This window comes from Pseudonocardia autotrophica, from assembly GCF_003945385.1.
GTDB classification, from domain to species: Bacteria; Actinomycetota; Actinomycetes; order Mycobacteriales; family Pseudonocardiaceae; genus Pseudonocardia; species Pseudonocardia autotrophica.
In genome coordinates this window covers 2,732,244-2,788,551 of sequence record NZ_AP018920.1, presented here as the reverse complement: position 1 = coordinate 2,788,551, position 56,308 = coordinate 2,732,244, and the positions used below count along the sequence as shown (strand labels likewise).

The 56,308-nt window shown below is 74.2% G+C and carries 54 protein-coding genes (2 of these 54 only partly in view); 38 read left to right on the top strand and 16 right to left on the bottom strand.

Features of this window, described 5'->3' with window-relative positions; genetic code table 11:
• Positions 1–328: the 5' end (the start) of a DedA family protein gene (locus Pdca_RS13210; protein WP_085911403.1), read on the bottom strand. It extends 458 nt beyond the left edge of the window; only the first 328 of its 786 coding nucleotides appear in the window; the start codon lies at positions 326–328; its stop codon lies beyond the left edge, outside the window.
• A 223-nt stretch (positions 329–551) separates the two neighbouring features.
• Between Pdca_RS13210 and Pdca_RS13205 the strand changes: the two genes are divergently transcribed.
• The 6 genes from Pdca_RS13205 (at position 552) to Pdca_RS13180 (ending at position 3,909) form a co-directional block, all read left to right on the top strand.
• Positions 552–1,133: a GNAT family N-acetyltransferase gene (locus Pdca_RS13205; protein ID WP_085911529.1), complete on the top strand. Its 582-nt coding sequence runs from the start codon at positions 552–554 to the stop codon at positions 1,131–1,133.
• Positions 1,121–1,603, top strand: coding sequence for an NUDIX hydrolase (locus tag Pdca_RS13200; RefSeq protein ID WP_085911402.1), 483 nt, complete (start codon positions 1,121–1,123; stop codon positions 1,601–1,603). The genes Pdca_RS13205 and Pdca_RS13200 overlap by 13 nt, the downstream gene beginning before the upstream one ends.
• A 9-nt stretch (positions 1,604–1,612) precedes the next feature.
• A complete protein-coding gene (locus Pdca_RS13195; protein ID WP_085911401.1) occupies positions 1,613–1,867 on the top strand; it encodes a DUF7218 family protein in 255 nt (84 codons plus the stop codon).
• 15 nt (positions 1,868–1,882) lie between these two features.
• Positions 1,883–2,656: a 5-formyltetrahydrofolate cyclo-ligase gene (locus Pdca_RS13190; RefSeq protein ID WP_085911400.1), complete on the top strand. Its 774-nt coding sequence runs from the start codon at positions 1,883–1,885 to the stop codon at positions 2,654–2,656.
• Positions 2,653–3,168 carry an O-acetyl-ADP-ribose deacetylase gene (locus Pdca_RS13185; RefSeq protein WP_085911399.1) on the top strand — a complete coding sequence of 172 codons (516 nt, stop codon included), beginning with the start codon at positions 2,653–2,655 and terminating at the stop codon, positions 3,166–3,168. The genes Pdca_RS13190 and Pdca_RS13185 overlap by 4 nt, the downstream gene beginning before the upstream one ends.
• Before the next feature lie 231 nt (positions 3,169–3,399).
• The gene (locus tag Pdca_RS13180) at positions 3,400–3,909 is read left to right on the top strand and encodes a gamma carbonic anhydrase family protein (protein ID WP_085911397.1); all 510 of its coding nucleotides are present in this window, start codon (positions 3,400–3,402) and stop codon (positions 3,907–3,909) included.
• Positions 3,910–3,916: 7 nt separating this feature from the next.
• On the opposite strand, the gene Pdca_RS13175 is transcribed toward Pdca_RS13180, so the two are convergent.
• From Pdca_RS13175 to Pdca_RS13170, 3 genes are read right to left on the bottom strand one after another with little or no spacing between them, the layout of a single operon-like run.
• Positions 3,917–5,212: an acyl-CoA dehydrogenase family protein gene (locus Pdca_RS13175; RefSeq protein WP_085911396.1), complete on the bottom strand. Its 1,296-nt coding sequence runs from the start codon at positions 5,210–5,212 to the stop codon at positions 3,917–3,919.
• Positions 5,212–5,343 carry a hypothetical protein gene (locus Pdca_RS37530; RefSeq protein ID WP_269462855.1) on the bottom strand — a complete coding sequence of 44 codons (132 nt, stop codon included), beginning with the start codon at positions 5,341–5,343 and terminating at the stop codon, positions 5,212–5,214. Before Pdca_RS37530 ends, Pdca_RS13175 begins: the two co-directional genes overlap by 1 nt.
• Entirely contained in the window at positions 5,340–6,728 is a 1,389-nt protein-coding gene (locus Pdca_RS13170; protein WP_085911395.1) for a PucR family transcriptional regulator, read from the bottom strand. The genes Pdca_RS37530 and Pdca_RS13170 overlap by 4 nt, the downstream gene beginning before the upstream one ends.
• Before the next feature lie 109 nt (positions 6,729–6,837).
• On the opposite strand from Pdca_RS13170, the gene Pdca_RS13165 reads away from it, so the two are divergent.
• From Pdca_RS13165 to Pdca_RS13155, 3 genes are read left to right on the top strand one after another with little or no spacing between them, the layout of a single operon-like run.
• Complete coding sequence (locus Pdca_RS13165) at positions 6,838–7,929, top strand: LLM class flavin-dependent oxidoreductase (RefSeq protein ID WP_085911394.1); 1,092 nt, start codon at positions 6,838–6,840, stop codon at positions 7,927–7,929.
• A 51-nt stretch (positions 7,930–7,980) separates the two neighbouring features.
• Positions 7,981–8,631 (top strand): TetR/AcrR family transcriptional regulator, encoded by a 651-nt coding sequence (locus tag Pdca_RS37525; RefSeq protein ID WP_085911393.1) that lies wholly within the window; start codon positions 7,981–7,983, stop codon positions 8,629–8,631.
• Positions 8,628–9,029, top strand: a complete 402-nt coding sequence (locus tag Pdca_RS13155; protein WP_085911392.1) for a nuclear transport factor 2 family protein — start codon at positions 8,628–8,630, stop codon at positions 9,027–9,029. Before Pdca_RS37525 ends, Pdca_RS13155 begins: the two co-directional genes overlap by 4 nt.
• 46 nt (positions 9,030–9,075) lie before the next feature.
• Here Pdca_RS13155 and Pdca_RS13150 read toward each other — a convergent pair whose 3' ends face one another.
• From Pdca_RS13150 to Pdca_RS13140, 3 genes are all read right to left on the bottom strand, one after another.
• Positions 9,076–9,813 (bottom strand): SDR family NAD(P)-dependent oxidoreductase, encoded by a 738-nt coding sequence (locus Pdca_RS13150; protein WP_232021554.1) that lies wholly within the window; start codon positions 9,811–9,813, stop codon positions 9,076–9,078.
• Positions 9,814–9,815: 2 nt separating this feature from the next.
• Positions 9,816–10,625 carry an alpha/beta fold hydrolase gene (locus Pdca_RS13145; RefSeq protein WP_085911391.1) on the bottom strand — a complete coding sequence of 270 codons (810 nt, stop codon included), beginning with the start codon at positions 10,623–10,625 and terminating at the stop codon, positions 9,816–9,818.
• Positions 10,626–10,707: 82 nt separating this feature from the next.
• A complete protein-coding gene (locus Pdca_RS13140; RefSeq protein ID WP_085911390.1) occupies positions 10,708–11,745 on the bottom strand; it encodes an LLM class flavin-dependent oxidoreductase in 1,038 nt (345 codons plus the stop codon).
• Between the two features lie 125 nt (positions 11,746–11,870).
• Here Pdca_RS13140 and Pdca_RS13135 point away from each other — a divergent pair, with 125 nt between their 5' ends.
• Positions 11,871–12,899: a phosphotransferase family protein gene (locus Pdca_RS13135; protein WP_085911389.1), complete on the top strand. Its 1,029-nt coding sequence runs from the start codon at positions 11,871–11,873 to the stop codon at positions 12,897–12,899.
• A gap of 659 nt (positions 12,900–13,558) precedes the next feature.
• Here Pdca_RS13135 and Pdca_RS13130 read toward each other — a convergent pair.
• Both Pdca_RS13130 and Pdca_RS13125 read right to left on the bottom strand, forming a co-directional pair.
• On the bottom strand, positions 13,559–14,194 hold the full coding sequence (locus Pdca_RS13130; RefSeq protein WP_085911388.1) for a maleylpyruvate isomerase family mycothiol-dependent enzyme: 636 nt from the start codon (positions 14,192–14,194) through the stop codon (positions 13,559–13,561).
• A gap of 235 nt (positions 14,195–14,429) precedes the next feature.
• Complete coding sequence (locus tag Pdca_RS13125) at positions 14,430–15,137, bottom strand: FadR/GntR family transcriptional regulator (protein ID WP_232021553.1); 708 nt, start codon at positions 15,135–15,137, stop codon at positions 14,430–14,432.
• A gap of 98 nt (positions 15,138–15,235) precedes the next feature.
• On the opposite strand from Pdca_RS13125, the gene Pdca_RS13120 reads away from it, so the two are divergent.
• The 7 genes from Pdca_RS13120 (at position 15,236) to Pdca_RS13090 (ending at position 24,180) form a co-directional block, all read left to right on the top strand.
• Complete coding sequence (locus Pdca_RS13120; RefSeq protein WP_085911387.1) at positions 15,236–16,030, top strand: (Fe-S)-binding protein; 795 nt, start codon at positions 15,236–15,238, stop codon at positions 16,028–16,030.
• A complete protein-coding gene (locus tag Pdca_RS13115) occupies positions 16,027–17,544 on the top strand; it encodes a lactate utilization protein B (protein ID WP_085911386.1) in 1,518 nt (505 codons plus the stop codon). Before Pdca_RS13120 ends, Pdca_RS13115 begins: the two co-directional genes overlap by 4 nt.
• Complete coding sequence (locus Pdca_RS13110; RefSeq protein WP_085911385.1) at positions 17,541–18,197, top strand: LutC/YkgG family protein; 657 nt, start codon at positions 17,541–17,543, stop codon at positions 18,195–18,197. Before Pdca_RS13115 ends, Pdca_RS13110 begins: the two co-directional genes overlap by 4 nt.
• Before the next feature lie 147 nt (positions 18,198–18,344).
• Positions 18,345–19,868 carry an MFS transporter gene (locus Pdca_RS13105; protein ID WP_085911384.1) on the top strand — a complete coding sequence of 508 codons (1,524 nt, stop codon included), beginning with the start codon at positions 18,345–18,347 and terminating at the stop codon, positions 19,866–19,868.
• A gap of 72 nt (positions 19,869–19,940) precedes the next feature.
• Positions 19,941–20,981, top strand: a complete 1,041-nt coding sequence (locus Pdca_RS13100) for a ketoacyl-ACP synthase III family protein (protein ID WP_085911383.1) — start codon at positions 19,941–19,943, stop codon at positions 20,979–20,981.
• Positions 20,969–22,510 carry a class I adenylate-forming enzyme family protein gene (locus Pdca_RS13095; protein WP_197719981.1) on the top strand — a complete coding sequence of 514 codons (1,542 nt, stop codon included), beginning with the start codon at positions 20,969–20,971 and terminating at the stop codon, positions 22,508–22,510. Before Pdca_RS13100 ends, Pdca_RS13095 begins: the two co-directional genes overlap by 13 nt.
• Complete coding sequence (locus Pdca_RS13090) at positions 22,507–24,180, top strand: phosphopantetheine-binding protein (RefSeq protein WP_085911382.1); 1,674 nt, start codon at positions 22,507–22,509, stop codon at positions 24,178–24,180. The genes Pdca_RS13095 and Pdca_RS13090 overlap by 4 nt, the downstream gene beginning before the upstream one ends.
• 87 nt (positions 24,181–24,267) lie before the next feature.
• Here Pdca_RS13090 and Pdca_RS13085 read toward each other — a convergent pair whose 3' ends face one another.
• A complete protein-coding gene (locus Pdca_RS13085; protein WP_085911381.1) occupies positions 24,268–25,053 on the bottom strand; it encodes an AfsR/SARP family transcriptional regulator in 786 nt (261 codons plus the stop codon).
• A 330-nt stretch (positions 25,054–25,383) separates the two neighbouring features.
• On the opposite strand from Pdca_RS13085, the gene Pdca_RS13080 reads away from it, so the two are divergent.
• The 15 genes from Pdca_RS13080 to Pdca_RS13010 all read left to right on the top strand — a co-directional run bounded on the left by Pdca_RS13080 (position 25,384) and on the right by Pdca_RS13010 (position 43,660).
• Positions 25,384–27,132 (top strand): fatty acyl-AMP ligase, encoded by a 1,749-nt coding sequence (locus Pdca_RS13080; protein ID WP_158092075.1) that lies wholly within the window; start codon positions 25,384–25,386, stop codon positions 27,130–27,132.
• Complete coding sequence (locus Pdca_RS13075) at positions 27,129–28,946, top strand: acyl-CoA dehydrogenase family protein (protein ID WP_085911379.1); 1,818 nt, start codon at positions 27,129–27,131, stop codon at positions 28,944–28,946. The genes Pdca_RS13080 and Pdca_RS13075 overlap by 4 nt, the downstream gene beginning before the upstream one ends.
• The gene (locus Pdca_RS13070; protein WP_085911378.1) at positions 28,943–30,679 is read left to right on the top strand and encodes an acyl-CoA dehydrogenase family protein; all 1,737 of its coding nucleotides are present in this window, start codon (positions 28,943–28,945) and stop codon (positions 30,677–30,679) included. Before Pdca_RS13075 ends, Pdca_RS13070 begins: the two co-directional genes overlap by 4 nt.
• 24 nt (positions 30,680–30,703) lie before the next feature.
• A complete protein-coding gene (locus Pdca_RS13065; protein WP_085911377.1) occupies positions 30,704–31,003 on the top strand; it encodes an acyl carrier protein in 300 nt (99 codons plus the stop codon).
• The gene (locus Pdca_RS13060) at positions 31,000–34,065 is read left to right on the top strand and encodes a type I polyketide synthase (protein WP_085911376.1); all 3,066 of its coding nucleotides are present in this window, start codon (positions 31,000–31,002) and stop codon (positions 34,063–34,065) included. The genes Pdca_RS13065 and Pdca_RS13060 overlap by 4 nt, the downstream gene beginning before the upstream one ends.
• Positions 34,062–35,108 (top strand): hypothetical protein, encoded by a 1,047-nt coding sequence (locus Pdca_RS13055; protein WP_085911375.1) that lies wholly within the window; start codon positions 34,062–34,064, stop codon positions 35,106–35,108. Before Pdca_RS13060 ends, Pdca_RS13055 begins: the two co-directional genes overlap by 4 nt.
• A complete protein-coding gene (locus Pdca_RS13050) occupies positions 35,105–37,009 on the top strand; it encodes an HAD-IIIC family phosphatase (RefSeq protein WP_085911374.1) in 1,905 nt (634 codons plus the stop codon). Before Pdca_RS13055 ends, Pdca_RS13050 begins: the two co-directional genes overlap by 4 nt.
• Positions 37,006–37,245 carry an acyl carrier protein gene (locus Pdca_RS13045; RefSeq protein ID WP_085911373.1) on the top strand — a complete coding sequence of 80 codons (240 nt, stop codon included), beginning with the start codon at positions 37,006–37,008 and terminating at the stop codon, positions 37,243–37,245. The genes Pdca_RS13050 and Pdca_RS13045 overlap by 4 nt, the downstream gene beginning before the upstream one ends.
• Positions 37,242–38,006 (top strand): 2-oxo acid dehydrogenase subunit E2, encoded by a 765-nt coding sequence (locus tag Pdca_RS13040; protein WP_085911372.1) that lies wholly within the window; start codon positions 37,242–37,244, stop codon positions 38,004–38,006. The genes Pdca_RS13045 and Pdca_RS13040 overlap by 4 nt, the downstream gene beginning before the upstream one ends.
• Positions 38,003–38,656, top strand: a complete 654-nt coding sequence (locus Pdca_RS37520) for a 4'-phosphopantetheinyl transferase family protein (protein WP_158092074.1) — start codon at positions 38,003–38,005, stop codon at positions 38,654–38,656. Before Pdca_RS13040 ends, Pdca_RS37520 begins: the two co-directional genes overlap by 4 nt.
• On the top strand, positions 38,653–39,852 hold the full coding sequence (locus tag Pdca_RS13030) for an alpha/beta fold hydrolase (RefSeq protein ID WP_085911370.1): 1,200 nt from the start codon (positions 38,653–38,655) through the stop codon (positions 39,850–39,852). The genes Pdca_RS37520 and Pdca_RS13030 overlap by 4 nt, the downstream gene beginning before the upstream one ends.
• Positions 39,849–40,637: a thioesterase II family protein gene (locus Pdca_RS13025; protein ID WP_085911369.1), complete on the top strand. Its 789-nt coding sequence runs from the start codon at positions 39,849–39,851 to the stop codon at positions 40,635–40,637. Before Pdca_RS13030 ends, Pdca_RS13025 begins: the two co-directional genes overlap by 4 nt.
• 59 nt (positions 40,638–40,696) lie before the next feature.
• Positions 40,697–41,980, top strand: coding sequence for an FAD-dependent oxidoreductase (locus Pdca_RS13020; protein WP_232021552.1), 1,284 nt, complete (start codon positions 40,697–40,699; stop codon positions 41,978–41,980).
• A gap of 8 nt (positions 41,981–41,988) precedes the next feature.
• Positions 41,989–42,360: a hypothetical protein gene (locus tag Pdca_RS13015; protein ID WP_085911368.1), complete on the top strand. Its 372-nt coding sequence runs from the start codon at positions 41,989–41,991 to the stop codon at positions 42,358–42,360.
• A 76-nt stretch (positions 42,361–42,436) separates the two neighbouring features.
• The gene (locus Pdca_RS13010; RefSeq protein WP_085911367.1) at positions 42,437–43,660 is read left to right on the top strand and encodes a cytochrome P450; all 1,224 of its coding nucleotides are present in this window, start codon (positions 42,437–42,439) and stop codon (positions 43,658–43,660) included.
• 63 nt (positions 43,661–43,723) lie between these two features.
• Here Pdca_RS13010 and Pdca_RS13005 read toward each other — a convergent pair whose 3' ends face one another.
• The gene (locus tag Pdca_RS13005) at positions 43,724–44,995 is read right to left on the bottom strand and encodes an MFS transporter (protein ID WP_158092073.1); all 1,272 of its coding nucleotides are present in this window, start codon (positions 44,993–44,995) and stop codon (positions 43,724–43,726) included.
• Between the two features lie 148 nt (positions 44,996–45,143).
• Between Pdca_RS13005 and Pdca_RS35530 the strand changes: the two genes are divergently transcribed.
• Together Pdca_RS35530 and Pdca_RS12995 are read left to right on the top strand one after the other, a co-directional pair.
• Entirely contained in the window at positions 45,144–45,590 is a 447-nt protein-coding gene (locus Pdca_RS35530) for an SRPBCC domain-containing protein (RefSeq protein WP_158092072.1), read from the top strand.
• Between the two features lie 32 nt (positions 45,591–45,622).
• A complete protein-coding gene (locus tag Pdca_RS12995) occupies positions 45,623–46,297 on the top strand; it encodes a hypothetical protein (RefSeq protein WP_085911365.1) in 675 nt (224 codons plus the stop codon).
• Positions 46,298–46,382: 85 nt separating this feature from the next.
• On the opposite strand, the gene Pdca_RS12990 is transcribed toward Pdca_RS12995, so the two are convergent.
• Positions 46,383–46,961 (bottom strand): TetR/AcrR family transcriptional regulator, encoded by a 579-nt coding sequence (locus Pdca_RS12990; protein WP_158092071.1) that lies wholly within the window; start codon positions 46,959–46,961, stop codon positions 46,383–46,385.
• 102 nt (positions 46,962–47,063) lie between these two features.
• Here Pdca_RS12990 and Pdca_RS12985 point away from each other — a divergent pair, with 102 nt between their 5' ends.
• Positions 47,064–48,509, top strand: coding sequence for a cytochrome P450 (locus tag Pdca_RS12985; protein WP_085911363.1), 1,446 nt, complete (start codon positions 47,064–47,066; stop codon positions 48,507–48,509).
• 7 nt (positions 48,510–48,516) lie between these two features.
• On the opposite strand, the gene Pdca_RS12980 is transcribed toward Pdca_RS12985, so the two are convergent.
• Positions 48,517–48,717 (bottom strand): hypothetical protein, encoded by a 201-nt coding sequence (locus tag Pdca_RS12980; protein WP_085911362.1) that lies wholly within the window; start codon positions 48,715–48,717, stop codon positions 48,517–48,519.
• A 75-nt stretch (positions 48,718–48,792) separates the two neighbouring features.
• Here Pdca_RS12980 and Pdca_RS12975 point away from each other — a divergent pair, with 75 nt between their 5' ends.
• Together Pdca_RS12975 and Pdca_RS12970 are read left to right on the top strand one after the other, a co-directional pair.
• Positions 48,793–50,178, top strand: coding sequence for a xylulokinase (locus tag Pdca_RS12975; protein ID WP_085911361.1), 1,386 nt, complete (start codon positions 48,793–48,795; stop codon positions 50,176–50,178).
• A complete protein-coding gene (locus Pdca_RS12970; RefSeq protein ID WP_085911360.1) occupies positions 50,175–50,948 on the top strand; it encodes an IclR family transcriptional regulator in 774 nt (257 codons plus the stop codon). Before Pdca_RS12975 ends, Pdca_RS12970 begins: the two co-directional genes overlap by 4 nt.
• A 14-nt stretch (positions 50,949–50,962) precedes the next feature.
• On the opposite strand, the gene Pdca_RS12965 is transcribed toward Pdca_RS12970, so the two are convergent.
• Positions 50,963–51,886 carry a beta/alpha barrel domain-containing protein gene (locus Pdca_RS12965; protein WP_197719980.1) on the bottom strand — a complete coding sequence of 308 codons (924 nt, stop codon included), beginning with the start codon at positions 51,884–51,886 and terminating at the stop codon, positions 50,963–50,965.
• Entirely contained in the window at positions 51,883–53,115 is a 1,233-nt protein-coding gene (locus tag Pdca_RS12960) for a CaiB/BaiF CoA transferase family protein (protein WP_232021551.1), read from the bottom strand. The genes Pdca_RS12965 and Pdca_RS12960 overlap by 4 nt, the downstream gene beginning before the upstream one ends.
• 115 nt (positions 53,116–53,230) lie before the next feature.
• Here Pdca_RS12960 and Pdca_RS12955 point away from each other — a divergent pair, with 115 nt between their 5' ends.
• Positions 53,231–54,193, top strand: a complete 963-nt coding sequence (locus tag Pdca_RS12955; protein WP_232021550.1) for a pseudouridine synthase — start codon at positions 53,231–53,233, stop codon at positions 54,191–54,193.
• Between the two features lie 243 nt (positions 54,194–54,436).
• Here the strand turns inward: Pdca_RS12955 and Pdca_RS12950 are convergent, their stop codons facing one another.
• Positions 54,437–56,308 carry the 3' portion of an FAD-dependent monooxygenase gene (locus Pdca_RS12950; RefSeq protein ID WP_085911357.1) on the bottom strand. 12 nt of this gene lie beyond the right edge of the window, so 1,872 of the gene's 1,884 nt are visible here — the last part of the coding sequence; the start codon falls outside the window, past its right edge; the stop codon is at positions 54,437–54,439.

The window sequence follows — 56,308 nt, the reverse complement described above, 5'->3', positions numbered from 1 at the left end:
TCACCAGCCAGAGTTCGACCTCGCCGATCCTGGCGAACGCCGCCCCGGCGCCGATCGCCGACAGGCTGCCGGTCACGAAGCTCAGCGCGACCGGATGCGTCGCCAGCAGGAACGGCCGCAGCGGCAGCGACGCCAGCATCACGGCCATGACCCCGAGCGTGGAGAAGACCAGGATCTTGTCCCCGCGGTTCATCGGGACCTCCCACGGCACCGCGTCCCGCAGCGCCTTCTTCCCGGCCTCGATCTCCTCCGGGGTGTACTCCCGCCGGGACCATCGGCTCCGGCCGGAACCCGCCTTTGCAGGCTGCTGCTTCTCGTCGCTCACCATGTCCCCTCCCTGCGGCACACCCCCGCACGCCGCGACCGGTACGACGCTAAAGGGTGCACCGGCCCGGCACGTCGGCGGCGCGGACGAGTTCGGCGCCCCGGCCGCCTCATCCGAGCGGATGAGCGACCCGGGCGCCCCGCAGCCGCACCGGGGCGACCGGAACCGGGACCCGCCCGCTGATATCCGGCTGCCCCTCCCCGGCCGCGGCGCTACCGTCCGGCCCATGGCCGACTGCCCGGGACCGGTCGACGGCGCGATCACCTTCCGCCCGCTCACCCCTGCCGACCTGCCGATGCTGGCCGGCTGGCTCGCCGAGCCACACGTGCGGCGCTGGTGGAACCACGAGACGTCGCCCGAGGCTCTCGACCGCGACTTCGGCCCGGTGATGCGCGGCGAGGAGCCGGCCGAGGACCTCGTCGTGTCGGTCGGCGGGACCCCGGCCGGGCTGTTGCAGCGCTGCCGGTGGCACGACCATCCCGAGTACGTCGAGGAGATCGCGCCGATCCTGGAGATCCCGGCCGGCGCCGTCACCCTGGACTACCTGATCGGCCCGCCGGAGCTGACCGGTCGCGGTCTCGGCCCGCGGATCCTGGCCGCCGCCGTGACGGGGGTGTGGCAGCGGTACCCGGCGGCGAGGGCGATCATCGTGCCGGTGTGTGCGGCGAACCGGGCGTCCTGGCGGGCGCTGGAGACCGCCGGGTTCCGCCGGGTCGCCTCGGGCGATCTCGTTCCGGACAACCCGGTCGATCCGCCGCTCCACCACGTGCACCGGATCGATCGTGAGGAACCCGTATGCCACCCGTGACCAGCGCCGGGCTGTTGCTGCACCGCAACGGACCCGAGGGGATCGAGGTGCTGCTCGGGCACATGGGCGGACCGTTCTGGGCGCGCAAGGAGCACGCCTGGACGGTCCCGAAGGGGGAACACGGCCCGGACGAGACCCCGTTCGACGCGGCCCGTCGCGAGTTCACCGAGGAGATCGGCACCCCACCCCCGGACGGCGAGCCGGTCGAGCTGGGCAGCGTCCGGCAGTCCCGCAAGATCGTCAGTGTGTTCGCCGTCGACGGCACCGGCTTCGACGGGGCCGACGCCGTCGCCGCCCGGCCCGACGACGGCAGCTGGGTCGAGATCGAGTGGCCGCCCCGCTCCGGGCGGCGGCTCCGGTTCCCGGAGCTGGACCGCGCCCGGTGGTGTGACCTGGCGACCGCGCGGGAGCGGATCGTCGTCGCCCAGCAGCCGTTCCTGGACCGATTGGAACGCCTGGTCGCCGGGTAGTCACCCGCCATGGCGAGCAGCATCAAGGACGAGGAGATGTACGAGCGGCTCCGCGAGGAGGGCAACTCCAAGGAGAAGTCCGCGCGGATCGCGAACGCGGCGGCCGCGCAGGGCCGCGACACCGTGGGCGCCCGCGGCGGCGAGTCCGGCGACTACGAGGACATGACGAAGGACGAGCTGTACCAGCGCGCCCAGCGGGTCGGCATCGAGGGCCGTTCGGACATGACACGCGACCAGCTGATCGAGGCGCTGCGCGAGCATTAAGGCAGGGTGGCGGGCATGAGCCGCCGACACGACCACGACGCCGGGGGCGACCCGGAGACCCTCGCCCGCAAGGCGGAGCTGCGCGACGAGGTGTGGACGGCGCTGACCGAGCAGCGTGCGTCCCGGTTCCCGGGCGCCCGCAACCGGATCTCCAATTTCGTCGGTGCCGAGCGGGCCGCCCGTCGGTTGCGCGAACTGGACGTCTGGCGCTCCGCCCGGACCGTCAAGTCCAATCCGGACTCCGCCCAGCTCCCGGTCCGGCAGTACGCGCTAGAGGACGGCAAGACCGTGTACATGGCGGTCCCCCGGCTCGCCGAGGACGATCCGTTCTTCCTGCTCGATCCCGATCACCTGGCCGATCCGCCGCGCAAGGCGGTGTCGATCTCGCACGCCACCCGGTCGGCCCGCCGGGTCGCGGTCGACGAGCTTGAGTCGGTCGATCTGGTCGTCACCGGCTGTGTCGCGGTCGGGGCGGACGGCGCCCGGCTCGGTAAGGGCGGCGGGTTCGCCGACCTGGAGTTCGCGCTGGCCCGCGAGGCCGGGCTGATCTCCGACGACACCCTCGTCGTCACCACCGTGCACGAGCTGCAACTGCGTGACGCCGGGGTGATCCCGTGGGCGTCGCACGACGCGCCGGTCGATCTGGTCGTCACCCCGGAGCGGGTGATCGACTGCCGGGAGCACCGGCGGACCCGGCCCGACGGCGGCATCGTCTGGGAGTCGCTCACCGACGAGAAGATCGCCGCCATCCCGCTGCTGGGGCGGCTGCGCGAGCAGGCACGCCGATGAGCCCGCAGATCCGTACCGGACGCGGCGACATCACCGAGACAGAGGTGGACGCCGTGGTCAACGCCGCCAATTCCGCGCTGCTCGGCGGCGGCGGGGTGGACGGCGCGATCCACCGCCGCGGCGGCCCGGCGATCCTCGACGAGTGCCGCGGATTGCGCGCCGGGCGCTACCCGGACGGCCTGCCGACCGGCCGGGCCGTGGCCACCACCGCCGGTGACCTCCCGGCCCGCTGGGTGATCCACGCCGTCGGGCCGGTCTACGCGAAGCGCGAAGACCGCTCGCACCTGCTGGCGAGCGCGTACCGCGAGTCGCTGCGGGTGGCCGACGAGCTGGGGGCGCGCACCGTCGCGTTCCCGGCGATCTCCGCCGGCATCTACGGTTGGCCGGTCCCGGACGCGGCGCGGATCGCCGTCGAGACCGTCCGGGCCGCCGACACCGCCGTCGAGGTGGTCCGGTTCGTCCTGTTCGATGACGCCGTGCTGGCGGCCTTCGAGGCCGCGGCGCGCACGTAGGATCCGCGCCATGGGGTTCCGTGTCGCGCTGCTCGCCCCGCGCACCGGCCACGCGCCACGGCAGTCCCACGCCGCGGGCGGCACCGGCCCCACGGACTCCACCGGCTCCGCCGACCCCACAGACCCCACCGGCTCCGCCGACCCCACAGACTCCGTCGGCTCCGCCGACAGTGGCACCGCGTTCCGGGCCGGTACCCCGGCCCCGGTCATCGACCCCCCGGAAGGACCTCAGTGATCGAGATCAACGGCCAGCGCCCCGACGTGCACGCCGACGCCTGGATCGCCCCCGGCGCCGTGCTCGCCGGCGAGGTGCGGATCGGCCCGGAGACCGGCGTCTGGTACACCTGCGTGCTCCGCGCCGACATGGCGTCGATCACCGTCGGCGCCCGGTCGAACGTGCAGGACGGCACCGTCGTGCACGCCGACCCGGGCTTCCCGGTGACCATCGGCGACCGGGTGACGATCGGGCACCGCGCGGTCGTGCACGGCTGCACCATCGGCGACGACGTGCTGGTCGGCATGGGCGCGGTGCTGATGAACGGGGTCCAGGTCGGCGCCGGATCGCTGATCGCGGCCGGGGCCGTGCTCACCCAGGGCACCGTCGTCCCACCCGGTTCGCTGGTCGCCGGCCTGCCCGGCAAGGTGCGCCGCGAGCTCACCGACGACGAGCGGAACTCGATCCCGCTGTCCGCGGCGTCCTACGTGCACCTGCTCGGGCAGCACCGGGCGGCGGCCCTCTGATCCTGGCTCAGGCGTTCGCGACCAGGTGCTCCAGCCGGGCCGCGACGTGCGCGCGGGCCGCGTCGGCGCGGCTCGGCAGGTGCCCCGACCCGAACAGCGGCTCGCCCGGCTCGGCCTCGCGCAGCAGCTGCCGGGCCAGGGGCTGGCGGTGCACCTCGGTCGGGCCGTCCGCGATCGCCATCACCTGGGCGTCGACCATCATCGCCGAGAACGGCATCTCGTTGGAGATGCCCAGCGCCCCGTGCAGCTGCATCGCCCGCTGCACGACGTCGTGATAGACCCGCGGCATCACGACCTTCACCGCGGCGATGTCGCGGCGAACCGACCGGTAGTCCTGGTGCCGGTCGATCAGCCAGGCGGTCCGCAGCAGCAGTAGCCGGAACTGCTCCAGGTCGATCCAGCTCTCCGCGACCTTGTCCTGGGTGGACTGCATGTCGGCCAGCCGGCCGGTCCGGGTGCTGCGCGAAACGGCCCGCTCCAGCATCAGGTCGAACGCACGGCGCATCTGGGCGATGGTGCGCATCCCGTGGTGGATACGGCCGCCGCCGAGCCGGGTCTGGGCGATCGCGAACGCCCGGCCCCGCTCCCCCAGCAGGTGGTCGCCGGGCACCCGCACTCCGTCGTAGCGCAGGTACGCGTGGCTGGAGTGCTCCGGCGACTCGGTGCCGACACCGGCGTCGCGCACGATCGTCAGGCCCGGTGTCTCGCGGGGCACGATGAACATCGACATCCGGTCGTGCGGCGCGGCGTCCGGATCGGTCACCGCCATCACGATCAGGAACGACGCGTGCCGGGCGTTCGAGGAGAACCACTTCTCGCCCTCGATCACCCAGTCGTCACCGTCGGCGACCGCGCGGGTGGTGAACAGCGTCGGGTCGGCACCGGCCTGCGGCTCGGTCATCGAATAGCAGGACGAGATCTCGCCGTCGAGCAGCGGCTGCAGGTAGCGCTGCTTCTGCCCGTCGGTGCCGAAGTGCGCCAGGATCTCGGCGTTGCCCGAGTCCGGTGCCTGGCAGCCGAACACCGTCGGTGCCCAGCGGGACCGGCCGAGCAGCTCGTTGAGCAGCGCCAGCCGGACCTGGCCGTAGCCCTGCCCGCCCAGCTCGGGCCGCAGGTGGGCAGCCCACAGCCCCTGGTCGCGGACCTGCTGCTGGAGCGGGCGGACCAGCCGGCGCGCCGTCTCGTCGGACTTGTCGTACGGGTCGCCGAGCACGAGATCGAGCGGCTCGATCTCCTCGCGCACGAACGCGTCCACCCAGTCCAGCTTCTCCTGGTAATCCGGCTCGGTCTCGAAGTCCCACATCAGAAGCTGCCCTCCGCGGCCCCGCCGGCGGTGACCGGGACGATCCGCCCGGTCCGGAACCGGTGGGCGGGGGCCGCGGTGTCGACGGCGCCGGGCGCGATCCGGTCGTGCGGGGTGTCCTGCACGTTCATGACGTTCCTTCCTGGAGTGCTGCCGCCCCGGCGGTGAGGACGTCCACCTGCAGGGCGAGCTGTGCGGCGAGCAGCGCGTCGAACCGGCGCATGTCCAGCCCGGTGAGGTGTTCGATCCGGCCGAGCCGGTAGCGGACGGTGTTCTCGTGCACACCGAGCCGGGTGGCGGCCGCGCGGACCTGGGCGCCCGCGGCGAGATAGCGGCGCAGCGTCTCGACCAGATCGCCGCCGGTGTCGGCGTCGCTGCGCCGCAGCGGCCCGAGGCATTGCTCGGCGAAGCGGACGGCGACCGCGGTCCGGTCCCCGTGGACCACCAGCCGCAGGGTGCTCAGCTCCGTCACCGGGACGACGTCGGCGGCTCCACCGAACGCCGCGGCCAGCCCGTCGACCTCGCCGGTCTCGGCCAGCGCCGCGGGCAGACCGGTGATCTCGTGGACCGCGCCGGACACCACCACGCGCCGGACACCGGTCACCGCGGCGATCCGGTCCAGCCGTTCGCGCAGTGCGCCGTGTACGGCGCGGAGCCCACCCGGGGTGGGGTCCGCGGGGAGATCGAGCAGCGCCAGCACCGCGTCCGGCTCGGCCAGCACGGCCGAAGCGTGGATGCTCCCGGCACGACCGGAACGGCATCCCGCCAGGCCGCCGAGCGCATCGGCTACCCCATCCCGGCAGCGTGACGCCGAGTGGCCGGGGCCGACCGGGAACCGCACCAGCAGGTGGCCCGCGGCCGGGTCGATGCCCGCCCGGGCGGCGAGCCGGCGCAGGTCCGGCTCGTCCCGGGTGCCGTGCAGCAGGTCGGCGAGGACGTCGTCGCGGTCCCGGGTGACGGCCCGCGCGGCGACGGTCTCGCCGTGCAGCTGGACCGAGAGCAACGCCGCGGCCTGCTCGGTGACCGGGGTGTCCACCGGGCGCAGCGCCCGCCCGAGCTCGGCGACGTCGAGGTAGCCGGCGACGCCTCCCTCGACCATCAGCACCGCGAGCAGGTGGCGGCGGGCCAGGCCGTGCACCGGGACCGGCGGCAGGACGACCGAGGGCAGGTCAGGGCCCAGCCGCCCGACCTCACGTTGCACCCCGGGCACGGCGAGTGCGGTTGCAGGAAGAGCGGGCGGCTCGTCGAGCCTGAAGGCGGCCGGGGCGGACCAGCAGCGCACCCGGTGCAGGTCGGCGGAGCGCAACGCCACCGGCAGGCCGAGCAGCTCGGCCGCGCGGGCGATCAGCCGCTCCGGGCCGGCGCCGTCGAGTACCGCCGCGGACAGCCCACCCAGCAGCCGGATCAGCGGATCGGGCGGATCGGGCACGAGCACAGGGCCGTTGCCCCGGCCGTTCTCCCGGCCGTTTCCGTGGCCCGGGCCGGGATCCGGGTCGATCGTGAGGGGTCTCGCCATCGCTCGCTGCCACCTCCGTCGACGCCTTGACCCGCTGTGACGAGCCACACTACCCTCGCAGCCCTAACGATCGTTAGGCAACCCCTGATCCGAGGAAAGGCGAACCGCCATGGATGTCGGTGTCCTGCTTGTCTTCCAGAACTGGCACGAGGATCTGAGCGACGCGGAGATGTTCCGCCAGGAGGCGGACCTCGGCGTGCTGGCCGAGGAGTACGGGTTCGACTCCGCCTGGGCTGCCGAGCACCATTTCGACGACTACTCGATGTGCCCCGACAACCTGCAGCTGATGACCTACCTGGCCGGCCGGACCAATCGGATCAAGCTGGGCACCGGCGCGGTGATCCTGCCGTGGAACGACCCGGTCCGGGTGGTCGAGAAGGTGGCGATGCTCGACATCCTGTCCCGTGGCCGGGTGGTGTTCGGGATGGGCCGCGGCCTGGCAAAGATGGAGTACGAGGGCTTCCGGCAGGACATGAACGAGTCGCGCGGCCGGTTCGACGAGGCCGCCCCACTGATCATCGAGGGCCTGCGGAACGGCTACGTCGAGCACCGGGGCACCTACTACGACCAGCCGCGGGTCGAGATCCGCCCGGCCCCCGACGCCGGGACCGACTGGGCGGGCCGCCTCTACGGCGTCGCGATGTCACCGGACTCGGTGCCCGCGGTGGCGAAGATCGGCGCCCGGATGATGACCTTCATGCAGTACCCCGCCGAGCAGCACGTCCCGGCGATCGAGCGCTACCGCGAGGTGTACCGGGAGACCCACGGCGCCGAACCGGGACCGGTACTCACCCAGGACTTCATCTACTGCCACGAGGACCCCGACGTCGCCGAGCAGACCGCCCGCGAGTATCTGTCGCGGTACTTCCTGTCGGTCGTCAAGCACTATGACTTCGCCGGGAAGCACTGGCGGGAGACGAAGGGCTACGAGGCGTACCAGGCCGGCGCCGACATGATCCGCGAGGCCGGGATGGAGGCCGCCGCGGCCGGTTACGCCGACACCCAGATCTGGGGGACGCCGGAGCAGATCGTCGAGAAGTACCGGCACCGGTTGGAGCTGTTCGGCGACCACCAGCCCAACGTCGCCCCGTCGTTCGCGGGTCTGCCGTTCGACAAGGTTCGGGCGAGCATGAAGCTGTTCGGCGAGAAGGTCGTGCCCGAACTGCACAAGATGGGCACACCGGCCGCCGTGCCCGCCTGACCGGGCGCCCGGCCTCCACCGGACGTGGGGACAGTGACAGGGTCTCGGGTCATGAACGCCGATCCGAGCGACGGGCATCGGCCCTCCCGCGGTGGGACCCGTAAGGCCGAGCTCGTCGCGCTGGCGAGCCGGATGTTCCGCGAGCACGGCTTCCACGGTGTGGGCATGCGTGCCCTCGCCGACGCCGCCGGGATGCAGGCCGCCTCGCTCTACCATCACTTCCGGAGCAAGGAGGAGCTGCTCCTGCACACGATCTACGTCGTGGACCGCGACATGGTCGTGGAGCAGATGCCGCTCCTGGACGGTCCGGAGAGCCACGCCGAGCGGCTGGCCCGGCTGGTGCGGGCGCACATCACCCACATCGGCGCCAACCGGGACGCGTGGCTCGTCGCCGGGCGGGAGCTGCGCGCGCTCTCGCCGGACCGGCTGGAGGCGGTCCAGTCCTACCGTCGCGACTACCAGCGCAGGATCGCCCGGCATCTCGCCGAGGGCGTCGAGGCGGGCGAGTTCGGCTGTCCGGACCCCCGGCTGGCCACCCTGGCGATCCTCGACCTGATCAACGGGCCCAACGAGTGGTTCGACCCGGCCGGCCGGCTGTCGATCGAGGAGATCGCCGACCGGTACGCAGAGATGGTCGTCCGCCAGCTGGCCCCGCCCGTCCCCGCCGAGAGGGGCGAGCCGACCACGAGGGGCAACGCATGAGCACCGAGAAGAACAAGCAGGTCGTCACCGAGTTCATGGAGGTGTTCTCCAGCGGCGACGTCGACGCGATCATGGAGCGGATGACCGACGACGCCACCTGGTGGGTCGCCGGCAACATCCCCGGGATCTCCGGAACCAAGGACAAGGCCGGATTCCGGGAGATGGTCTCCGGGATCGCCGACTCCACCACGGGCGGCGCGATCCGGCTGACCCCGCTGGCCTTCACCGCCGAGGGCGACCGGGTCGCGGTGGAGACCGAGTCCTACACCGAGCTGAAGAACGGCCGCGTCTACAACAACCTGTACCACTTCCTGTTCACCGTGCGGGACGGGCGGATCTCGTCGGTGAAGGAGTACCTGGACACCGAGCACACCACCGCGGTGTTCGTGGCCCCCTGATGCCGCCGGGCCCCGCGGCGTGCGCGGCCGCGGGGCCCACGGGGAGTCAGCTCCGCCGGGGCCGGGGCGCTCCGAACGACGCGAGCAGCCCGCCGTCGACCGCGACCGTCGAACCGGTCATGTACGTCGCTCCGGCCACCGCCCACACCACGTCCGCGATCTCCTCCGGCCGGCCCGGCCTGCCCAGCGGGATCCCGTCCACCACGACGCCCCGCGAGCTCTCCGAGATCCCGGCCGTCATGTCGGTGTCGACGAACCCGGGGACGACCAGGTTGACCCGGACGCCGTCCGGTGCCAGCTCCATCGCCAGTGTCTGGGTGAGGCCGGACAGTCCGGCCTTCGCCGAGCCGTAGGCGGCGTCGCCGGGATACCCGCGCAATCCCACGACCGCCCCGATGTTGATGATCGACGAGCCCTCGCCGAGCAGCGGCCGGGCGGCCCGTGCCACCCGGAACGCGCCGGTCAGGTTGGTGGCCAGCACCTCGTCCCAGGCGTCGTCGGTGAGCCGGTCCAGCCGGCCGCCCCGGTGTACCCCGGCCGACTGGACCAGCACGTCGACCGAGCCGGACGCCTGCTCGACGACGGCCAGCGCGCGCCGCACCGAGTCCGCGTCGCCGATGTCGGCAGGGACCGGGAGCACCCGGTCCCGGACCGCAGCCGGCCAACCCTCCCGGTCGACCGACCGGGCCAGCACGTGCACGGTGTCGCCCTCGGCGAGTGCCCGGTCGACGACGGCGCGGCCGATCCCGCGGGAGCCGCCGGTCACCACCCAGGTACGCCCCACGCTCAGTTCCCCGACCGGGCCAGGAAGTCCAGCAGCTCGGTGCGGTAGGTCTCGCCGTCCTCCAGGAACGGGGCGTGCCCGACACCGCCGAACTCGACCAGCCGGGCGTCCGGGAACAGGGTCCGGGACGCGGCGACGGCGTCGAACGACACGAACCCGTCCTCCCGACCGGCCAGCAGCAGCACCGGGACCGACAGCGTCGGCAGGATCTCCCGCTGGTCGATCTGCGCCAGGTCGCGCAGGGTGTCGTCGCACCGCGGGCCGGTCTCCAGGAAGGCCAGCCAGATCGACTGCACCACCGGCTCCCCGACCGGCTTGACGCACACCGCCTCGGCGATCGCGCGGAAAGTACCGGGTCGGTCGGCGGCCAGCCCGGCGAGAACACCGTCGACGTCGGCCGGGGTGCCACCGTAGGGCCAGCCCTCCGCCGCGGTGTAGCGCGGCGTCGCACCTCCGGTCAGCACCAGGCCACCCAGGTTCGCGCCGAGCCGCCGGGCCGCCTCGACGACCACGGCGCCGCCGAGCGACCAGCCGTTCAGCACCGGCTCGCGCAGCCCGAGGTGCTCGACGAGCGCGACGACGTCCCCGGCGATCGCACCGATCGAGGTGTCCGCGAAGTCCGCGTCGGAGCGACCGCAGGCGCGGTGCTCGATCGTGGTGACCCCGTGCCCGGCGACGAGCAGCGCGGACAGCGTCGTGTCCCAGCACCGCGCGTTCGCGCCCCAGCCGTGCACCAGCACCACCTGTCGTCCGCTGCCGGCGTGGTGCTCGTAGAACACCCGCTTGCCGTCCTCCACCTCGAGGAACGCCATCGTCGATCACTCCTTCTGCCTCGTACCGGCGGCCTGCGCACGCAGCCGCTCGTCCGTGCGTTCGTTCCGGCGTACATCGTGGTCAGCTCCGCAGCCGCTCCCGGACCGCAGGGACGACCTTGTCGGCGAGGTAGGCGATCCGCTCCGAACCGCTGTCCACCGGTTCACCGGGCAGCATGGCCCAGAAGTGCACGTCCCGGATCTGCGGTGTCCCGGCGAGCAACTCGCTGAGGTGGGTGACCGCCATCTCCGCGTCCATCAGCTGGTAGGCGCCCGCCTCGACGATCTGTGCCGGGTCGGTGAACCGCGGCACCTCGTCCGGAGGCCCGAACGCGCCCCAGGAGATGTACTCGTTGAGCTGGTACAGCGCGTGGCGCCCGATCCGCGACCACACCCGCTCCGGGTCCTCGGCGACGATCGCCCACTGGCCGGCGTAGATCCGGGCGTCGGCGGCCGGGCGGCCGAGCCGTTCCAGGGCGTCGAGGTAGCTGCGGTGGTGTGCGTTCTGGGTGGACAGGAAGCCGTCGCCGATCCGGGCGGCCCGTTCGATCGCGACGTCGGCCATCGCCCCGACCAGCAGCTGCGGCGCCGTCTCCGGGACCGGGGTCACCGGCAGCGGCGGGAGCCGGTAACGGCGGCCCTGGTAACCGGCGGCGGAGCCCGACCAGGCCTGCCGGATCACCTCGATTCCCTCCTCCAGCAGGCTCGGCCGCTGGGTGATCTTCCGGCCGAACGCCTCGAACTCGCGTCCCCAGTAGCCCTGCCCGACGCCGAGATCGAACCGGCCGCCGGAGAGCAGCGACAGCGTCGCCGAGTCCTCTGCCAGCCGCACCGGGTCGTGCAGCGGCGAGACGATCAGGTTGGTCCCGATCCGCATCCGGGACGTGCGCTGCGCGATCGCCGACGCGAGCACGAACGGCGACGGGCTGTACCCGTCGTCGCAGAAGTGGTGCTCGGTGAGCCACGCCGAGTCCAGGCCCTTCTGCTCGGCCCAGGAGATCTGGTCGAACACCTCGGCGTAGAAGGAGCCGAACGGGCGGTCCGGGACCGGATTGCGGAAGTCGTACCAGAGCCCGAAGGCCGGGCCGGCACCGGCGGAGGTCTCGCGCACGCTGGTCATGGCGGCACTCTGGTCGCCGACATGTGCGCTGTCACCCCTGGTCCGGTCGTTGCGTTGTCGACTCCGCCAAACCGCCCGGATCGGTCCCCCGCGACATCCGGGCGCGGCGGTCGTAACGTCACCCGGTGTCCCTCGCCGATCTCGTCGATCTCACCGCGCTGGCCCGCTGGGGTGCCCGGACCGGGCTGACCGGTCCGATCTCCGACGTCCGCCATGTCGGCGGCGGCACCCAGAACGTGGTGCTGCGGCTCACCTGGGGTGGCCGGGACCTGGTGCTGCGCCGCCCACCCGAGCATCCGCGGCCCACCAGCGACGCGACGATGGCCCGCGAGATCCGGGTGCTGTCCGCGCTCGCCGGCACCGAGGTGCCGCATCCGGGCTTCGTCGCGGGCTGCACCGACGCCGACGTCCTCGGCGTCGTGTTCTACCTGATGGACGCCGTCGACGGCGACAATCCCGGCGCGTCCGTCGGCGAGCTGTACCGGACCGATCCGGCCGCCCGTCGCGCCGCCGCGCTGGACACCGCGTCCGCGCTGGCCCGGCTAGCCGCGGTCGACCACGAGGCGATCGGGCTGGGCGACCTCGGCCGGCCCGACGGGTTCCTGGAGCGACAGGTCCCGCGCTGGCTGGACCACCTCGCGTCCTACGACCGGACGCCCGGCTATCCCGGGCACCGGCTGCCGCACGTCGACGAGCTGGCCGGCTGGCTGCGGGCGCACCGCCCGCAGCAGTCCCGGACCGGGCTGGTGCACGGCGACTACCACCTCAACAACGTGCTGCTCGATCCGGCGAGGCCACGGGTCGCCGCGATCGTGGACTGGGAGATGTGCACCGTCGGTGATCCGCTGCTCGATCTCGGCTGGCTGCTCGTCACCTGGCCGGACCGGCCGGATCCGCTGGCCGGTGCCGCGCTCGCCGCGCACGGCGGGCTCCCGGACGTCGCCGAGCTGGTCGAGACCTACGCGCGCGACTCCGACCGGGACCTGTCCGCGATCGACTGGTACACCGTGCTCGCCGGGTTCAAGCTGGCCATCGTCATCGAGGGGACGTACGCCCGCGCGCACGCCGGCCAGGCCGACCCGGAGACCGGACGGCACCTGCACGAGGTCGCAGTGAACCGCCTCGAACACGTGGCCGCCCTGGCCGCACTCTGACCGACCCGCGCAGACCCGCACCGCCCGGCCCGCCGCGCCGACCCGCACCGACGGCACGCACCGCCGGACCTGCAGCGCCGACCCGCACCGACGGCACGCGCCGCACGGGTCCGGCGCCTCCGCACCGGATCAGCCGGCCCGCGACGCGTTCAGCTCGCCGCGTCCGCGCAAGGTCGCCTCACCGCACGCGATCAGCCCACCCGCACAAGATCCCCGCACCGGCACGAGATCGGCTCACCCGCACGGGATCAGCTCGTTCGCACGGGATCCGATCCCGTGCGAACGCGGTGAACCCGTGCGAACGCGGCCGCGTGACACCGCATTGGCCGCACGGGCCGCACGGGCCGCACGGGCCGTCCGCACCGCCGGCACCCGCGCCGCACCGGCGCTGTCAGGCGCACCCGCTCGGCTCGCCCACACCGCGTCCAGCTCGCCGCGCCCGCGCAAGGCCGCCTCACCGCACGAGATCGGCTCGCACGTAAAAGATCCCCTCATCCGCACGGGATCGGCTCGTTCGCACGGGATCGGCTCATCCGCACGAGATCCGATCCCGTGCGGACGCGGTGAACCCGTGCGAACACGCCCGGGGTCAGGGCACGGGCACAGCCGCTACTGATGACCAGCCCGTCACTTCCGGACCGGGACACCCACCCTCACGGTCAGCGCAGTCGCTCGGCCAGGACGTCGACGCCGGGGCCGGTCAGACGGTCCAGCACGGCGGGACGGCCACAGGCCGCGACCAGCAGGTCGATGCCGCGGCCACGGATCTCGGCGCCGTCGCCGTGCGCGAACCCCGCGTCGTCGGCGACGAAGCGCAGGCCCTCCAGCCTCCGCCGGGTGGTGAACCCGGCCGGCCGCTGCCCGATCACGAAGTCCAGCCCGAGCCGCACGTCCGCCGTATCCGGGTCGTACGGGATCCCCAGCGGGACGGCGATGTCGGCGGTGTGCACGAACGTGTCGGTCATCGGGCCGAGCACACCGGTACCGGGCGGGGCGAACGAGCTGTCCGCCCGGTCGCGCAGCGTCGCGACGATCTCGGGCACCGGCCGCTCCGCCACCCGCCGCGCGACCCGGTCGATGGCCCGGTCGACGTCGAACCGGGCCCGCACCATCGCCAGCAGCAGGCCGGGGAGGGACATCGTCAGCACCGAGGCGACGTGCCCGGCAACCGTCCGCACATCCCATTCCGTGCAGAGGCTCGGCGTCGCGAGTTGGTCCGCGTCCAGTGACTCGACGAGATCGGCGAATGCCCGCCGGTTCCGCGCGGACACCGCGACGACAGCCTCCTGCGACATGGTGCCCCCTCGTTCCGGAGCGGAAGCCTAGCGGGCGCGGCCCCCGATCCTCAGCCCGACCGGCGCAACGCCCACCACCAGCACCACTCCGCCGCCCGACTCGCAGCATCGATCGCCCGCCCAGCCGCAGCGTCGATCACCCGCCCGGCCCGCAGCGCCGACCACGCTCCCGGCCGGCACCATCACCCACCCGGCCGCCGGCAGCACCGATCCCCCACCCAACCGCCCGTGTCGATCACCCACCCAACCGCCCGTGGAACGCGCGGATGTGCGCCTCGATCAGATCCGCTGCGGCCGCACCGTCCGCACCGGACAGCGCCGCGTGGATCTCCCGGTGCTCGGCACGCAGCCGATCCCGCAACGCCGGCCAGTCCCCCTGCTCGCGCATCGCGCCGAGCAGGAACCCGCGCACCGACTCCCGGATCGCCACCGTCAGCTCGTTGACCAGCCGGTTCCCGGCGGCGCCCGCGATCGCCACGTGGAACGCGATGTCCGCGTCGCTGAACTCCTCCGGCCCGAGATCGGCATCCATCGCGTCCAGGTCGGCGGCCATCGACAGCAGGTCGGCGGCGGTCCGGCGGCGGGCGGCCAGCTCGGCGGAGAAGCGCTCCAGCATCACCCGGGCCTCGGTCACGTCGTCCACCGGGAACGAGTCGACCGCCAGGTGCAACGCCAGCACCCGGCCCAGCGCCCGCGCCGGGGCCGGGACGACCACCGTCCCCGAGTCCGCGCCCGTCCCCACCTGGGAACGGATCACGCCCTGAGCCTGCAGCACGCGGAGTGCCTCGCGCACCGCCTGCCGGCTCGCGCCGAGCCGCGCCGCCAGCTCCCGCTCCGGTGGGAGCCGGTCGCCCGGGCGCCACTCCCCCGTCGTCAGCCGCTGCACGACGTGCTCCAGCACCATCTCGTAGGTGGCCGGGCGCGCCCTGCGGGTCTCCGTCACGTCGTCCCCCAGGAACTTGTACCTGGTCCGACCATAGCGCTACCTTGGTCGGACCACATAGTCGGACATCCTCCGCCCACCACTCCCACGGAGGCGCCATGCCCCGCGTCGGCCTGATGGTCACGTGCCTCAACGACACCCTGTTCCCGGACACCGGCAAGGCCGTCGTCACCCTGCTCCGCAGGCTGGGTGTCGACGTCGGGTTCCCCGCCGCGCAGACCTGCTGCGGCCAGCCGATGGTCAACACCGGCTACTTCGACGAGGCCACCCCGCTGGTGCGCAACCACCTCGACGCCTTCGCCGGGTACGACGCGGTGATCGCGCCGTCCGGTTCCTGCGCCGGTTCGGTCCGTCACCAGCACGGGCTGGTCGCGGAGCGCTCCGGCGATCCCGGTCTGGTCCGCGCCGTCGCGGACGCCCCGCCGGTCTACGAACTGTCCGAGTACCTCATCGACGTGCTCGGCACGGTCGACGTCGGCGCGTACTTCCCGCACCGCGTCACCTACCACCCGACCTGCCACTCGTTGCGGATGCTCGGCGTGGGTGACCGGCCGACCCGGCTGCTGACGGCGGTCCGCGGCCTCACCCTGCTCGATCTGCCCGGTGCGACGGAGTGCTGCGGTTTCGGCGGGACGTTCGCGGTGAAGAACGCCGAGACGTCGATCGCGATGGGCAACGACAAGGCCCGGCACGTCCGGGAGACCGGGGCCGAGGTGCTCGTCGCCGGGGACAACTCCTGCCTGATGCATGTCGGCGGGCTGCTGTCGCGGCAACGCTCCGGGCTGCGGGTGATGCACCTCGCGGAGGTACTCGCCCAGACCGAGCCGGTGATCTCCGACGCCGGCCGGGCGGCGGACCGGCGCTCGGTCGGCAGCGCGGGGGTGAGCGCATGAGCGGCACGTTCCTCGGCACGCCGGCGTTCCCGACGGCGGCCCGCACGGCCCTGGGCGACTCCCAGCTGCGCCGCAACCTCGCGCACGCCACCGGCACCATCCGCACCAAGCGGGCCGGCGTCGTCGGTGAGGTCGACGAGTGGGAGCAGCTGCGCCTGGCCGGTGCGGCGATCAAGGAGCGGGTGCTGCGGCACCTGCCCGACTACCTGGAGCAACTGGAGCGCTCGCTGACCGCGGCCGGCGCCACCGTGCACTGGGCGCGCGACGCGGCCGAGGCGAACGCGATCGTCGTCGGTATCGCACAGCGGCACGGCACCGACGAGGTCGTCAAGGTCAAGTCGATGGCCACCCAGGAGATCGAGCTCAACGAGGCGCTGGAGGCAGCGGGCATCCACGCCTGGGAGACCGACCTGGCCGAGCTGATCGTGCAGCTCGGCGACGATCTGCCCAGCCACATCCTGGTCCCCGCGATCCACCGCAACCGGGCGGAGATCCGGGAGATCTTCCTGCGTGAGATGGGCCGGGCCGGGAAGGCCGCGCCCGAGGACCTGACCGACGAGCCGAAGCAACTGGCCGCCGCCGCCCGCGCGCACCTGCGGGAGAAGTTCCTGCGCGCGAAGGTCGCGGTGTCCGGTGCGAACTTCGCGGTCGCCGAGACCGGGACGCTCACCGTCGTCGAGTCCGAGGGCAACGGCCGGATGTGCCTGACGCTGCCCGAGGTGCTGGTGTCGGTGGTCGGGATCGAGAAGGTGCTGCCGACGTTCGAGGATCTGGACGTGATGCTCCAGCTGCTCCCCCGGTCCTCGACCGGCGAGCGGATGAACCCCTACACCTCGACCTGGACCGGGGTCACCCCCGGCGACGGGCCGCAGGAGGTGCACGTGGTGCTGCTGGACAACGGCCGCACCGACGTCCTGGCCGATCCGACCGGGCGGCAGGCGTTGCGCTGCATCCGCTGCTCGGCCTGCCTGAACGTCTGCCCGGTCTACGAGCGCACCGGTGGGCACGCCTATGGCTCGGTCTATCCGGGCCCGATCGGCGCGATCCTCACCCCGCAGCTGCGCGGTGTCGGCTCGGATCCGCAGACCGACTCGCTGCCCTACGCGTCCAGCCTGTGCGGGGCATGCTTCGAGGTGTGTCCGGTGCGGATCGACATCCCCGAGGTGCTGGTGCACCTGCGCGGCGAGGTCGTCGACGCCCACAAGAAGGCGAGTCGCCTGCCGTCGGTGCAGGACGTCGCGATGAAGGCGGCGTCCTGGACGCTGTCCTCCGCGGCCCGCACCGAGCGGGCCGCGAGGGCCGCCGGGTTCGGCGGGAAGCTCGCCGCGCGGGTGGCCCGGCGCGATCCGGGCGGACGGACGGTGCTGGGCGCGGTACCCGGCCCGGCAGGCGCCTGGTCGGACTCGCGGGATGTCCCGGTACCGGCCGAGGAATCGTTCCGGAGCTGGTGGGAGCGGACGGACGGCGGTCGTAGCCGGACCAGCGACAGCGACAGCGACGGAGGCCGCTCGTGAACGCACGCGAGGCGATCCTCGGGAAGGCCCGCCGGGCGCTGGCCGACGTGCCGGACGTCGAGCCGGTGCTCGACGTCCCGGTGGTCCGGCCCACCCCGGCCCGGGACCGCACCCACGAGCAGGTGGTGGACCTGTTCGACGAGCGGGTCGCGGACTATCGCGCCGTCGTCGAACGGGCCACCGGAGCAGCTGCCGCCGACGCGGTCGCCGGTGCGCTGGCCGGCCGCACCCCGATCGCCGGGAGCGGCCCGCTGCGGATCCTGGTCCCGCCGGGCTTCCCGCCGGAGCTGGTGCCGTCCGGGATCGAGGTGGTCACCGACGGCCCGGACATCACGGTGTCCGATCTGGACCGCTGCGACGGCGTGCTGTCGACGGCCGCGGTCGGCATCGCCGAGACCGGCACGATCATCCTCGATCACGGCCCGGGCCAGGGCCGGCGGGCCGCGACACTGGTCCCGGACCTGCACGTCTGCGTGATCCGGGCCGACCAGGTCGTCGCCGGGGTGCCGGAGGCGGTCGCCGGGCTGGACCCGGTCCGCCCGCACACCTGGATCAGTGGGCCGAGCGCGACCAGCGACATCGAACTGGACCGGGTCGAGGGGGTGCACGGTCCGCGCACCCTGCACGTCGTGATCGTCGGTCCGGCCGGCTGAGCAGTTCGGGCGTCGCGGGACGGCGGGGCGTCGGCCGTCCCGCGACGCTCGAGGACCGGGCCGTTCCTGTAGGACGGTGGCCGGCCCAAGCAGCGGCTAAGCGGGCCGTGTCCCACTCTCCCCGAGCATCGACATCGGGGAGGCGGGATGGGAAGTCCGTCCGACACCAGACCGTACGGCCGGACCGGCGGCTCCGGCCGGGGCCGGCGCGTGGCGGTCGTCGCGACGATGGGCCTGGCCCTCTTCGTGATCGTCCTGAACAACTCATCGCTCAACATCGCGATCCCGACGCTGATGCGCGATCTGGGCGCCGGGCTCGCGACCGTGCAGTGGATCGTGGACGCCTACTCGGTGGTGTTCGCGGGACTGCTGCTCGCCGGCGGTGCCTGCGCGGATCGCTGGGGCCGCAAACGGGTCACCCTGGCCGGGGTCGCGGTGTTCGGTGCCGCCTCGGCGGTCGCGGCGCTCGCGGACACGGCGTGGCAGGTGGTGCTCGCACGGGTCGTGCTGGGTGCCGCGGCCGCGTTCGTCATGCCGGGGACCCTGGCCGTGCTGATCGACGAGTTCACCGGCCGGGAACGGGCGACCGCGATCGCGATCTGGAGCGGGGTCGCCTCGCTCGGTGTGGCGGCCGGCCCGCTGCTCGGCGGGCTGGTGACCGCGTCCGCGGGCTGGGCGGCGGTGTTCTGGCTGAACGTGGCGCCCGCGGCGGTCGTGGTCGTGGCCGGCGCCCTCGTGGTGCGCGAGTCGTCCGATCCGGCCCGCGGGCCGGTCGAGATCATCGGCGCGGCACTGTCGGTCCTCGCGGTGGGGTCGCTGGTCTTCGCGGTGATCGAGTTCGGGGCACTCGGGTATCCGGCGCCGCCGGTCGTCGCCGGAGCCGTGGTGGCGGTCGTGGCCGCGGTCGCGTTCGCGGTGCGGCACCGGCGCGCCGCCCGCCCGCTGGTGCCGAGGGGCCTGCTGCGGGACGGGCCGTTCCTGGGTGCCTCGGTCGGCAACATGCTGTTGTTCTTCGGGCTGGCCGGGTCGCTGTTCGTGCTGACCCAGCGGCTGCAGTTCCGGTTCGGGCTGGACCCGGTGGCAGCCGGTCTGGCCGTCGCCCCGGTGGCACTGACCGTCGTTCTCGCCTCGGTGTGCTCCCCGGTGCTGGTGCGCCGCTGCGGTGACCGCGTGGCCGTCGCCGCCGGGCTCGGGATCGTCGCGGGCGGGCTGGTCGTGCTCGCCGCCGTGCCGGCCGGGCTGGCCGGGGTGCTGGCCGGGCTCGCGGTCGTCGGCACCGGGTTCGGGGTCGCGGTTCCCGCGGCCACCGGCGTGCTGGTCTCCCGGGTTCCCGAGGAACGGGCCGGCGCCGGCGCCGCGCTGAACGACACCATGCAGGAGCTCGGCTTCGCCCTCGGCATCGCCGTGGTCGGCGCGACCCTCAACCGGTTCTTCACCGCGAGCCTCGGTGCGGACGCCGACCGGGCGGCGACCCTGCACTCGGAGGGTGAGCGGGCTGCCGTGATCGGTGGTGAGCAGGGGGCGCTGATCGTCGAGCAGGCGGGCGCCGCATTCGACCGGGCGGCCACCGCCGGCCTGTTCGTGGCCGCGGCGGCGGCGCTCGTCGCCGCCGTCCTGACGATCGTGCTGATCCCGGCCCGGGTGGGCGAGCACCGCCGAAGTACGCCCTAAGACCAGCTTTGGCCCTGATCGGGACGCTGGTCCCGCCCGCACCACCCGACGCCGGATCGCACTGGAGACGCCATGCAGTGGGACAACATCTACCTCGCCGGACTCGGCGTTCACCTGCCCCCGCCGGTCGCCGCCGCCGACGCGGTCGCCCGCGGGGAGTACGACGCCGAGGAGTACGAGGCGAACGGGATCACCTCGGTCCTGGTCGAGCCGGAGCTCTCGGCCCCGGAGATGGCCGTGGCCGCCGGCCGGGACGCCCTGGAGCACTCGGCCGTGAACGTCGCCGACGTCCGGATCGTCTTCCACTCCAGCCTCTGGTACCAGGGCGTCGACATGTGGCCGGCCGCCTCCTATGTGGCTCGCTACACCGTCGGCGACGCCGTCACCGCGTTCGACCTGCAGCAGCAGTGCAACGCCGCGGTCGGTGCCCTGGATCTCGCCGCGTCCCGGCTGGCGTTCGAGGGCGGTGGCGCCGCGCTCCTGACCACCGGCGACCGGTTCTGCCTGCCCGGCGTGGACCGCTGGCGGACCGAGCGCGGCCTGCCCTACGGCGACGGCGGCACCGCGGCGGTGCTGTCCACCGATAGCGGGTTCGCCCGGCTGCTCTCCACCCGCACCGTGTCGGACAACGGCCTGGAGCAGGTGCTGCGGGGCCCGCGCTTCCACGACGCCGCGCAGCCCGGCCCGCTGGACATCTCCTCCCGGATCGCGCACCACTTCGAGCACCACGGCGGGATGCGGGCGAACACCGTCCGGCTGGCCGACGCCGTCCGCTCCGCGATCTCCGGTGCGCTGGCCGACGCCAAGACCGAGCTCGCCGATCTCGGCGGGGTCGTCATCCCCGCCGCCGGCCGGGCCAAGCTGGACTGGCAGCTCAGCCAGCTGGTCGGCGTCGAGGAGCACCAGACGACCTGGCCGTTCGCCCGCACGCACGGGCACCTGGGCGCCGGTGACCAGTTCGCCGGCCTGCGGCACCTGATCGCGGGCGGCGTCGTCGGCGCGGGCGACCGGGTGCTGATCGTCGGCGGGGGCGCCGGGCTGACCTGCACCTGCGCGGTCGTCGAGATCCTGGGCCCGCTGCCGGAGCGCACCGAGCGCGAGTGGCCCCGGTGAGCGCGGCGCACACCGTCGACGCGGGGAGCCCTGCGGCGGCACCCGCATCCGGGATCGTCTGCACGCAGCTCGACGACGCCGCCCGCCGCAGTCCCGCCGCCGTCGCCGTCCGGGACGCCACCGGAGTCTGGACCTACGCCGAGCTGGACGCGGCCGCCACCGCGCTGGCGCACCGGCTGCACGATCTCGGGATCCGCCCCGGTGACCGGGTGGCGATGCGCTCCCGCAACCGGCGCGAGGTCGCGGCGGTCCTGTTCGGTGTGCTGCGGGCCGGGGCGACCCTGGTCCCGTTGAGCCCGCACCTCACCGCGGCCGGGCTGGCCGGGGTGCTGGCCGACGCGGGCCCCGGCGTTCTCGTCACCGACCGGGCGAACGACGACACGCTCGGTGTGCCGGTGCTGCCGATGGATCTGATCCGCCCACCGCTCGATCCGCTCACCGGCAGCCGGATCGACACCGGGACCGGGACCGGGCCTGCTCCGGACGACATCGCGCTGCTGATCTACACCTCGGGCAGCACCTCCGCCCCCAAGGGTGTGGTGTCCCCGCACCGGGCGGTGGACTTCGCGGCCAGGTCGATCGCCGCCCGGCTGGGCTACCGGTCCGACGACGTGGTGCTGGTCGGATCCCCGATGTCCTTCGACTACGGGCTCTACCAGCTGTTCCTGACCACCCTCGCCGGAGCCGAACTGGTGCTCACCGACGCCGAGGACCCGATCGGGATGCTCCGGACGCTGCGCGGGACCAGGGCGACCGTGGTGCCGATCGTGCCCTCCACCGGACGGCTGATGGTGCGTCTGGCCCGGCGCGGTGACGCCCCGGAGCACGTCCGGCTGTTCACCAACACCGGCGCCGCGCTCACCCTCGCCGACATCCAGGAGCTGCGCTCGGTGTTCCCGAACGCCGCGGTGGTCGCGATGTACGGGATCACCGAGTGCAAGCGGGTCACGATCGCCGAGCCCGACGTCGACCGGGAGCGTCCCGGATCGGTCGGCCGGGCGATCCCCGGTACGACGGTGCAGATCCTCGACGACGACGGATCCCCGCTCGGCCCGGATCTCGTCGGCGAGATCGCCGCGGTCGGCCCGCACGTGATGGCCGGCTACCGCAACGCTCCGGAGCTGAGCGCGCAGCGTTTCGACCGGGACCCGCTGACCGGTGCAGCGCGGTTGCGCACCGGCGACTACGGGCGCCTCGACGCCGACGGGCACCTCTACTTCCACGGCCGGCGTGACGACCAGTTCAAGCGGCGCGGGGTCCGGATGAGCCTGATCGAGATCGAGGCGGCGGCCGCCGCGGTCACCGGGGTGCGGGCCGCCGCGGCCGTGCCGCCGGTCGGTGACCGCGACCTGGAGCTCGTCGCGGTCACCGACCGCTCCCCGGAGGAGGTGCTGGCGGGGATCGCGGAGCTGCTGGAGCCGGCCAAGGTCCCGGTCCGCTGCCACGTCGTGCACGCCCTGCCGCTCACCCCGAACGGCAAGACCGACCGCGCGGCGCTCCTGGCGCCCCGAGAGGGAGACCCCGCATGATCGAGTACGACGCACTGCCCGCGATCTACGGCAGCCCGGCCTATGTCTACGACCTCGACCGGGTCGACCGGGCCAGGGCGGAGCTGGTGGAGTCGCTGCCTGCGGGAGCGACACTGCTGTACTCGTTGAAGGCGAACCCGCACGTCGCCGTCGTCCGCACCCTGGTCGAGGGTGGTTGCCGGCCGGAGATCAGCTCGACCGGGGAGCTCGCCGCCGCGCTGCAGGGCGGTGGCGAGCCCGCCGGGTTCGTCTACACCGGCCCGGGGAAGACCGCCGGCGAGATCGCGGCGGCACTCGACGCCGGGGTGCGCACCTTCTCCGTCGAGTCGCCCACCGACCTGCGCCGGGTGGCGGGGATCGCCCGCGGCCGCGGGGTGACCGCCCGTTGCCTGCTCCGGGTGAACGGCGCGGAGGCGGCGGGGCACGCGGGGATGCGGATGACCGGTGCGGCGTCGCAGTTCGGTACCGACGCCGAACTGCTGGCCGGGATGCGGGCCGAGCTGACCGGGCCGGACACCGACGGTGCCCGGATCGTCGGGTTCCACTTCTTCCCGGTCACCAACGCCATCGACGGCGATGCGCTGCTGGCGGAGCTGCTCGGCAGCATCCGCACGGCGGACCGGCTGCGGACCGAACTCGGGGTGGAGGTCACCCAGCTGGATCTCGGCGGCGGCTTCGCGTGCCCGTTCGCCACCCCGGGCGAGCGGCCGCGCTATCCCGGACTGCGGGTGGCACTGGAGGCCGAGCTCGACACCCGGTTCCCCGGCTGGCGCACCGGGGAGGTGGAGGTCGCCTTCGAGAGCGGACGGCACCTGGTCGGTGACTCCGGCACGCTGCTGTGCTCGGTGAGCGACGTCAAGCACAGCCGCGGGACCCGGTTCGTGGTGCTCGACGCCGGGATCAACCACCTCGGTGGGCTCTCCGGGATCGGCAGGCTGCTCCCGTTGTCCGCCACTCCGCTCGCCGGCGCCCCGGTGCCCGGCCCGGCCGACGCGCCGGCCGACGGTCCCGGCGAGCCGACCCGTCTGGTGGGGCCGCTGTGCACGCCCGCCGACACCCTGGGCCGCGGCGCCACGGAGCTGCCGCCGGTCACCCCGGGCCAGGTGCTGGCGATCCCCAACGTCGGGGCCTACGGCGCGACCGCCAGCCTGATCGGCTTCCTGAGCAGGCCCGGTGCCGTGGAGATCGCGGTGCGTGGCGCCGAGGTCGTGTCGGCCACCCGGCTGGAGCTGGTGCGCACGCCGGTCACGGCGGCCGGGACGGTGCCGGCCGCCGCTCCGGACACCGCTACCGGCACCGCTACCGGCACCGCCGGATCGTCCCGCACCGACGCCGCCGCCGGCGCGAACGACGGCGCGAACGACGGTACGAACGACGGTACGAACGCCGGCACGACCGGCAGCGTGAACGGCGGAGTGAACGGCGGCGGCTGGGACCCGGCGTTCCCGGCGGTGCTGCGCTCGGTCCTCCCCCGGCTCGCCGGTTCGGACGCCGAGGTGGGTCCCGACGACAGCCTGCGCGTCGCGGGGCTCGACTCGCTCGCACTGGTCGAGGTGCTCGTCCGGCTGGAGGAGACCTACGCGGTCACCATCCCGGACGAGCTGCTCACCCCCGAGGTGTTCGAGACCCCGCGGGGACTGTGGACGCTGCTCGGATCGGTCCGCGCATGAACGAGGGGCCGGGTGCGGACGTCTCCCGCACCCGGCCCCCGGCCGGACCACCGGCCCGCACCGGGTGCGGGCCGGAGTGGTTCGGCATCAGGATGCGGCGGACCAGGTCTCGTGGTCCAGAGCCGGGTCCGCCGCGAGCACGGCCCGGTGCAGCTGCTGGATGGGCCGGCACGGCTCCACACCGAGTTCCTCCTGCAGCCGGCCGCGCAGCTCGAGGAAGCAGGACAGCGCGTCCGCCTGCCGCTCGGACCGGTAGTAGGCGATCATCAGCTGCCGGTGGAACGCCTCGCGCAGCGGGTAGTCGTGCACCAGCCGGATCAGCTCGGACACCACCTCGCGGTGCCTGCCGCGCTGCAGATCGATCTCCAGCCGGCTCTCCACGGCCTGCACGTACTCCTCGTTGAGGCAGGTCGCGTAGACGCTGAGCACCGGGCCGTCGGTGAGCCCCGCCAGCGGCGATCCGCGCCAGTGGGCGAGCGCCTGCTCGAAGTACGACGCCGCGGCGTCCAGATCGCCGGCCGCGTGCCGCTTCCGCGCGCTGCCGACCAGGTCCGAGAAGTCGTGATGGTCCAGCGATGCCCCGTCCAGGCGGAGTGCGTAACCGGGACCATCGGTCTCGATCGTGGCCCCGGTCCCGTCGGCGAGACCGTTGCGGAGCTGGGCCAGGTAGACGTGCAGTGCCGCCCGCGCCTTGCGCGGGCGCCCCTCGTCCCAGATCTCATCCATCAGAGCGGCCGTCGACACGACCTCACCGACGCGTGACAGCAGCACGGCGAGCAGCTTCCGCTTCTTCGTCGCGGTGGGCAGCAACGACCGGTCGCCGAGCTCGCCCTCCTGCACGACGTCGAGCGGCCCGAGCACCGAGAACCTCATTGACGAGTCACCCTCCCCTTTTGCCACTGTGATCGGCCCTACAATTCCCGGACCATCACCGACGGTGATCGATGGTGCCACGAAAGGACCTTGATCCCACTCGTCGGAGGGACCTGTTCGCCATGTGTTCACATGCCCCTCCCCCACCGTCCGGTCGCCGCGATCCGGAATTGATCGAATTGCCGAGGGCCGCCCGGAATGTGACCCAGATCATCATCAACAGCACCTTAAATGGCATCCCCACCGGCGCAAGCGACACCTAAGGCGGACGCCACGGTGAGTGAAGCGCGGCCTCCTACATTCCGATCCGACAGAGAGGGGTGGATCGCGATGGCGGACCTGCAGCCGGATTTCATTTCTTCATTCCAACGCTGGACGAGCGAACGTGCCGACCAATCCGCAGTCGTTCTGCTGGAGAATTTCGACGATTCTCCGGGCCCCGGCGGACGCGGCCCGGAACTGAGCTACAAGGAGCTCGGCGAACGGGTCCGGCGGATGGCGGGCGGACTCGTCGCCGCTGGTCTGCGCGGCGAACGGGTGCTTCTGCTGCACCCGGCCGGCCCTGAGTTCGTCGTGGCGATGCTCGCCTGTCTGCATGCCGGCGTCGCGGCCGTGCCCGCGCCGCCACCGGACAGTTCCGGACGCGGTGTGCAACGGCTGACCGGAATCGTCGCCGATGCCGGGATCAGCTGTGTGCTGACCGCTACCGCGGCCAAGGGCGTCCACGACTGGCTCGCCGCGGCTGATCCGGACGGCCGGGTGCGGTGCCTGACCGAAGCCGATCTGGACGGCCCGGAGCCCCCGGACTCGGAGCTCGTGCTCGACAGCCCGGAGCGGACCGCCTTCGTCCAGTACACCTCGGGCTCGACCAGCGAGCCCAAGGGCGTCGTGGTGAGCCACCGGGCGCTCGCCCACAACCTGCACCAGATCGGACGGGCCCTCGATCTCACCGGGTCCGACGTCCGGGTCGTCGGCTGGATCCCGCACTACCACGACATGGGCCTGGTCGGACAGCTGCTGGCCGCCCTGCACCACGGCGGTTCGGTCGTCCTGATGTCGCCTACGTCGTTCCTGAAGCGCCCGCACCGCTGGCTCGCGATGGCCGCCGAGTACCGGGCCACCGTCCTGGTCGGCCCGGACTTCGCCTACGACCTCGTCACCCGGCGGGCCACCGCCGAGCAGATCGCCGCGCTCGATCTCGGCGCGATCCGCTCGGTCCTCAACGGATCCGAGCCGATCCACGCCGGCACCCTCACCCGGTTCCTCGCCCGCTTCGCCCCGGCCGGTCTCCGCCCGGAGACGCTGGTCCCCTGCTACGGGATGGCCGAGACGACGCTGCTGGTCAGCGCCGCACCGCAGGGCACCGGGATGGTCGACCGCACCGTCGACGCCGCCGCGCTGGAGGAGCACCGGATCGCCCCGGCCCGCCACGAGCGGCCGAGCCGCCGACTGGTGTCCAGCGGACGCCCGTTCGACATGGCGGTGCGGATCGTCGACCCGGACACCTGCGAGGAGCTCCCGGACGGCCGGATCGGCGAGATCTGGATCGCCGGTGCGAGCCTCGCCGACGGGTACTGGGGCCGTCCGGAGGCGACCGACGCCACCTTCGGCGCGCGGCTCGCCGGCGACTACAGCACCGCGACCCACCTGCGCAGCGGCGATCTCGGGGCGCTGGTCGACGGGGAGCTGTTCGTCACCGGGCGGATCAAGGAGATGCTCGTCCTCAACGGCCGCAACCTCTACCCGCAGGACCTCGAACGCACCGTCCGCGAGGCACACTCGACGGTGTCGGGCGGCATGACCGCGGTGTTCTCCGTGCCGAACGGTGATGCCGCCGAGCGGGCCGTCGCGGTGCAGGAGGTGCGGCCCGCCGATCTGCAGCGGATCGCGGCAGCCGAGCTCGTCGGCGCCGTCCGGCAGCGGGTGTGGCTGGAGCACGAGGTGCACCTGGGCGAGATCGTCCTCGTCCCGAGCGGCACGGTCGCCCGCACGACCAGCGGGAAGGTCCGCCGCGGCCAGATGCGGACATCGTTCCTGCGCGGCGAACTCCGGGTGCTCGCCCGGGCCGGGGACCGGTGAGCGCGGTGTTCCGCCATCCCCCGATGCTCGCGCTGGAAGCGCTGGAGGATCACCTCGGCCGGCCCGGCGCGGCCGCCGAGCGGGCCCGGCTCGACGACGACGAGACGTTCCCCGCCGGCGCCGTCGACGACCTGACGTCCTTCGGCCTGCACCTGCACTACATCCCCGCCGAGTACGGCGGCAGGCTGCACGACTACGAGTCGGCGGCCGCACTGATCCGGGCCGTCGCCGGACGCGACCTGACCGTGGCGATCGCGCACGGCAAGACCTTCCTGGGTGCGGTGTGCGTCTGGGTCGCCGGCGACGACCGGCAGGCCGGGCGGATCGCCGGCGACGTCGCCGACGGGCGGGCCGTGGCCTGGGGGCTGACCGAACGGGCACACGGCAGCGACCTGGTCGGCGGCGAGCTCGTCGGATCCCCGGTCCCCGACGGCATCCGCCTCGACGGCGAGAAGTGGCTGATCAACAACGCCACCCGCGGGGACATCATCTGTGTGCTGGCCCGGACCGACCCGGACGGCGGGCCGCGCGGCTTCAGCCTCTACATCGTCGACAAGCGCCGGATCCAGGCCGGGTCGCTGGAACCGCTCCCGAAGGTCCGGACGATCGGTATCCGGGGCGCGGACATCAGCGGCTTCCGGTTGCGCGGCACCGTCGTCGATCCGGAGCAGGATCGGGTCGGCCCGGCCGGCCACGGCCTGGAGACCGTCCTCAAGTCACTGCAGCTGACCCGGACCCTGTGCGCCGGCCTCTCACTCGGCGCCGCCGATCACGCACTGCGCCGGGCCGTCGGGTTCGCCGAGGTCCGGGTGCTGCACGGCAGGCTGCTGATCGACCTGCCTGCGGCCGGCCGGACGCTCGCCGAGTGCTATGCCGATCATCTGCTCGCCGAGGCGTTCGCCACCGTCGTGACCCGCAGCATCCAGGCGCTGCCGGGCGAGATGAGCGTGCTGTCGGCCGCCGTGAAATACCTCGTCCCGGTGCAGACCGAGGACATGCTGGCCCGGCTGCGCCGGTTGCTCGGCGCGCGTGCCTGGCTGCGCGACGTGGCCGCGGACGATCCGACCGGCGACGGCGGCGACACCGGCGCCGGCGAGTTCCAGAAGATCGAGCGGGACCACCGCATCGTGGCGCTGTTCGACGGCAACACCGTGGTCAACCTGAATTCCCTGGTCAGCCAGTTCCCGGCGCTGGTGCGGGCACATCGGAGGGTGGCCGGCACCACCGAGGGCCTGCAGGCGGCGGGCGATCTCGTCCGGCCGCTGCCCCCGGTCGATCTGGGCCGGTTGCGGCTGGTCGCGGTCGCCGGGGTGAGCCTGCTGCACGGGCTGGACGAGGCGGCCGATCGGGTGGCGGTGCTGGCCGACGCCGAGCCGGATCTCGACGCCGTCGCACGGGCGGTCCGGCGGCTCGCCGACCGGGCCGGGCCGCTGGTGGAGCAGATGCGGCTGCCGGTCAGCCCACCCGAGATCCCGGCCGAGGCGTTCGTACTCGCCGACCGGCTCGCCAGGACCCTCGCCGGCGCCGCCGCGACCGTCCTCTGGCTGGACAGCAGGGAGAACGTCTGCGGCGCGGGTGTACTCCCCTGGCGGGACGGCAGCTGGCTGCTCGCCGCACTGGACCGCGCCGCGGCCGGTGTCGACGACGGACCATCAGCCGATGGCGCCACCACCGGCAGCGGGGACGGCAGCGGCGAGGCCGACGAGCCGGCACTCGACCGCGCCTACGCCACCCTGCTCGCGGCGCTGCGCGAGCAGGTCCGCACCGGCCGGCTGACCTCGCTGTTCCCGGCCCGGCTGGCAGGTGCGGCGTGAACGCCTCCACCGCCGTCCCCGCCACCGTCCCCACCGCCACGACCCCGGACCGGGCCGCGCCGGACGAGCTGGAGACGCTGTTCGGCGACCCGTTCGACGAGCACAGCCCGACCGGCTACCGCGCCGTGCTGGAGGCGGACGATGCTGGAACGGTTCCGCGGGCCGCCACCCGGGTGCTCGACGAGTGGGGCGCCGGCGCCGAGTTCGTCCCGGCATCGCTGGGTGGCCGGCTCACCGCCGTCGACGAGCTGGTCCGCCGGTTCCGCCCGGTCTTCCGGCGGGACGCCGGATTGGGGCTGGGCCACGGCCTGACCTCGCTGATGGCGGCACTACCGGTCTGGACGGCAGGCGATCCCGGCCAGCGCCACCGGTTGGCAGGACAGCTGCTCGCCGGCCGGCCGGTGTCGGTCGCGTTCCACGAGCTCGCGCACGGCAACGATCTCTCGGCGAACGAGCTGGCCGCCCGCTCCACCCCGCACGGCTGGCTGGTCGACGGCGTGAAGCAGGTCGTGAACAACGCCGCGAGCGCCCCGGCGGCGGTGCTGCTCGCCCGGACCGGCCCCGGCGTCGACCGGGCCCACACGCTGCTGCTGCTCGACGACCTCGACCGGCTCCCCGCCGACCGGTTCTCCCGGCTGCCGCGTTTCCGGACCGTCGGGCTCACCGGCTGCACGCTGGCCGGTTTCCGGTTCGCCGGATGCCCTGCCCCGGCGGCGGCGACGATCGGCGAGCCCGGGCTCGGGGTGCCGATCGCGCTGGCCGCCTTCCAGGTCAGCCGGTGTGTCACCGCGGGGGCCTCGACCTCGCTGCTGGAGGCCGCGCTGGACGCGGTGCTCCGGTTCGCCGAGGGGCGGCGGCTCTACGGGCGGACGGTGGCCGACCTCCCGCACGCCCGGTCGCTGCTCGCAGGTGCCTACGCCGATCTGCACCTCGCACAGGTCACCGCGACGACCGCGGCCCGCGCGCTGCACCTGCACCCCGGTGGCGGCGCCCGGTACGCCGCCGCCACCAAGTACCTGGTCCCGCTACTGGTCGAGCGCGCGCTGGTCGATCTCTCGGTGGTACTGGGAGCCCGCAGCTACCTGCGCGAGGGCGAGTTCGCGATCGTCGGCAAGCATCTGCGCGACATCGGCGGGGTGTCGATCGGCCATGCCGGCGGGACCAGCTGCGCGCTCACCGTCCTCGGTCAGCTGCCCGGCCTGCGCCCGGCACCCGAGCCACCGGCACCCGAGGTGTTCGGCGATGCCCCGCTGCCCGAGCTCGACCCGGGCAGGCTACGGATCCTGGCCCGCCGGACCGACCCGCTGCTGGGGGTCCTCACCACCCGAGCCGGGACGCTCGCCGCGGACGCACGGCTCGACGACGACGTCCGCGACCGGCTGCGGGCGCTGGCCGCCGAGGCCGGTTCGATCGGCGAGCGCGCCGCGACGATCCCGCCGGCCCGCCGCGGGGTCGAGGCCGACCACCACGCACTCGGGCTCGCCGGGCGCTACGCCCGGCTGCTGGCCGCGGCGGCCTGCGTCGGACGCCACCTCGCGGCCGGCCCGCGGGACGAGGCGGGCACCCCCGAATGGCTGAGCACGGTGCTGCGCCGCCTCGACCAACGGAACGGTCGGGCCGCCCGGCCCGCCCCGGCCCGGGAGGACGACGTCCTGCTGGAGCGTGCCGCGGCCCGGACCGCGGCCGGGCTGAGCCTCGACCTGGATCCCGACCCCGTCGCACGCCCGACCTGACGCCCGACGTACCGGAGGAACACCATGACCGCCCGGCCCCACCCCACCGACTCCGCACAGCACGCCCCCGGCGCGGAGACGCTCGCCGACTGGCTGGTGAGCTGCATCGCCGACTACCGCGAGGTCCCGGCCGCCGAGATCGGCCAGGACGTCCCGCTGGCCGAGCTGGGCCTCGACTCGGTGTACGCACTGACGCTGTGCGGTGACATCGAGGAGCGCTGGGGCATCGAGACCGAGCCGACCGTGGCCTGGGACCACCCCACCATCGGTGCGCTGGCCACCCACCTGCACGAGCGGATCGTCACGGAAGGGGCCGGTGGATGACGACGGCCCCCAGCGCGCCGATCGCGGTCGTCGGCATCGACTGCCGGTTCCCGGGTGCCGCCGATCCGGAGGAGTTCTGGCAGCTCCTGCTCGACGGCGCGACCACCGCGACGGAGATCCCCACCGACCGCTGGTCCCCGGACGGGTTGCCGGACGGCGCCGGGACCCCCGCCGGTTTCCTGTCCGATCCGGACGTGTTCGACCACCGCTTCTTCGGGCTCTCGCCGAACGAGGCCGGCGCGATGGATCCCCAGCAACGGCTGCTGCTGCAGTGCGCGTGGCGGGCGATCGAGGACTCCGGGGCCGCACCCCGTTCGCTGGCCGGTTCGGCGTGCAGCGTGCACGTCGGGATGATGTCCAGCGAGTGGGGGACGGTGCACCTGTCCGACCCGGCCGGGATGACCGCGCACCGCGGTACCGGCAACGGCTACTGCATGGCGGCCAACCGGATCTCGTATCACCTGGATCTGCGGGGCCCGAGCATGGCCGTCGACACGGCGTGCTCCTCGTCGCTGGTGGCGACCCACCTCGCGTGCACGGCGTTGCGGGCCGGGGAGGTCGACACCGCGCTCGCCGCGGGCGTCAACCTGATCCTCACCCCCAGCCTGTCGATCTTCTACGCGCAGGCCGGGCTGGCCGCGCCGGACGGGATCTGCAAGCCCTACTCCCCCACCGCGGACGGGATCGGCCGCGGTGAGGGCGTCGGGGTCGTCGTGCTGCGCAGGCTGGCCGACGCGCAGGCCGACGGCCAGCGGGTGTACGCGGTCATCGACGGCGGGGCCGTCGCCTCCGACGGCCGCAGCAACGGGTTCACCGCACCCAACCGGTTCGCACAGGTCGCGGTGATCCGCTCGGCGCTGGCGCGGGCGGGTGCCGAAGCCGCCGGGATCGCCGTCCTGGAAGGGCACGGCACCGGCACCCGGCTGGGCGACCTGATCGAGCTCTCCGCGCTCGGCGACCTGCACGCCGGCCGGTCCGCACCGGCCGTCCTCGGTTCGGTCAAGGCGAACCTCGGCCATCTGGAGGGCGCGGCCGGGATCGCCGGCCTGATCAAGACCTGTCTCGCCCTGGAGCGCCGTACGCTGCCGCCCACCGCAGGTGCGGCCACCGGCCCGGACGCCGACCTCACCCGCTACGGCCTCACCGCGGCCGTCGGTGCCACCCGGCTGCCTGCCGGTCCGCTGCGGGCCGGTGTCAGCAGCTTCGGGCTCGGCGGCACCAACGCCCATCTGGTGCTCTCCGCGCCGCCCCGGACCCGGTTGCCCGGCGGGTCCCGGACCGACGCCACCGTGCTGGTGACCGGATCGGCGACCGCCGACGGGCTGGCCCGCAACGTGCGGGCACTCGCCACAGCGGTCGCCGCGGCACCGCCCGGCCGGTCCGGGCAGCTGGGCTGGACCAGCACCGGGGTGAAGGCCGGGCACCGGTTCCGCGCCGCCGTCGGAGCCACCCCGGAGGGCCTTCCGGCCGCACTCGACCGGCTGGCCCGGCGGTGCGCCGACGTGGAGTCCGTCGCCCCGGCCGGACGCCCACGCACCGCGCTGCTGTTCACCGGGCAGGGCAGCCAGTACGCCGGGATGACCCGGGAGCTGGCCCGGCGCTGCCCCCCGTACCTGCGGCACCTGCGCGACGCCGCGGACGCGCTCGGCCCGCTCACCGGCACGCCGGGCCCGGCCACCGACGCGGCGGACTCGATCACCGGCACGGCGGGCCCGGCCACCGACGCAGCGGACTCGATCACCGGCACCGCGGACGAGCTCTTGCTCGGCGCCGATCCACCGCCGATCGACGGGACCGGGCTGGCCCAGCCGCTGCTGTTCGCGGTCCAGTACGCGATGGCCCAGACCCTGCACGAGCTCGGGCTGCGGCCCGCACTGGTGCTCGGGCACAGCGTCGGCGAGATCGCCGCGGCCACCCGGGCCGGCGCGCTCACCCTGACCGAGGCGGCGCGCCTGGTCCGGGTCCGCGGCGCCGCGATGCAGGCATTGCCCGGCGGCGGCGGGATGCTCGCCGTCCGGGCCCCGATCGACACGGTCCGCACCGTCCTCGGGCCCGCGCTCGGTGCACGCGAGGGCGAGACCCTCGACGTCGCGGCGGACAACGGCCCGCGGGCCTGCGTGCTCGCCGGGTCCGCCGCGGCGCTGCAGCGGGCCCGCGCGGAGCTGGACCGGGCCGGGACGGAGGCCACCGAGCTGAGGGTCTCGCACGCGTTCCACTCCGGGCTGATGGCCCCGGCGGCGGACGTACTGCGCGCCGTCGCCGAGGAGCTGCCGGCCCGGCCACTGCAGCTACCGCTCGCCTCGACCGTCACCGGTGAGCTGCACCCGGCCGGCTCCGTCCTCGGCCCGGAGCACTGGCTGGCGCAGCTGACCGGGACCGTCCGGTTCGCCGAGGCGGCGGCGCACCTGGACGCCGCGACGCACAGCGTGGAGCTGGGGCCGCGTCCGGTCCTGACCGCACTGCTGCGGGAGGCGGGGACCGCGCCGGAGCTCACCGTGCTCGCCTGCTGCACCGGCCCGTCCTCGGACGGCGCGGAGATCGCCGAGATCACCGCCCGGCTCTACACCGACGGCGCCGACCCGGACTGGGACGGCGTGTTCGCGCCGTCCGAGCGGGTGCGGCGGCCGCTGCCCGGCCACGTGTTCGACACCGGCAGCCGATTCTGGTTCACCCCGGCCAGGCAGGGAGCCGGATCCGCTCCGGCACCGGTCGTCGAGATCGCCGCCGACGGCCCCGGTGTGGTGTCACCGGGCGCCGTCGCGCATCCGCTCACCGGCGACGGCGACGGCGGTGCCGGGGACCTGCTGGTCTCCACCGTGCTGGCCGCCATCCGGACGGTCAGCGGGCACGACCCGGGCACCGTGCCCGGCGACGCGCTGCTCGGGCGCGATCTCGGCTACGACTCGGTGATGGCCATGCGGCTGGCCGACGAGCTGGAACCGCACGTCACCGCCGGTCTCCCGATCGCCGCACTCGCCCCCGACAGCACCACCGTCGAGGACCTCATCGACCACGTCCGGACCGCTGCCGGGGCCCTCCCCCGGGAAGGAGCATCGACATGACCGGCACATCGCCCCGTCCCGGGACCGACCTCGTCGGGGTGCTGGGGACGGGAACGGCCCTGCCCGGCGAGCCGATCGGGAACGAGGAGATCGGCGAACGCTTCGGCGCCGACCCGCGCTGGGTCGAGCGCTTCATCGGGACCCGCACCCGGCACCTCGGCGTCGACCTGGCCAGCGGGAAGGTCACCCACACGCTGGTCGACCTGGCCACCGAGGCGGCCGCCGCGGCACTCGACGACGCGGGCATGGCGCCGGCCGACGTCGACGTCGTCGTCCTCGCGACCGCATCGCCGGAGCACCTGATGCCGGCCTCGGTCAACCTGGTCGCCGATCGGCTCGGGATCCACCAGGTGCCCACCTTCCAGCTCCAGTCCGGCTGCGCGGGCGCGATGCAGGCCCTCGACGTCGCCCACCGCGCGATCGGCGACGCGAACCCGGTGGCGCTGGTCGTCGGCGCCGACTCCTGTGCCAAGCATCTGGTCCTCGATCACGACTTCGCCCGGCTCCCGGCCTCCGAGCTCGTCAACTACGTGATCTTCGGTGACGGTGCGGGTGCTGCCCTGCTCGGCGCCGGGGAGACCAGCGGTGCGCTGCTCGGACCGGTCCGCAACCGGTTCGTCGGGCTCGGCCGCGATCCGGGCCAGGTGATCCGCTGGTTCGGTGCCGCCGACCGGGACAGCACCGATCAGCCGGTCGACGAGGACTACAAGGCGATCGAGTCCGGTGTTCCCGGGCTGGCCGCCGACATGGTGGCCGAGCTGCTCGCCGAGACCGGCTGGCCCGCGGCGACCGTGACCCACCTGCTCCCCCCGCAGCTGGGTGGCCGGATGACCGACCTGATCACCGCAGGGCTCACCGAGCGATTCGGGCTGACCGCGAGCGCGATCAACTGTGTCGCCGACACCGGCAACAACGGCAACGCCCTGCCGCTGCTGCAGCTGCACCGCCTGGTCGCCGATCTCGGGCCCGGCTCCCGGGCGCTCGGCGTCGCGGTCGAGTCCAGCAAGTGGATCCGCACCGGTTTCGCGCTGGAGTCGGTGTGAGCGCCGCCGTCGAGAACTCCCCGCAGGACGAGCTCGCCCGCGCCGACGCCGCCGGGCTCGTCGCGCGCTGGCCGGAGCTGCCCGCCCTGCTGGCCACCGCCGATCCGGCGACGGTGCGCCGGATCGGCGCCCGACTGGCCACGGTCGCCCCGGACGACGTGCTCGCCGCGCACCCGCGGGCCAGGGAACTGCCGGTGACCGTCACCGGCAGCTCCACCCTCGCACCGCTCGTCCCGGCGCTGACCGGTGAGCTGGCACGGCACGGATTCCTGGCCCGGATCGCGCTGGGTGACCCGGGCGGCTACGCGCTGGCACTCGCCGCCGATCCCGCACCGCACTCCACGACGCTGTGCCTGCTCGACGCCGGCGCGGTGTTCGACCGGTTCGGCGACGAGCCCTGGCTGGTCGCCGACGTCGAACAGGCCGCCGACGCGGTACGCGCCGAGCTCACGGCGGCCGCGGCCCGGCACGCCGCCGCCGGGGCCACACTGGTGCTCAGCACGCCGCCGCTCTGGTCGAGCTGGCCCGACCGGGTACTGGACCTGCGTGAACGCGCCCGGCTGGGCGCGGTGTGGCGGCGGTTCACCGCCGATCTCCTCGACCTCGGCGGCCCGGACGGGCCGGACGGCACCTACGTGATCGACACCGATCCGATCGCCGGTGACACCGGCCCGGCGCGGGACGCCCGGCTGGAGCGCTACACCCACGTCGCCTTCACCGACCCGTGGCTGTCCGCGCTGGCCCGCCGGTTCGGGCACCTGCTGCGGGGGCTGCACGGCACCCCGCGCAAGTGCCTCGTCCTCGACCTGGACGGCACGCTGTGGGGCGGCACGCTCGCCGAGACCGGCCCGGACGGGCTGGACATGGCCGAGGGCTTCCGCGGCGAGGCGCATCGCGCGTTCCAACGGACGGTCGCCCACCTCGGCCGGCAGGGCGTGCTGCTGGCGGTGTGCAGCAAGAACGACCCGGACGAGGTCGCCGCCGTCCTCGCCGAGCACCCCGATCTGCTGGTGCGCGCGGACGCGCTGACCGCGGTCGCCGCGAGCTGGGACCCGAAACCCGACGCGATCGGCCGGATCGCGCAGAGCATCGGCATCGGCACCGACAGCCTGGTGCTGGTCGACGACAACCGGTCCGAGACCGGCTCGGTGCGCGAGCGCTTCCCCGAGATCGTCACCGTGGACGTCGACGCCGACGACCCGGCGGGACACGTCGGGGCGCTGCTCGCCGACGGCTGGTTCGACTCACCGGCGATCACCGACGAGGACCGGGAACGCGCCGGGCGCTACCGCACCGAGGCCCGGCGCGCCGAGTTCCGGGCCGGTGTCGACGGCGTCGAGGAGTACCTGGCCGGGCTCGGGACCCGGCTCGAGGTCTTCGTGCCCGGCCCCGCCGACGTCGCCAGGGTCGCCCAGCTGACCCGGCGGACCAACCAGTTCAACCTGACGACCGTCCGGCTCGACGACCGGTCGGTGCACGACCGGCTCGCCGATCCGCAGGAGCTCACCGTCGCCGTCCAGGTCGGCGACCGGTTCGGTGACCACGGCCTGATCGGGGCCGCCTTCGCCCGCTGGTCCGGTACCGGACCGGAGCGGACGCTGCGGATCGAGAACCTGGTCATGTCCTGCCGGGTGCTCGGCCGCGGCGTCGAGTCCGCCTGGATCGCCGAGCTGCTCCGGCACGCCGCGGACGGCGGTGCCACCGCCGTGCTCGCCGGCTACCGGCCATCGCCACGCAACGCGCGGGTCCGGGAGCTCTGGCCGGATCACGGGTTCGTCGCGGACGGCACCGGGCCGGACGACGAGCTGCGGTTCCGGCACCCGCTGGATCCGCTGCCCGGCACACCACCGCACGTGCACGTCCGCGCCACCCTGCCCGCACCGACCGGAGGTTCCCGGTGACCACACCTGCCCGGCTCGACGTCCCCCGTTTCACCGCGCTGCTGCGCGACGAGCTCGGACTCGACCTCACCGACCGCGACCTCGACACCCCGTTCGACCGGCTCGCCGGCTGGGACTCGGTGATGCTGCTGCGGCTGCTCGGCGCCGCCGAGCCGCTGACCGGCCGCCGGGCCCCGATGATCGAGGTCCTGGAGGCGACCGACCTGCGCGGGGTGCACCTCGCGCTGATCCGGTGACGGTGGTCGTACCGTTCCCCCGGGAGCGGCGGCACACCCTGCACTTCCTGCACGCCCTGCGGGCGGTGAGCCCGGTGCACCTCGACACCGAGGTCGACGTCTCCGCCCTGCAGCAATACCGGGCCGGGCGCCCGGGCGCGCCGTCGGTGCTGGTCCACGTGCTGCAGGCGGTCGGGACGGTGCTCGCCGGGCACCCGGACGCCAACGCCGCGATCACCGGGCCCGGCTGGGCACCACGGATCGTGCGCTACGCCCACGTCGACGCCAAGGTGACCCTCGACCGGCGGATCGGGGACACCCGCGCGGTGGTCAGCGCCGTCGTCCCGGACGTCGACGTCGCCTCCCGCTCGTTCCTGCAGGCCCGGCTGGCCCGGCTGCGCGAGAGCGCCCCGGAGACGCTGCCGGAGACCGCCGGGGTCCGGCTGCTGTCCCGGGTGCCGGTGCCGGTCGGCCGATGGTTGTTCGCGGCCGCGACCCGCGGTCCGGGGCGGCACCGGCGGCTGGGGACCGTCTCGGTCACCTCGCTCGGGCACCGGCGGGTGCAGCGCTTCTTCTCCTGCGGCGGTACCGCCGTCACCGTCGGGGTGGGCCGGGTCGCCGACCGCCCGGTCGCCCGGGAGGGCCGGGTGTGTGTGGTGCCGGTGCTGCCGCTGTCGCTGACCTTCGACCATCGGGTGCTCGACGGCGCGCTGGCCGCGGACGTCCTCGACGACCTGGTCTCGGTGCTGGAGGCCACGCCGGAACCGGAGCCGGGGCCGTGAGGGCGAGCGCGCCGCTGCCCGCCGCCCCCGACCGGCCCGCCCGGTGGACGGCGCTGCGCCGGGTCCTCGACCACACCGGGCACCTGGTGCTGTACCTGCCCGCCGGGTACTGGCCGCGCGGCGCGGAGCTGCTGTCGCTGGCCCGGCGGCTGCTCCCCGAGGCCCGCGACGGTCGTGCCGGGCTGGCCAGGGGCCGCTACCGCCGCCCGTACCTGGTCGATCTGCGCACGGCGGCACCACTGCCGGTGGACGTGAACCTGTCGCACAGCGGTGATCTGGTCGTCGTCGGGGTGAGCCGGACCGCACGGATCGGGGTCGACGCCGAGCGGACCGATCGGACGATCGCCACCGGGCCGACGATGCTGGCGCGGTTCTGCGACCCGGCCGAGCGGGCCTGGCTCGCGACCCTCGACCCCGGCGCGCGGGTCGCCGAGATCGCCCGGTTGTGGACCTGCAAGGAGGCGACGGCCAAGGCCGACGGCCGCGGACTCGGCCTGGACCTGCGGACGGTCCGGGTCGGCGGGGTGCCGGATCCGCCGGTGCACGCGCACCCGGTCGAGCTCCGCCCCGGCGACCGGTACTGGGTCGCGACCGCTCTGCTCACCGATCCGCCGCCGGTCCACGGCCGCACCCGGGAGGAACCGACATGACCGCCACCGCCCACCGCGGGGCACCGGCAGCCGATGCCCACCACCCACCCGAGCCGCCCGAGCCGGCAGAGGTCGTCGAGCTGGCCCGGCTGCACGCCGGCGCCCAGGGCATCTCCCGCGCCGCGTTCGACACCGTCGTCGGCTCCATCGGCTCCATCGGCGACGCGGCCGGCTCCATCGGCGACGGGGGCGGCTGGGCCGCCGCCTGGGCCCGCGTCGGCGACCGGAAGGCGGCGGCCGGGCTCCCCCTGGACGCCTGCCGGCACCACGCGATGGCCCGCTGGCCCTATCCGGCCGATCCGGCCGGTGCCCGGTCGGCGATCGAGTGCGTGCGCACCTTCGACATCTGGCGCCGGCGGGCCGGCGGCATCGACCGGCTGGACCTCGATCTGCCGGGCGGCCGGGTCGGCTGCTGGACCACCGGGCTCGACCCGGCGGTGGACCCGCCACCGGGACCGTCCCGGCCGCTCGTGCTCGTGCTCGGCGGGATCGTCAGCATCAAGGAGCAGTGGGCGCCGCTGCTCACCGGGATGCGGCGCCTCGGGCTCCCGGTCGTCGTCACGGAGCTGCCGTCGGTCGGGGAGAACACCGTCCGCTACGGGCCCGCCGCCACCGACCTGATCCCGCAGCTGCTCGATCGGCTGGGCCCGCACGCCTGCCGGCGCGGGGTGCACGTGATCGGGCTCAGCTTCGGTGGCCACCTGGCGCTCGCCGCGGCACCGGACGACCCGCGGATCGCCTCGATCCTCACCGTCGGGGCGCCGGTGCACCGGCTGTTCGCCGATCGCGCGCTGTGGCCGCTGCTGCCCCGCACCACCACCGCGACCCTCGAACACCTGACCGGGACCCGCGGCGCCGACACCCCCGCGCTGCTGTCGTCGATGGCGCTGTCCCCGGACGCGCTGGGGCGGGTGCGGATCCCGGTCCGCTACGTCGCGAGCCGGCGCGACGAGATCGTCCCCCGCTCCGAGTGGGAGCTGCTCGCCCGGCACCTCCCCGATCTCGAGTGGGTCGAGTTCGACGACGTCCACGGTGCGCCCGCGCACCTGGCCGACACCCGGTTGTGGCTCGTCACCCGGCTGCTGCGGCAGTGCGGGGACCGGCGGGCCGCGGTCCCGGGCGCCCTGCTGGCCCTGCGTGGACGCGCGGGCCGGGGCGGACGTACCAGCACCCGAACCGTGAGGAACCGATCATGACCGCCTCCGTCGTCAGCACGCCGCCGATCCGGGTCACCGGCGGCGCGGCACCGGACCGGCCCGCACTCGTCTGCCTGCACCACGCCGGGGGCAGTGCCGCCGCGTTCCGCGACTGGGACGCCGCGCTGCCCGGCGTCGAGGTGCACGCCGTCGAGCTTCCCGGTCACGGCGTGCGGGCCGCCGAACCCGCCGAGCAGGACCTGCACCGGCTGCTCGACCGGCTCGACACCGAGCTCGGGCCACTGCTCGACAGCCGGCCGCACGTGCTGTTCGGGCACTCGATGGGCGGGCTGCTCGGCTATCACCTGTCCAGCAGGCGGGTGCTGCGCGGCGACCGGCCGGCGTCCGCGCTGCTCGTCGCGGCCTATTCCGCGCCGCACCTGGCCCGCCCCGCGATCACCGGGATCGACCTGGACTCGGTCGACGACCTGGCGCTCGCCCGGCATCTCGCCGGGATCGGCGGGATCCCGGCCGCGCTGCTGCGCCGGCCCGAGTGGCTGCCGGCGCTGCTCGGACCGGCCCGGGCCGACCTGCGGGTCTGTGCCGGGCACCGGTACCGGCCCGGCCCGCCGCTGCCGGTCCCGGTGCACGCCTTCGCCGGCCGCACCGATCCGCTGGTGCCGGTGTCGGCGATGGCCGGCTGGGCCGCGCACACGGACGCCGGATTCGAGCTGACCGTGCTGCCCGGCGGCCACTTCCTGGTCCAGGACGAGCAGGCCGGTCTGCTCCCGGCCGTCGCCACCGCACTCACCGGCGCCGCGACGGCCGCCGGCACACCCGTCTGATGCCCGACGCCCCGGCGGGCTGCACAGCGGGCTGCACGGCGAACCACACGGAGGACCGGATGGACGACGACACGACTGACGGCACGGCGCACGAGACGGAGCACGAGATGGACGACACGACCCCCGCCCCGGAACGGACCGACGTCTGCGTGATCGGTGGCGGCCCGGCCGGCCTGTCGCTGGCACTGGGCCTGGCCCGGGACGGGCACCGGGTGACGGTGCTGGAGCAGTCGGCGCGCTTCGACCGCTCGTTCCGCGGCGAGTCGCTCTCCCCGGACGGCGTGTGGCTGCTGGACCGGCTCGGTGTCCTGGACACCATCGGTGAGCGCGGCGCGCTCACCGTGCAGCGGCTGGAGATCTCCGAGGGCGGCACGACCGTGTTCGCCACCGAGTTCGAGCAGTTCCGGTTCCCGCGCCGGTTCCCGATGGAGATCCCGCAGCCGACGCTGCTCCGGGCGCTCGCCGAGGCCGCCGCCGAGTACCCGGGTTTCACCCTGCAGCACGGCTGCACCGCGCTCGAGCTGCTCGAGTCCGACGGTGTGGTGACCGGGGTCCGCTACCGCGGACCGGACGGGCCACGGGAGTTGACGGCCGCGCTGGTGGTCGGCGCCGACGGGCGCTACAGCAAGGTCCGCACGATGTCCGGGCTGGACGCCACGATCCGCCCGCTGGACCGCGACGTCGTCTGGCTCCGGCTCCCGCGCCCCGACGGCTGGGATCCGGCCGCCTACCGCATCCGGCTCGACCGGGCCCGGCACGCCCTGTTCATCCCGACCTACCCCGACGACATCAGGATCGGGTTCAACATCCCCAAGGGCGGCCTGAAAGAGCTGCGGCGCAGCGGAATCGGTGAGCTCCACCGGCGGATCGACGAGCTCGCACCCGAGCTCGCCGGCCCGTTGCGCGACACCGTCACCGGCTGGGCCGGGACGACGGTGCTGGACATCTTCACCGCGACCGTGCCCCGCTGGTCCCGCCCCGGGCTGGTGCTGATCGGCGACTCCGCGCACACCCTGACCCCGATCCTCGGGCAGGGCGTCAACCACGCCCTGATCGACGGGCACACCCTCGCCGGCCTGCTGGCCGCTCCGCTGCGTGCCGCCGGTGAGCGTCGACGGGCGCTGGTGGACACCGCGTTGCTGCGCTTCCAGGACGAGCGGGAGAACGCGGTGCGCGTCTCCCGCGGCCTGCAGCTGCGCCAGGAGCGTGCCTTCACCTTCGGCTCCCGGGCCGCGGTCGCCGCCCGCAGCGGGCTGTACCGTGCGCTCGGCAGCAGCCCGTACCTGCAGCGGCGGATGCTGGGCAGCGCCTACTTCCAGCTCCAGCGCGAGCTGGCCGCCTGAGGAGGCCGATGTCCACCACCCCGCGCCCCGGGCCGGACCGACCGCTCGCCGCCCGCGTGGCGTTGTGGTCGCTCGCCGCCCTCCTGGGCGCCTTCGCCGCGTTCGAGATGATCAAGCACGGGGGCTGGACGCTGCCGCTCGGGCTGCTCGGTGTGCTGCTGCCGGTCGCCGCGGGCCGGTTCCGGAGGCCCGCCGCCGTGCTGGACCATCCGCTGCCACCGGTGCTGGTGCTGGCCGCAGCGACCTTCCTGACCGGGTCCCAGGCCCAGGCGGCGCCACCGTTCACCCTCGGCCTGACCTGGCTGTGCTGCGTCCTGGTCCGGCGGGCCCTGCGGCCCCGGCGGGCTCCGCGGCGTCGCCCGGGAGCAAGCCCGGCCTAAGCCTGCGCTCAGCCCACCCGGCGACGCTGGTGCGGATCGGTGACCGCACCACACGCAACCCGCGCTGGGAGACCGCATGGACGTCGACACCCGGGACGGCACGAGCACCACCTCGGGCTGCCCGCTGAGCTATCCCTTCAACCGGCCATCGGCGATCGAGCTGCCACCGGTGTACACCGACCTCCGGGCGGACACCCCGGTGGCCGAGGTGACACTGCCCAGCGGCGACCGCGGGTACGTGGTGAGCCGCTACGACGACGCGAAGCTCGTCCTCGCCGATCCGCGCTTCAGCCGGGCGGCGATGGCCGCCGACGGCGCACCGCGGCTGACCCCGGTCCCGATGCCGCCGAACAGCCTGTTCAGCACGGACCCGCCGGAGCACACCCGGCTCCGCAAGCTCGTGACCGGCGAGTTCACCCGGCGCCGGATCACCGCGCTGGAGCCCCGCATCCAGGAGATGACCGACGAGCTGCTCGACACGATGGCCGCGAACGGCGGCCCGGTCGATCTCAACCCGGCGCTGGCGTTCCCGCTGCCGGTCGGCGTGATCTGCGAGCTGCTGGGCGTCCCGTTCGAGGACCGGGAGAAGTTCCGGGAGTGGTCGAACGCGATCGTCTCGCTCACCTCGCACACCCCCGAGCAGATGATCGAACAGCGGATGCAGATGGCGGGCTACCTCTACGAGCTCATCGGCCGGCGCGCCGACGAGCCGGGTGAGGATCTGCTGAGCGCGCTCATCCAGGCGCACCAGGACCGGGGCGCCCTCGACGAGGGCGAGCTGATCGTGATGGCGATGACCCTGCTCGTCGCGGGCCACGAGACGACGGTCAGCATGATCGGCGCCTGCGTGCTGACGCTGCTGCGGCACCCGGAGATCCTCGCCGAGGTGGTCGAGAACCCGGGGCGGGTCGACGCCATGCTCGACGAGCTGCTGCGGGTCAACCCGATCGGCGACGGCGGCCCGCTGCGGATCACGCTGGAGGACGTCGAGATCGCCGGCACCGTGATCCCGAAGGGCAGTGCGGTGCTCGCCGCGGTCTGCTCGGCGAACCGGGACGAGAAGATCTTCGACCGGCCGGACGAGTTCGTCCCGGGCCGCGAGCACAATCCGCACCTCGCCTTCGGGCACGGCATCCACCACTGCCTCGGTGCGTCGCTGGCCCGGTCCGAGCTGCGGATCACCATCGAGAGCCTGTTCCGGCGGTTCCCGACGCTGCGCCTGGCCGCACCGGTCGAGGAGCTGCGGATGAAGAGCGGGATGCTGGTGCACGGCCTGGAGCGGCTGCCCGTCACCTGGTGACCCGCTGCCGACGACCGGGAGGGCCCGGAGCCACCACGGTCCGGGCCCTCCCGCACGGGCGGATCAGCGGACCGCGCGGACCCCGAGCACCAGCGCACCACCGAGCACGGTCACGACCGCGGTCAGCGCGTACAGCACCGGGTAGCCGCCCGTCCCGGTCACCAGCGGGACCGCGACGGCGGGCGCCAGCAGCTGCGGTGCGGTGGCGGCGACGGCGAACACGCCCATGTCCCGCGCGGTGTGCTCGAGCGAGGGCAGCACCTGGGCGACGACGGCGAGATCCACCGCCAGGAACGTCCCGAACCCGAGCCCGATCAGCACCGCCGCCACCAGAGCGAGCGGCCAGACCGGCGTGCTCGCGAGTATCGACGCGCCCAGCCCCATCAGCGCCCCGCCACCGACGACGAAGACCTTGCGCCGCCCGGTCCGGTCCGACCAGCGCCCCGACACCAGCGAGGCCACGATCGCCGAGACGACGGTGAGCGCGGTGACGACGAGGACCGAGCCGGCCACGTCGGGACGCCCGAGCTCGTCGTCGACGTAGTAGACGAGGTACTGGGTCACCAGGGCGAAGCCGAGCATCACCAGGAAGCGGCCGGACCAGACCCACACCATGTCCGGGGTCATCCGGACGGCCGTCCGCCGGGCCGGTGCCGGAGCCGCGTGTGCTCCGCCCGGGCGCTCCGGGAACAGGAGCAGGAACGGCAACAGCGCGGCGAGCAGGACGACCACCATCGCCAGGTAGCCGCCCGCCAGGTCCGGGACGACCGCGTTCACCAGTACCGTGCCGAGCAGGGCGCCCAGCATCTGGCTGGTGCCGGCCCAGCCCGCGACCGTGCCCAGCTGGGCGGGCGGCACCCGGTCCGGGACGGTGGCGAGCAGCCCGGCCAGCACCGCGGCCAGTCCGAGCTGGGCGAGCGCCCAGCCGCCCACCAGCAGCACCGGACCGGTCGGTCCGAGCGCCAGCACCACCAGCGCCACCGCGGCCAGCAGCGCGCCGCCACCGATCCACGGCCGCCGACGCCCGAACGGGGTCCGGATCCGGTCGCTGGCCGCGCCGAACAGCGGCACCGCGAGCATCGTGACGCCCGCCCCGATCCCGGTGGCCAGCCCGAACAACAGCTCCTTGCCCGCCGGGTCGATCAGCTCGGCCTGCCGGGCGAGCTGCACCTGTGCGGGGGTCAGCGCGGCCAGCCACATGCCGGTACAGGCCACGGTGAAGGCGGCGATCCACCGGCGGCCGACAGGCGCGACCGGGGCGCCCGGCCCGGGCGCGCCGCTCCCGGTGCCGAGCTCGGTCTCGGTCTCGCTCTCGGGGACGGGACGGGTCGTCATGTCGTCTCTTCTCGTTCGGCGGGAGCTCTCGCCGCGCAGCATCGGACACCCCGCCCACCGCCGGCCTGAGCGTCGCCTAAGGCCGGCTGAAGCCGTCCGCGGTGAGGTGGGACCCGCTCACCGCTCGACCGACCCGCTGGGGGAAGCCGTGCCCACCGTCCGCACCGAGATCGACGTCGATGCACCACCGGAGATCGTCTGGCAGCTCATCACCGCACCGGACGGCCGGGACTGGGACCCGTTCTTCGCCCGGATCGCGGGCACCCTGGAGCCCGGAGAACGGCTGGACGTGGCGCTCTGCGCGACCTACGGCGGCATGCGGTTCCGGCCGCGGGTCGACGTGGCCGACGCACCGCACGAGCTGGTGTGGACGGGGCGTTTCCTGATTCCGGGCCTGGTCGACGGCCGGCACGGGTTCCGGCTGACCCGCCGTGCCGGCGGCGGCACGCACCTGGAGCACCGCGAGGAGTTCCGCGGCCTGCTCGTACCACTGGCCGGTCGGGTGGTGCGCGACGCCGGGGCCGGGTTCGCGGCGTTCAACAGCGCGCTCAAGGCGCGGGCCGAGCATCCCGACACCGCACCCGCCACGGCGTGAGCAGCACCCCACCGAGCGCAGGAGGAAATCCCATGACCGGCACGACCGGCGTCACCCCTACCACCCGACTGCCGGGGACACCTCCGGCCGCAGCCCGGTCCGCCGCAGCGGCGCTCGTCGTCGCCGGATTGTCGTTCGCGCTGCTCCCACCGCTGTTCCCGCACGACTCCGCCGAACCGGGACTGGTCGGCGCGGCGGCGACCGCGACGACCGCATGGACGGTGTCGCACCTGTTCGGGATGCTCGCCCTGATCGCCCTGCCGCTGGGGGTGTACGGGATCCGCGGCCTGCTCGGCGGCTCCGCGGGGCCCGCGGTGCTGCTGACCACCGCCGGCTGCGGCCTGGCGCTCCCCTACTACGGCGCGGAGACCTTCGGCGCGGCGGCCGTCGCCGAGCTGGCGCTGGCGACCGGCGACGTGTCGCTGCTCAGCGGGGTGGAGGCGATCCGCTGGGGTGCACTCCCGGCGACGTTCCTCGCCACCGGGATGCTGGTACTCGCCGCGGCCGGTGTGCTGATCGCGGTGGGTGTGCGCGGCGGCGGGGCGCTGCCGTCCTGGGCCGGGGTCCCGCTGGCCGCCGGTCTGGTCCTGTTCGTCCCGCAGTTCTTCGCCCCGCCCGCGGTACGGGTGCTGCACGGGGTGCTGCTCGCCGCGGGCTGCATCCTGCTCGCGGTCACGGCGCTGCGGCCGTCCGGCACCCGGCGGTAGCCGCAGCACGGCACAGCGCGATCCGGCACAGCGCGGTGCGGGGTCGCCCGGTGCGGTGTGGGCCGCGGCCGAATGGGCCCGGCCCTCACCGTGGCGCGCCGCCCACGATCCGCAGCACCACGGCCGCGACGTCGCCGGCGACCTGCTCGGGCGTCCCGCCGGGCAGCACCAGGTGGCTCACCACCAGCCGCGACGCCGTGGCGGCGGCGAGCCGGACATCGCTCTCGGGCAGGTCCGGCCGCACGCGCCGCAGGAAGCCCGCCGCCCGCTCGGTGGCCGCGGCGACGATCGGGCCCGAGCCCGTCCCGAACGCCGACGGCACCGCGGCGTCGCCGGTCAGCAGCGCCGTCACCAGCGGGTTGCGCGCCGCCTCGATGAGCGCCGCGTGCACCGCGGCGACCCATGCGGCGTGCAGGTCCGGCTCGCCGTCCAGCGCGGCCTCGATCCGGTCCAGGAACCGGCCGGTCGCGCGCAGCACCAGCGCCGCGGCCAGACCGTCGCGGTCGCCGAACTCGCTGTAGAGGGTCTGCCTGCTCACCCCGACCCGGCGGGCCAGCTCCGGCATCGACATCCGGTCCCCCGCGACGGCCAGCTGCTCGGCGACGTCGAGCACCTCGGCCCGCAGGTCGTCGCGCGCGCGCCGGGCCATCGTCCGCCGTTCCACGCGCCGATTCTGGACTGTCGTCCATCTTTCGTCAACGAACTGGACAGTTCTGAACGAACTGTCTACCGTCGGCGGCCGGTGTTCGACGCGAGGAGGCAACCCGTGAGCCTGGTGCAGCATGCCCGCGAGCGCTGGTCGTCGGTGCTCAGCCTGCCCGCCCCGGAGCGGTTCGACGACGCCCTGCTGACCGGGGCGACCGGGCGCAGACCGGCTCCGTTCGGACCGGCACCGGAGGGGTTGCGCGAGGTCCCCGGCGACGCCGGGATGCCGCTGCTCGGCCACGCGCCGGCCTATGTCCGGTTCGGGCACCGCTTCACCCGCGCCCGCACCGAGGCACTCGGTCCGGTGTGGTGGATGCGCAGCCCGGCCGGGCGGGCGATCGTGGTGACCGGGCCCGCCGCGACCCGCGAGGTGCTGACCAACCGGGACAAGGCGTTCTCCCAGGAGGGCTGGCGGGCGACCGTCGACGCCTTCTTCCATCGCGGGCTGATGCTGCTCGACTTCGACGAGCACCGTGCCCACCGGCGGATCATGCAGGAGGCCTTCACCGCGGACCGGATCGCCGGCTACGTCGCCACCACCACCCCGGTGCTGCGCGAGGTCATGCCCACCTGGCCGACCGAGCTGCGGCTCCACCCGGCGCTCAAGCGGCTGACCCTCGACGTCGCGCAGGCGGTGTTCGCCGGCGGCCGGTCCGGCCCGGAGGCCGAGGCCGTGAACCGGGCGTTCGTGGACTGCGTGCGCGCGGCGAACTCGTTCGTCCGCAAGGATCTGCCGGGCACCCGCTGGCGGCGCGGGCTGCGCGGGCGGGCGGTGCTGGAGGACTGGTTCCGGTCCAACCTGGACGCCAAGCGGGCGGGCGGCGGCAGCGACCTGTTCTCAGCGCTGTGCCACGCGCAGACCGGCGACGGCGAGCGGTTCTCCGACGACGACGTCGTCAACCACATGATCTTCCTGATGATGGCCGCGCACGACACCTCGACGACGACGGCCGCATCGGCCGCCTTCCACCTCGCCCGCGACCCGCACTGGCAGGACCGCTGCCGCGCACAGTCCGACGCGCTGGCCGAGCGGATCGGCGACGCCGTCCCCACCGTGGACGACCTGCGCTCACTCACCGACATCGACCTGGTGATCCGCGAGGCACTGCGGATGGACGCACCGGTTCCGGTCGTGATGCGGACCGCGGTCACCGACACCACCGTCGCCGGACGTCACGTGCCCGCCGGGACCCGGGTCGTCGTCGCCCAGGCGGTCAACCACTACGACCCCTCCTGCTGGAGCGATCCGGAGCGCTTCGATCCCGACCGGTTCGGGCCCGAGCGGCGCGAGGACCGCAGCGACCGGGACGCCTGGATCCCGTTCGGCGGCGGCGTGCACAAGTGCATCGGCCTGCACTTCGGGACCCTCGAGGTCACCGCGATCCTGCACGAGATGCTGCAGCGCTTCCGCTGGACCGTCGATCCCGCCCACCGGCTGCGCTGGGACAACACCTCACTGCCGGTGCCGGTCGGCGGGATCCCGGTGACGCTGCGCCGGCGCGACTGATCCCGGGTCAGTCCTCGTCGTCCTCGTCGCCGGAGTTCCACCGGCGGTCCTTGCGGTCCTCCGCCTCGGTCCGCTCCCGGGCGATCTCCAGCGCGCGGGCCGCGGTCGCGCGGTCCGGGTACGGGCCGAGCCGGTCGGCCTCTCGGCAGCCGTCCTTCGTCTCCACCGTGTTGTGCTTGAGGCAGTAGAACCATTCCTCGTCACTCATGAGTCCACCCTGGCACCGGACCGGGTGCCACGCTGCCCGCCGCGCCGGATCGCCGGCGATGGCAGGCTGTGGCCCATGGCTCTGGTGCTCGGGGTGGATTCCTCCACCCAGTCCTGCAAGGTCGTCGTCCGTGACGCCGACTCCGGCGAGTTGGTCCGGTCCGGCCGGGCCACCCATCCGGACGGCACCGAGGTCGCCCCGCAGGCCTGGTGGGACGCACTGCGGACGGCTCTCGACGACGCGGGCGGCCTGGACGGCGTCGAGGCGCTCTCGATCGCCGGCCAGCAGCACGGCATGGTCTGCCTCGACGGCTCCGGCGAGGTCGTGCGGGACGCGCTGCTGTGGAACGACACCCGCTCCGCGGCGGCCGCCGCCGCGCTGGTCGAGGAGATCGGGGCGGACGGCTGGGCCGACGCCACCGGTGTCGTGCCGGTCGCGTCGATCACCCTGGCGAAGCTGCGCTGGCTGGCCCGGACCGAGCCGGAGCACGCGGCCGCCACCGCAGCGGTGTGCCTGCCGCACGACTGGCTCACCTGGCGGCTGCGCGGGGCCACCGGACTCGACGAGCTGATCACCGACCGCTCCGACGCCTCCGGCACCGGCTACTTCGACGGCCGCGACTACCGGCCCGACCTGCTCGAACACGGCTTCGGCCGGACGCCGGTGCTGCCCAGGGTGCTGGGCCCGGCGGAGTCGGTGCAGGGCCCCGGCGGGATCGTCGTCGGCGCCGGGGCCGGTGACAACGCGGCCGCCGGACTGGGTGTCGACGCCGGCGACGACGTCGTCGTCTCACTGGGCACCTCGGGCACCGTGTTCGCCCGCTCCGCGCGCCGCGCCCAGGACCCGTCCGGGATCGTGGCCGGCTTCTCCGACGCGACCGGCGCCTACCTGCCACTGATCGCCACCCTGAACGCGTCCCGGGTGCTGGACGCGACCCGCAGGCTGCTCGGCGTCGATCACGACGAGCTGGGCAGGCTCGCGCTGGAGGCCGAGCCGGGTTCGGGCGGCCTGGTCGTCGTGCCGTACCTGGAGGGCGAGCGGACGCCGAACCTGCCGGACGCGACCGGCGCCCTGCACGGCTGGACGCTCGCGTCCGGCACCCGGGAGAACCTGGCCCGCGCCGCCGTCGAGGGCATGCTGTTCGCGCAGCGGGTCGGCCTGGAGGCGCTGCGCGAGCAGGGGGTGTCGGTGACCGGGGTGACCCTGGTCGGCGGGGCGACCCGGTCCGAGGCGGTCTGCCGGATCGCCGCGCAGGTCTTCGAGGTGCCGGTCCGGGTCCCCGAGCCGGGCGAGTACGTCGCCGACGGGGCGGCCCGGCAGGCGGCGTGGGCGCTGCGCGGCGGGCCGACACCCCCGGTCTGGACGCCCGCCACCGAGCCCGCCCGCTACGAGCCCACCCCCGCCCCGGAGGCGTGGGACCGCTACCGGGAGGCGGCCGGCCGGTTCCTGGAGCGCGGATGACCTCCGAGCCGACCGGGCGCACGCCACTGCTGGTCCTCGGGAAGATCACCGACATCCTGGACGCCTTCACCCTGCAGGCCCCGGTGCTCAGCCTGGGCGAGATCCAGCAGGCGACCGGCCTGCCCACCTCGACCGTGCAGCGCCTGGTGTCCAACATGGTCGCCGCCGGGATGTTGGACCGGGTCGGCGACCGGGTCCGGATCGGGGTGCGGATGGCCTACTGGGCGGGTGCCGCGGCCCGCGGCGTCGACCTGCTGGAGCTGGCCGGGCCGGTGCTGCGCGAGCTGCGCGAGCGCACCGGTGAGACCGTCGCCCTGTTCCGCCCCGAACGCGGGCTGCGGGTCTGTGTCGCGGTGGCCGAGACCCGGCACGCGCTGCGCCGCGAGATGCACGTCGGCAAGATCGCCCCGCTGCACACCGGATCGGCCGGACGGGTGCTGCTGGCCTGGGACGGCACGCTCGCCGAGAGCGTGCTCGCCGGGCCGCTGGAGACGATCACCGATCACACGGTGACCGATCCGGCCGCGCTGCGGACGCTGCTCGCCGAGACCCGCCGGGACGGCTTCGCGATCACCGCAGCCGAACGCGACGACGGCGGCTCCGGCCTGGCCGCGCCGGTGTTCGACCACGCGGGCGCGGTCACCGCGGCGCTGACGATCAGCGGTCCGCGGATCCGGCTCACCCGGGAGCGCTGCGAGCAGCACGTCGATCTGCTGGTCGGCGCGGCCGACCGACTGACCCGCACGCTCGGCGGCCGTCCGCCCGGCTGAGCCGTACCCGGCGGTCAGGAGCGCGGACCGGCCGTCCAGGGAAAGGCGGCGGCCCGGGAGCGCAGCCCCTGCGCGGCCCGGGAGCGGTTCGGCTCCCCCAGCTCACCCAGCAGGTCCTCGCCCGCGGTGACCAGCCCGGCGAGCACCGCGGGCGTCAGCCAGTCCGGGCGGAACGCGAACAGCAGGTCCTCGGTGGCGGTGTTCCCGCTGGCACCGGGCGCGAAGGGGCAGCCGCCCAGCCCGCCGAGTGCGCCGTCGACCAGGGTCGCGCCGGAGCCCGCGGCGGCGAGTGCGTTCGCCACCCCCTGCCCCCAGGTGTCGTGCCCGTGGAAGCCGATCCGGCGGCCGTCAGCGACCGCCGAGACCCGCTCCACCAGCGTGCCCACCTCGGACGGCACGGCCTGGCCGAGCGTGTCGCAGACGATCACGTCGCAGGAGCCCGCGGTCCGCGGGTCGGCGACGATCTCCCGTACCCGCTCCGGATCGACCGGGCCGTCGAACGGGCAGGTGAACGCGGTCGCCAGGCACAGCTGGATCCGGCCACCGGCGTCCAGGGCGTGCTGCACGGCGTCCGGCATCGCGGCCAGCGACACCTCGGTGTCCCGGCCGATGTTGGCGTTGTTGTGCGCGTCGGAGACCGAGAAGCAGTACTGGACGTTGCGGGCACCCGCGGCGACCGCCTTCTGCACGTGCCGCGGCGTCGCGACCCACACCCAGCAGCGGTCGAGCTCCTCGGGGGTGAGCGCGGCGACCACGTCGAGCGTGTCGGCCAGCGGCGGCACCAGGTCGCCCCGGGCCAGCGAGCCGATCTCCAGCTCCGGGACGCCGGCCGCGAGCAGCGCCCGGACCAGGTCGACTTTGCGCTCGGTGGGCAGCGGCTTCCCGGTCAGCTGCAATCCGTCGCGCAGGGTCACGTCGCGCAGCACGATCCCGCTCACGAGTCCTCCCCCGCGGCCGCCCGGATGGTCTCCGCCGGGTAGCCCAGCAGGCCGCCCAGCACGTCCTCGGTGTCGGCGCCCAGATCGGGCCCGACGTGGCGGACCGGCACCGAGCGACCGTCCAGCACCGGGACGATGCCGGGGAACCCGACCCGGGCAGGCACCTCGCCACCGGTGTCGACGTCGAAGTACTGAACCATGTCCCGAGCCCGGAACTGCTCGTCGGCCACGATGTCGGCGGCCGAGTGGATCGGCCCGGCGGGCACCCCGGCGGTCTCCAGCTCGGTCAGCACCCGGTCCCGCGGCAGTGACCGGGTCCAGGTCTCGATCGCGCCGTCCAGCTCGTCGCGCCGGGCCCAGCGACCGGCGTTCGAGGTCAGGTCCGGCGCCTCGGCGAGATCCGGGCGGCCGATCACCTGCATGAACCGGCCGTAGATCGAGTCGCTGTTCCCGGCGATGACGACGCTGCCGCCGTCGCCGCACACGTAGGCGTTGGACGGTGCGATGCCCTCCATCCGGCCGCCGACCCGGCGCCGCTCCACCCCGTAGGCGAGGTGGTCGGGCACCAGCGACTCCATCATCGAGAAGACGGCCTCGTTGAGCGCGACGTCCATCGACCGCCGGTTCAGCGGCGGCCGGTCCGCGCTCGACTCCCGCTGGTAGAGGCCCATCACGGCGGAGAAGGCGCCGTAGAGACCGGCGATGGAGTCCCCGATCGACACCCCGGTGCGCGACGGCGGCCGGTCCTCCTCCCCCACCAGCGCGCGCAGGCCACCCATCGCCTCGGCGACGGCGGCGAACCCGGGCCGGGAGGCGAGCGGGCCGGTCTGGCCGAACGCGGAGATCCGCACCAGCACGACGTCGGGATTGACGGCGTCGAGCTCGGCCGGGCCGAGGCCCCACTTCTCCAGCGTGCCCGGCCGGAAGTTCTCCAGGACGACGTCGGAGCGGGCGGCCAGGTCCAGCACGGCCTGCCGGCCGGCGTCGCTGCGCAGGTCGAGGGTGATCGAGCGCTTGCTGCGGTTCAGCGTCCGGTAGAGCATCGAGGTGTCGCCGGCGTAGAGCCGCCAGTTCCGCAGCTCGTCGCCGGTCCGCGGGCGCTCGACCTTGATCACGTCTGCACCGAAGTCGGCGAGCAGCCTGCCCGCGGTCGGCGCCGCGATGTAGTTGCCCAGCTCCAGCACGCGGACGCCGGACAGCGGCAGCCCGTCCGCGGTCACATCGGACACGGATCCTCCTCGAATCGCAGTCGACTCACATCATGAACTACGCCCCACGATGCAAGCAACCGGTCGGTGCTCCCCCGCGAGGACACCACAGGTACCCGACGTAGGCTCCGCACCCGTGAGATCCCGCTCCGGCCGCCGCCGCGCCGCCCGGGAGACCCCGCCGCTGCCGGCCCGCGACGGCCTCGCTCCGGCACGCCTGCGCACCCCGCCCGACGGGCCGTGGGCGACGATGCGCGAGCACCTCGTCGCACGGCTGCCGCAGGTGGACCCCGCCCGGATCGACGCGCGGCTGGCCGCCGGGGAGATCGTGACCTCCGCCGGGCCGCTGCGCCCGGACTCGCCGTTCGCCGGGTCGACGACGCTCTGGCTCCACCGCGAGGTGCCCGACGAGGCGCCGGTGCCGTTCCCGCTGGAGGTGCTGCACGCCGACGACGACCTGGTCGTCGTCGACAAGCCGCACTTCCTGGCGACCATCCCGCGCGGCAGCCACGTCCGGCAGACGGTGCTGGTGCGGCTGCGCCACGAGCTGGGCCTGCCCGAGCTCAGCCCGGCGCACCGGCTGGACCGGGCCACCGCGGGGGTGCTGCTGCTGGTGGTGCGGCCCGAGCTGCGCGGCGCCTACCAGACCCTGTTCGCGACCGGCCGGGTCGCCAAGACCTACGAGGCGCTCGCCCCGCACGATCCGGCGCTGGAGCTGCCGCGCACCGTGTTCTCCCGGATCGTGAAGCGGCGCGGGGTGTTCGCCGCCGTCACCGAGCCGGGCGAGCCGAACGCCGAGACCCGCGTCGAACGCGACGACCATCGCGACGGCGTCGCCCGATACCGGCTGTTCCCCCGCACCGGGCGGACCCACCAGCTGCGGGTGCACCTCGCCGGGCTGGGGGTGCCGATCCTCGGCGACGACGTGTACCCGGAGCTGCGCCCGCGCACCGACGGCGACTTCACCCGCCCGCTGCAACTGCTGTCGCGCTCACTGGAGTTCGACGACCCGATCACCGGCCGACGGCGCCGCTTCGTCAGCCGCCGCACCCTGCAGGCCTGGGACGACCCGATCGGCTGGGCCGGCAGGAGCGGCTGACCCGGCCGTGCCGACGGGGTGCCGACGGGGTGCCGGCGGGCACGGCGGCGGCAGTGGCTGGGTCGACGGCGGCGTCAGCGGGTCTGCTTCACGATGCCGCCCGCGGCGCGCTGCAGCGCCGGCACGTGCGCGGTCAGGAGGTCACGACTCCCCGGACCGTCGATATGGGCCGGCCGTGAACGTCGCATCCGGCCCCGCCCGCGCGCCCCGTTCCCGGCGTCGTACGGCATGCCGTCCTCGACGTCATCCCGCCTCGGCGAGAGCTCCGGCGAGGAGGGCGTCGAGCGTCTCCGGGGCGTCGAGCCCGACCACGTGCGCGATGTACTGGTCCGGCCGCACGAGCACCAGGCATCCGGCCTCGCGGTCGATGCCGCGCAGGTCGAACACGTCGCCCGATGCGGGGTCCGGGCAGAACACCTTCTCGTGGTCCACGAGCCCGAACCGCCCCTTGCGCGGACGCAGGACGGCGGGCAGGTCGACGGTCTCGACGTCGTGGTGGTGCTGCTGCAGGACGGCCCGGACATCGAGCACCGAGTCCGGCTCGTCGCCGGCCGGCGTGTACTTCCGGACGATCTCGCTGAGCCGCGCGCACAGCCCGTGGAGCCGGCCCCCCGTCGCGATCCCGGCCCGGTCGGCGAACACGTAGAGCCGCCACGCGCCGTCCGCGCGTGCCACGTGCCCCAGCTGCAGGGCCCGTGCGTCGGCGAGCCGGACGACCGGCGCGGAGTGGAACCGGGTCCCGACCTCGAACCCGGAGGCCAGGTGCTGGGCGGGCATCGCAGCGGTGATCACGGACGGTGCGTAGCGGACCCCCATGCCCGCGGTGTAACGGCCCTGCTCGCGGAAGAAGCGCTGGAACTTCTCCGGGTCGGCGTCCGGTGCGGCGCTGAACAGGGTGGCGAACTCGCGGTCGAAGTCGATCAGCTGCTGCGCGACGGCCTGCCGCTCCGCCGAGTAGGTGCGCAGCAGCGCAGGCCGTGCGCGGCCCCGCAGGACGGCCCCCAGCTTCCACCCGAGGTTCCAGGCGTCGGCCATCGACACGTTCATACCCTGGCCTGCCTTGGCGCTGTGGGTGTGGCAGGCGTCCCCCGCGATGAACACCCGCGGCACGGCATCCGGATCGTCGCCGGCCGCGTCGTCGAAGCGGCTGCACAACCGCTGCCCGATCTCGTAGACCGACCACCACCCGACGTCGTGCACCGTCAGCGTGTAGGGGTGCAGGATGCGGTTCGCGACCGCGGCCAGCTTCTCCGGTGTCACGCTGCGGCCCGTCAGCATCTCCCGGTCCCGCTCGTTGTCCAGCTCGATGTAGAGCCGGACGAGGTAGCCACCCTCGCGCGGGATCACCAGGATGCTCCCCTGGTCCGCGGACTGGACGGCGCACTTGAGCCTGATGTCCGGGAAGTCCGTCTCGACCAGGACGTCCATCACCCCCCAGGACGTGTCCGTCGAGTCGCCCTCCAGCGTCAGGCCGAGCGCCGACCGGGTGCTGCTGCGTGAGCCGTCGCACCCGACGACGTAGCGCGCACGCACCGTCGTGGTCTCCCCCGTCTCCACCCCGTCGACGACGTGGGCCAGGGTCGCCTCGACGGGGTGCTCGCGTGCGTCGTCCACCTCGACGGCGGTCAGGTGCAGGCCGTAGTAGGGCTCGATCCGCCGCGGCGAGCGGGCCAGGTACTCGCGCAGGTAGCTGAGCAGGCGAGCCTGGTTGACGATCATGTGTGGCATCTCGGAGAGCCCCGGCTCCACGTCGGGGATGCGGTCGGTCCGGGCGATGCGGTCCGGCTCGCCCGGGTCCGGGCGCCAGAACGCGACCTCGTTGACCTGGTAACCCTCACCGATGAGCCGGTCGGCGAGCCCGAAGGCCTCGAACATCTCCACGGTGCGGCAGGCCACGCCGTCCGCCTGCCCGACCTCGAGCGGGCCGTCCCGGCGGTCGACGACCACGGTGTCGACGTCGGTGAACGCGGCCAGCTGTGCGGCGAGCACCAGGCCCGCCGGCCCGGTGCCGACGACCAGGACGTCGGTCGTGGCCGGGATCGTCGGAGGGCGCCGGGCGGCCGCGGGATGCTCGGCGGCGACGAACGGGTCGCCCGGGCGGTAACCGTCGACGTA

Excerpts from the sequence above, each read along its gene's own strand:
- Pdca_RS13205 (WP_085911529.1), top strand. The coding sequence starts at position 552 with ATGGCCGACTGCCCGGGACCGGTCGACGGCGCGATCACCTTCCGCCCG.
- Pdca_RS13200 (WP_085911402.1), top strand. The coding sequence starts at position 1,121 with ATGCCACCCGTGACCAGCGCCGGGCTGTTGCTGCACCGCAACGGACCC.
- Pdca_RS13195 (WP_085911401.1), top strand. The coding sequence starts at position 1,613 with ATGGCGAGCAGCATCAAGGACGAGGAGATGTACGAGCGGCTCCGCGAG.
- Pdca_RS13190 (WP_085911400.1), top strand. The coding sequence starts at position 1,883 with ATGAGCCGCCGACACGACCACGACGCCGGGGGCGACCCGGAGACCCTC.
- Pdca_RS13185 (WP_085911399.1), top strand. The coding sequence starts at position 2,653 with ATGAGCCCGCAGATCCGTACCGGACGCGGCGACATCACCGAGACAGAG.
- Pdca_RS13175 (WP_085911396.1), bottom strand. The coding sequence starts at position 5,212 with ATGTGGGACTTCGAGACCGAGCCGGATTACCAGGAGAAGCTGGACTGG.
- Pdca_RS37530 (WP_269462855.1), bottom strand. The coding sequence starts at position 5,343 with ATGAACGTGCAGGACACCCCGCACGACCGGATCGCGCCCGGCGCCGTC.
- Pdca_RS13170 (WP_085911395.1), bottom strand. The coding sequence starts at position 6,728 with ATGGCGAGACCCCTCACGATCGACCCGGATCCCGGCCCGGGCCACGGA.
- Pdca_RS13165 (WP_085911394.1), top strand. The coding sequence starts at position 6,838 with ATGGATGTCGGTGTCCTGCTTGTCTTCCAGAACTGGCACGAGGATCTG.
- Pdca_RS37525 (WP_085911393.1), top strand. The coding sequence starts at position 7,981 with ATGAACGCCGATCCGAGCGACGGGCATCGGCCCTCCCGCGGTGGGACC.
- Pdca_RS13155 (WP_085911392.1), top strand. The coding sequence starts at position 8,628 with ATGAGCACCGAGAAGAACAAGCAGGTCGTCACCGAGTTCATGGAGGTG.
- Pdca_RS13145 (WP_085911391.1), bottom strand. The coding sequence starts at position 10,625 with ATGGCGTTCCTCGAGGTGGAGGACGGCAAGCGGGTGTTCTACGAGCAC.
- Pdca_RS13140 (WP_085911390.1), bottom strand. The coding sequence starts at position 11,745 with ATGACCAGCGTGCGCGAGACCTCCGCCGGTGCCGGCCCGGCCTTCGGG.
- Pdca_RS13130 (WP_085911388.1), bottom strand. The coding sequence starts at position 14,194 with ATGTCGCAGGAGGCTGTCGTCGCGGTGTCCGCGCGGAACCGGCGGGCA.
- Pdca_RS13120 (WP_085911387.1), top strand. The coding sequence starts at position 15,236 with ATGCCCCGCGTCGGCCTGATGGTCACGTGCCTCAACGACACCCTGTTC.
- Pdca_RS13115 (WP_085911386.1), top strand. The coding sequence starts at position 16,027 with ATGAGCGGCACGTTCCTCGGCACGCCGGCGTTCCCGACGGCGGCCCGC.
- Pdca_RS13105 (WP_085911384.1), top strand. The coding sequence starts at position 18,345 with ATGGGAAGTCCGTCCGACACCAGACCGTACGGCCGGACCGGCGGCTCC.
- Pdca_RS13100 (WP_085911383.1), top strand. The coding sequence starts at position 19,941 with ATGCAGTGGGACAACATCTACCTCGCCGGACTCGGCGTTCACCTGCCC.
- Pdca_RS13090 (WP_085911382.1), top strand. The coding sequence starts at position 22,507 with ATGATCGAGTACGACGCACTGCCCGCGATCTACGGCAGCCCGGCCTAT.
- Pdca_RS13085 (WP_085911381.1), bottom strand. The coding sequence starts at position 25,053 with ATGAGGTTCTCGGTGCTCGGGCCGCTCGACGTCGTGCAGGAGGGCGAG.
- Pdca_RS13080 (WP_158092075.1), top strand. The coding sequence starts at position 25,384 with ATGGCGGACCTGCAGCCGGATTTCATTTCTTCATTCCAACGCTGGACG.
- Pdca_RS13065 (WP_085911377.1), top strand. The coding sequence starts at position 30,704 with ATGACCGCCCGGCCCCACCCCACCGACTCCGCACAGCACGCCCCCGGC.
- Pdca_RS13060 (WP_085911376.1), top strand. The coding sequence starts at position 31,000 with ATGACGACGGCCCCCAGCGCGCCGATCGCGGTCGTCGGCATCGACTGC.
- Pdca_RS13055 (WP_085911375.1), top strand. The coding sequence starts at position 34,062 with ATGACCGGCACATCGCCCCGTCCCGGGACCGACCTCGTCGGGGTGCTG.
- Pdca_RS13030 (WP_085911370.1), top strand. The coding sequence starts at position 38,653 with ATGACCGCCACCGCCCACCGCGGGGCACCGGCAGCCGATGCCCACCAC.
- Pdca_RS13025 (WP_085911369.1), top strand. The coding sequence starts at position 39,849 with ATGACCGCCTCCGTCGTCAGCACGCCGCCGATCCGGGTCACCGGCGGC.
- Pdca_RS13020 (WP_232021552.1), top strand. The coding sequence starts at position 40,697 with ATGGACGACGACACGACTGACGGCACGGCGCACGAGACGGAGCACGAG.
- Pdca_RS13015 (WP_085911368.1), top strand. The coding sequence starts at position 41,989 with ATGTCCACCACCCCGCGCCCCGGGCCGGACCGACCGCTCGCCGCCCGC.
- Pdca_RS13010 (WP_085911367.1), top strand. The coding sequence starts at position 42,437 with ATGGACGTCGACACCCGGGACGGCACGAGCACCACCTCGGGCTGCCCG.
- Pdca_RS13005 (WP_158092073.1), bottom strand. The coding sequence starts at position 44,995 with ATGACGACCCGTCCCGTCCCCGAGAGCGAGACCGAGACCGAGCTCGGC.
- Pdca_RS12995 (WP_085911365.1), top strand. The coding sequence starts at position 45,623 with ATGACCGGCACGACCGGCGTCACCCCTACCACCCGACTGCCGGGGACA.
- Pdca_RS12980 (WP_085911362.1), bottom strand. The coding sequence starts at position 48,717 with ATGAGTGACGAGGAATGGTTCTACTGCCTCAAGCACAACACGGTGGAG.
- Pdca_RS12975 (WP_085911361.1), top strand. The coding sequence starts at position 48,793 with ATGGCTCTGGTGCTCGGGGTGGATTCCTCCACCCAGTCCTGCAAGGTC.
- Pdca_RS12970 (WP_085911360.1), top strand. The coding sequence starts at position 50,175 with ATGACCTCCGAGCCGACCGGGCGCACGCCACTGCTGGTCCTCGGGAAG.